Source organism: Candidatus Thiothrix phosphatis, assembly GCF_035668035.1.
GTDB classification, from domain to species: Bacteria; Pseudomonadota; Gammaproteobacteria; order Thiotrichales; family Thiotrichaceae; genus Thiothrix; species Thiothrix phosphatis.
On sequence record NZ_JAYMYJ010000086.1, the window covers coordinates 1 to 56,670 of the forward strand.

Annotated in this window: 58 protein-coding genes (1 of these 58 only partly in view); 32 read left to right on the forward strand and 26 right to left on the reverse strand. The window is 53.7% G+C overall.

Annotation, left to right across the window (positions count from 1 at the left end; all coding sequences use genetic code 11):
* The first annotated feature begins 261 nt into the window (after positions 1–261).
* Positions 262–2,268, forward strand: coding sequence for an acyltransferase family protein (locus tag VSS37_RS08630; RefSeq protein WP_324694433.1), 2,007 nt, complete (start codon positions 262–264; stop codon positions 2,266–2,268).
* 103 nt (positions 2,269–2,371) lie between these two features.
* On the opposite strand, the gene yrfG is transcribed toward VSS37_RS08630, so the two are convergent.
* Entirely contained in the window at positions 2,372–3,034 is a 663-nt protein-coding gene (gene yrfG / locus VSS37_RS08635) for a GMP/IMP nucleotidase (protein ID WP_324694434.1), read from the reverse strand.
* 97 nt (positions 3,035–3,131) lie between these two features.
* On the opposite strand from yrfG, the gene VSS37_RS08640 reads away from it, so the two are divergent.
* Genes VSS37_RS08640 through cysQ form a run of 3 tightly spaced genes read left to right on the forward strand, consistent with a single transcriptional unit; the run spans position 3,132 to position 6,571 of the window.
* Positions 3,132–5,198 (forward strand): beta-propeller domain-containing protein, encoded by a 2,067-nt coding sequence (locus VSS37_RS08640; RefSeq protein WP_324694435.1) that lies wholly within the window; start codon positions 3,132–3,134, stop codon positions 5,196–5,198.
* 15 nt (positions 5,199–5,213) lie between these two features.
* Complete coding sequence (gene nudE, locus VSS37_RS08645; RefSeq protein ID WP_324694436.1) at positions 5,214–5,762, forward strand: ADP compounds hydrolase NudE; 549 nt, start codon at positions 5,214–5,216, stop codon at positions 5,760–5,762.
* Positions 5,763–5,776: 14 nt separating this feature from the next.
* A complete protein-coding gene (gene cysQ, locus VSS37_RS08650) occupies positions 5,777–6,571 on the forward strand; it encodes a 3'(2'),5'-bisphosphate nucleotidase CysQ (RefSeq protein ID WP_324694437.1) in 795 nt (264 codons plus the stop codon).
* A gap of 1 nt (position 6,572) precedes the next feature.
* Here cysQ and VSS37_RS08655 read toward each other — a convergent pair whose 3' ends face one another.
* Positions 6,573–6,971: an SseB family protein gene (locus VSS37_RS08655; protein WP_324694438.1), complete on the reverse strand. Its 399-nt coding sequence runs from the start codon at positions 6,969–6,971 to the stop codon at positions 6,573–6,575.
* A gap of 205 nt (positions 6,972–7,176) precedes the next feature.
* Here VSS37_RS08655 and VSS37_RS08660 point away from each other — a divergent pair, with 205 nt between their 5' ends.
* Positions 7,177–8,643 (forward strand): S1C family serine protease, encoded by a 1,467-nt coding sequence (locus tag VSS37_RS08660; RefSeq protein WP_324694439.1) that lies wholly within the window; start codon positions 7,177–7,179, stop codon positions 8,641–8,643.
* A 35-nt stretch (positions 8,644–8,678) separates the two neighbouring features.
* On the opposite strand, the gene VSS37_RS08665 is transcribed toward VSS37_RS08660, so the two are convergent.
* The gene (locus VSS37_RS08665; RefSeq protein ID WP_324694440.1) at positions 8,679–9,941 is read right to left on the reverse strand and encodes a serine hydrolase domain-containing protein; all 1,263 of its coding nucleotides are present in this window, start codon (positions 9,939–9,941) and stop codon (positions 8,679–8,681) included.
* A 215-nt stretch (positions 9,942–10,156) separates the two neighbouring features.
* Between VSS37_RS08665 and VSS37_RS08670 the strand changes: the two genes are divergently transcribed.
* Positions 10,157–10,726, forward strand: coding sequence for an NnrU family protein (locus tag VSS37_RS08670; protein WP_324694441.1), 570 nt, complete (start codon positions 10,157–10,159; stop codon positions 10,724–10,726).
* A 178-nt stretch (positions 10,727–10,904) separates the two neighbouring features.
* Here the strand turns inward: VSS37_RS08670 and gorA are convergent, their stop codons facing one another.
* From gorA to VSS37_RS08725, 11 genes are all read right to left on the reverse strand, one after another.
* Positions 10,905–12,269, reverse strand: a complete 1,365-nt coding sequence (gorA, locus tag VSS37_RS08675) for a glutathione-disulfide reductase (protein WP_324694442.1) — start codon at positions 12,267–12,269, stop codon at positions 10,905–10,907.
* Positions 12,270–12,342: 73 nt separating this feature from the next.
* Positions 12,343–13,077, reverse strand: a complete 735-nt coding sequence (locus VSS37_RS08680) for a glutathione peroxidase (protein WP_324694443.1) — start codon at positions 13,075–13,077, stop codon at positions 12,343–12,345.
* 198 nt (positions 13,078–13,275) lie between these two features.
* The gene (locus VSS37_RS08685; protein WP_324694444.1) at positions 13,276–13,707 is read right to left on the reverse strand and encodes a F0F1 ATP synthase subunit epsilon; all 432 of its coding nucleotides are present in this window, start codon (positions 13,705–13,707) and stop codon (positions 13,276–13,278) included.
* Between the two features lie 15 nt (positions 13,708–13,722).
* Positions 13,723–15,099 carry a F0F1 ATP synthase subunit beta gene (gene atpD / locus VSS37_RS08690; protein ID WP_324694445.1) on the reverse strand — a complete coding sequence of 459 codons (1,377 nt, stop codon included), beginning with the start codon at positions 15,097–15,099 and terminating at the stop codon, positions 13,723–13,725.
* A 41-nt stretch (positions 15,100–15,140) separates the two neighbouring features.
* Positions 15,141–15,998: a F0F1 ATP synthase subunit gamma gene (gene atpG / locus VSS37_RS08695; protein ID WP_324694446.1), complete on the reverse strand. Its 858-nt coding sequence runs from the start codon at positions 15,996–15,998 to the stop codon at positions 15,141–15,143.
* A 15-nt stretch (positions 15,999–16,013) separates the two neighbouring features.
* Entirely contained in the window at positions 16,014–17,555 is a 1,542-nt protein-coding gene (gene atpA / locus VSS37_RS08700) for a F0F1 ATP synthase subunit alpha (protein ID WP_324694447.1), read from the reverse strand.
* A 27-nt stretch (positions 17,556–17,582) separates the two neighbouring features.
* The gene (locus VSS37_RS08705; RefSeq protein WP_324694448.1) at positions 17,583–18,119 is read right to left on the reverse strand and encodes a F0F1 ATP synthase subunit delta; all 537 of its coding nucleotides are present in this window, start codon (positions 18,117–18,119) and stop codon (positions 17,583–17,585) included.
* A gap of 10 nt (positions 18,120–18,129) precedes the next feature.
* Positions 18,130–18,600 (reverse strand): F0F1 ATP synthase subunit B, encoded by a 471-nt coding sequence (locus VSS37_RS08710; protein ID WP_324694449.1) that lies wholly within the window; start codon positions 18,598–18,600, stop codon positions 18,130–18,132.
* Positions 18,601–18,646: 46 nt separating this feature from the next.
* Positions 18,647–18,934: a F0F1 ATP synthase subunit C gene (gene atpE / locus VSS37_RS08715; protein ID WP_324694507.1), complete on the reverse strand. Its 288-nt coding sequence runs from the start codon at positions 18,932–18,934 to the stop codon at positions 18,647–18,649.
* A 104-nt stretch (positions 18,935–19,038) separates the two neighbouring features.
* Positions 19,039–19,893: a F0F1 ATP synthase subunit A gene (gene atpB / locus VSS37_RS08720; RefSeq protein WP_324694450.1), complete on the reverse strand. Its 855-nt coding sequence runs from the start codon at positions 19,891–19,893 to the stop codon at positions 19,039–19,041.
* Between the two features lie 42 nt (positions 19,894–19,935).
* A complete protein-coding gene (locus VSS37_RS08725; protein WP_324694451.1) occupies positions 19,936–20,286 on the reverse strand; it encodes an ATP synthase subunit I in 351 nt (116 codons plus the stop codon).
* A 272-nt stretch (positions 20,287–20,558) separates the two neighbouring features.
* Here VSS37_RS08725 and VSS37_RS08730 point away from each other — a divergent pair, with 272 nt between their 5' ends.
* Positions 20,559–21,005: a thioredoxin family protein gene (locus tag VSS37_RS08730; protein ID WP_324694452.1), complete on the forward strand. Its 447-nt coding sequence runs from the start codon at positions 20,559–20,561 to the stop codon at positions 21,003–21,005.
* Between the two features lie 39 nt (positions 21,006–21,044).
* On the opposite strand, the gene VSS37_RS08735 is transcribed toward VSS37_RS08730, so the two are convergent.
* Together VSS37_RS08735 and VSS37_RS08740 are read right to left on the reverse strand one after the other, a co-directional pair.
* A complete protein-coding gene (locus tag VSS37_RS08735; RefSeq protein WP_324694453.1) occupies positions 21,045–21,791 on the reverse strand; it encodes a LytR/AlgR family response regulator transcription factor in 747 nt (248 codons plus the stop codon).
* Positions 21,792–21,798: 7 nt separating this feature from the next.
* Entirely contained in the window at positions 21,799–22,842 is a 1,044-nt protein-coding gene (locus tag VSS37_RS08740; RefSeq protein ID WP_324694454.1) for a sensor histidine kinase, read from the reverse strand.
* A 236-nt stretch (positions 22,843–23,078) separates the two neighbouring features.
* Here VSS37_RS08740 and argH point away from each other — a divergent pair, with 236 nt between their 5' ends.
* Positions 23,079–24,479, forward strand: coding sequence for an argininosuccinate lyase (gene argH, locus VSS37_RS08745; protein ID WP_324694455.1), 1,401 nt, complete (start codon positions 23,079–23,081; stop codon positions 24,477–24,479).
* A 33-nt stretch (positions 24,480–24,512) separates the two neighbouring features.
* On the opposite strand, the gene lspA is transcribed toward argH, so the two are convergent.
* On the reverse strand, positions 24,513–25,040 hold the full coding sequence (gene lspA / locus VSS37_RS08750; RefSeq protein ID WP_324694456.1) for a signal peptidase II: 528 nt from the start codon (positions 25,038–25,040) through the stop codon (positions 24,513–24,515).
* On the reverse strand, positions 25,033–27,852 hold the full coding sequence (gene ileS, locus VSS37_RS08755) for an isoleucine--tRNA ligase (RefSeq protein ID WP_324694457.1): 2,820 nt from the start codon (positions 27,850–27,852) through the stop codon (positions 25,033–25,035). Before ileS ends, lspA begins: the two co-directional genes overlap by 8 nt.
* Before the next feature lie 199 nt (positions 27,853–28,051).
* Between ileS and VSS37_RS08760 the strand changes: the two genes are divergently transcribed.
* From VSS37_RS08760 to hflX, 5 genes are all read left to right on the forward strand, one after another.
* Positions 28,052–30,001 carry a S1C family serine protease gene (locus tag VSS37_RS08760; RefSeq protein ID WP_324694458.1) on the forward strand — a complete coding sequence of 650 codons (1,950 nt, stop codon included), beginning with the start codon at positions 28,052–28,054 and terminating at the stop codon, positions 29,999–30,001.
* Positions 30,001–31,860: a DNA mismatch repair endonuclease MutL gene (gene mutL / locus VSS37_RS08765; protein ID WP_324694459.1), complete on the forward strand. Its 1,860-nt coding sequence runs from the start codon at positions 30,001–30,003 to the stop codon at positions 31,858–31,860. The genes VSS37_RS08760 and mutL overlap by 1 nt, the downstream gene beginning before the upstream one ends.
* Positions 31,860–32,786, forward strand: coding sequence for a tRNA (adenosine(37)-N6)-dimethylallyltransferase MiaA (gene miaA / locus VSS37_RS08770; RefSeq protein WP_324694460.1), 927 nt, complete (start codon positions 31,860–31,862; stop codon positions 32,784–32,786). The genes mutL and miaA overlap by 1 nt, the downstream gene beginning before the upstream one ends.
* 163 nt (positions 32,787–32,949) lie before the next feature.
* Complete coding sequence (gene hfq / locus VSS37_RS08775; protein ID WP_296679705.1) at positions 32,950–33,177, forward strand: RNA chaperone Hfq; 228 nt, start codon at positions 32,950–32,952, stop codon at positions 33,175–33,177.
* A gap of 35 nt (positions 33,178–33,212) precedes the next feature.
* Positions 33,213–34,493, forward strand: coding sequence for a ribosome rescue GTPase HflX (hflX, locus tag VSS37_RS08780; RefSeq protein ID WP_324694461.1), 1,281 nt, complete (start codon positions 33,213–33,215; stop codon positions 34,491–34,493).
* 45 nt (positions 34,494–34,538) lie between these two features.
* On the opposite strand, the gene rho is transcribed toward hflX, so the two are convergent.
* Both rho and trxA read right to left on the reverse strand, forming a co-directional pair.
* Positions 34,539–35,798 carry a transcription termination factor Rho gene (gene rho / locus VSS37_RS08785; protein WP_324694462.1) on the reverse strand — a complete coding sequence of 420 codons (1,260 nt, stop codon included), beginning with the start codon at positions 35,796–35,798 and terminating at the stop codon, positions 34,539–34,541.
* A 309-nt stretch (positions 35,799–36,107) separates the two neighbouring features.
* Positions 36,108–36,434, reverse strand: coding sequence for a thioredoxin TrxA (gene trxA / locus VSS37_RS08790; protein ID WP_324694463.1), 327 nt, complete (start codon positions 36,432–36,434; stop codon positions 36,108–36,110).
* Between the two features lie 142 nt (positions 36,435–36,576).
* Here trxA and VSS37_RS08795 point away from each other — a divergent pair, with 142 nt between their 5' ends.
* The 9 genes from VSS37_RS08795 (at position 36,577) to VSS37_RS08835 (ending at position 43,290) form a co-directional block, all read left to right on the forward strand.
* Entirely contained in the window at positions 36,577–37,266 is a 690-nt protein-coding gene (locus VSS37_RS08795) for a DUF3108 domain-containing protein (RefSeq protein WP_324694464.1), read from the forward strand.
* Between the two features lie 236 nt (positions 37,267–37,502).
* Positions 37,503–38,198 (forward strand): response regulator transcription factor, encoded by a 696-nt coding sequence (locus VSS37_RS08800; protein WP_324694465.1) that lies wholly within the window; start codon positions 37,503–37,505, stop codon positions 38,196–38,198.
* Complete coding sequence (locus VSS37_RS08805; protein ID WP_324694466.1) at positions 38,195–38,527, forward strand: hypothetical protein; 333 nt, start codon at positions 38,195–38,197, stop codon at positions 38,525–38,527. Before VSS37_RS08800 ends, VSS37_RS08805 begins: the two co-directional genes overlap by 4 nt.
* A 137-nt stretch (positions 38,528–38,664) precedes the next feature.
* Positions 38,665–38,961 carry a hypothetical protein gene (locus VSS37_RS08810; RefSeq protein ID WP_324694467.1) on the forward strand — a complete coding sequence of 99 codons (297 nt, stop codon included), beginning with the start codon at positions 38,665–38,667 and terminating at the stop codon, positions 38,959–38,961.
* Between the two features lie 281 nt (positions 38,962–39,242).
* On the forward strand, positions 39,243–39,959 hold the full coding sequence (gene rph, locus VSS37_RS08815; protein ID WP_324694468.1) for a ribonuclease PH: 717 nt from the start codon (positions 39,243–39,245) through the stop codon (positions 39,957–39,959).
* On the forward strand, positions 39,956–40,558 hold the full coding sequence (gene rdgB / locus VSS37_RS08820) for an RdgB/HAM1 family non-canonical purine NTP pyrophosphatase (protein ID WP_324694469.1): 603 nt from the start codon (positions 39,956–39,958) through the stop codon (positions 40,556–40,558). Before rph ends, rdgB begins: the two co-directional genes overlap by 4 nt.
* Positions 40,555–41,106, forward strand: coding sequence for a D-glycero-beta-D-manno-heptose 1,7-bisphosphate 7-phosphatase (gmhB, locus tag VSS37_RS08825; RefSeq protein WP_324694470.1), 552 nt, complete (start codon positions 40,555–40,557; stop codon positions 41,104–41,106). Before rdgB ends, gmhB begins: the two co-directional genes overlap by 4 nt.
* Entirely contained in the window at positions 41,103–41,840 is a 738-nt protein-coding gene (locus VSS37_RS08830; protein ID WP_324694471.1) for a lysophospholipid acyltransferase family protein, read from the forward strand. The genes gmhB and VSS37_RS08830 overlap by 4 nt, the downstream gene beginning before the upstream one ends.
* Positions 41,841–41,934: 94 nt before the next feature.
* A complete protein-coding gene (locus tag VSS37_RS08835; protein WP_324694472.1) occupies positions 41,935–43,290 on the forward strand; it encodes a hypothetical protein in 1,356 nt (451 codons plus the stop codon).
* Between the two features lie 81 nt (positions 43,291–43,371).
* Here VSS37_RS08835 and VSS37_RS08840 read toward each other — a convergent pair whose 3' ends face one another.
* From VSS37_RS08840 to VSS37_RS08850, 3 genes are all read right to left on the reverse strand, one after another.
* Positions 43,372–43,995 (reverse strand): outer membrane beta-barrel protein, encoded by a 624-nt coding sequence (locus VSS37_RS08840; protein WP_324694473.1) that lies wholly within the window; start codon positions 43,993–43,995, stop codon positions 43,372–43,374.
* 89 nt (positions 43,996–44,084) lie between these two features.
* Positions 44,085–44,477: a group II truncated hemoglobin gene (locus VSS37_RS08845; protein ID WP_324694474.1), complete on the reverse strand. Its 393-nt coding sequence runs from the start codon at positions 44,475–44,477 to the stop codon at positions 44,085–44,087.
* A 236-nt stretch (positions 44,478–44,713) separates the two neighbouring features.
* Positions 44,714–45,193 carry a hypothetical protein gene (locus VSS37_RS08850; RefSeq protein WP_324694475.1) on the reverse strand — a complete coding sequence of 160 codons (480 nt, stop codon included), beginning with the start codon at positions 45,191–45,193 and terminating at the stop codon, positions 44,714–44,716.
* Positions 45,194–45,466: 273 nt separating this feature from the next.
* Here VSS37_RS08850 and VSS37_RS08855 point away from each other — a divergent pair, with 273 nt between their 5' ends.
* The gene (locus VSS37_RS08855; RefSeq protein ID WP_324694476.1) at positions 45,467–46,399 is read left to right on the forward strand and encodes a ribokinase; all 933 of its coding nucleotides are present in this window, start codon (positions 45,467–45,469) and stop codon (positions 46,397–46,399) included.
* Here VSS37_RS08855 and VSS37_RS08860 read toward each other — a convergent pair.
* Entirely contained in the window at positions 46,385–47,230 is an 846-nt protein-coding gene (locus VSS37_RS08860) for a GntR family transcriptional regulator (RefSeq protein WP_324694477.1), read from the reverse strand. The two genes, VSS37_RS08855 and VSS37_RS08860, sit on opposite strands and share 15 nt — an antisense overlap.
* Positions 47,231–47,376: 146 nt before the next feature.
* On the opposite strand from VSS37_RS08860, the gene typA reads away from it, so the two are divergent.
* Both typA and VSS37_RS08870 read left to right on the forward strand, forming a co-directional pair.
* Complete coding sequence (typA, locus tag VSS37_RS08865) at positions 47,377–49,245, forward strand: translational GTPase TypA (protein ID WP_445971476.1); 1,869 nt, start codon at positions 47,377–47,379, stop codon at positions 49,243–49,245.
* A 78-nt stretch (positions 49,246–49,323) separates the two neighbouring features.
* Positions 49,324–49,485 carry a hypothetical protein gene (locus VSS37_RS08870; protein WP_324694478.1) on the forward strand — a complete coding sequence of 54 codons (162 nt, stop codon included), beginning with the start codon at positions 49,324–49,326 and terminating at the stop codon, positions 49,483–49,485.
* A gap of 2 nt (positions 49,486–49,487) precedes the next feature.
* Here VSS37_RS08870 and VSS37_RS08875 read toward each other — a convergent pair whose 3' ends face one another.
* Complete coding sequence (locus VSS37_RS08875; RefSeq protein WP_324694479.1) at positions 49,488–50,096, reverse strand: methyltransferase domain-containing protein; 609 nt, start codon at positions 50,094–50,096, stop codon at positions 49,488–49,490.
* 289 nt (positions 50,097–50,385) lie between these two features.
* On the opposite strand from VSS37_RS08875, the gene VSS37_RS08880 reads away from it, so the two are divergent.
* Positions 50,386–50,871, forward strand: coding sequence for a hypothetical protein (locus VSS37_RS08880; RefSeq protein WP_324694480.1), 486 nt, complete (start codon positions 50,386–50,388; stop codon positions 50,869–50,871).
* Here VSS37_RS08880 and VSS37_RS08885 read toward each other — a convergent pair.
* A complete protein-coding gene (locus VSS37_RS08885) occupies positions 50,868–52,484 on the reverse strand; it encodes a flotillin family protein (protein WP_324694481.1) in 1,617 nt (538 codons plus the stop codon). The two genes, VSS37_RS08880 and VSS37_RS08885, sit on opposite strands and share 4 nt — an antisense overlap.
* 183 nt (positions 52,485–52,667) lie before the next feature.
* Between VSS37_RS08885 and lipA the strand changes: the two genes are divergently transcribed.
* The 6 genes from lipA to VSS37_RS08915 form a co-directional block, all read left to right on the forward strand.
* Entirely contained in the window at positions 52,668–53,618 is a 951-nt protein-coding gene (gene lipA, locus VSS37_RS08890) for a lipoyl synthase (RefSeq protein WP_324694482.1), read from the forward strand.
* Complete coding sequence (locus VSS37_RS08895) at positions 53,615–54,358, forward strand: YdcF family protein (RefSeq protein ID WP_324694483.1); 744 nt, start codon at positions 53,615–53,617, stop codon at positions 54,356–54,358. The genes lipA and VSS37_RS08895 overlap by 4 nt, the downstream gene beginning before the upstream one ends.
* A gap of 168 nt (positions 54,359–54,526) precedes the next feature.
* Positions 54,527–55,309, forward strand: a complete 783-nt coding sequence (locus VSS37_RS08900; protein ID WP_324694484.1) for an ATP-binding protein — start codon at positions 54,527–54,529, stop codon at positions 55,307–55,309.
* A 1-nt stretch (position 55,310) separates the two neighbouring features.
* On the forward strand, positions 55,311–55,922 hold the full coding sequence (locus VSS37_RS08905; protein ID WP_324694485.1) for an ankyrin repeat domain-containing protein: 612 nt from the start codon (positions 55,311–55,313) through the stop codon (positions 55,920–55,922).
* Positions 55,923–55,939: 17 nt separating this feature from the next.
* Entirely contained in the window at positions 55,940–56,281 is a 342-nt protein-coding gene (locus tag VSS37_RS08910; RefSeq protein WP_324694486.1) for a hypothetical protein, read from the forward strand.
* Positions 56,282–56,330: 49 nt separating this feature from the next.
* On the forward strand, positions 56,331–56,670 hold the 5' portion of the coding sequence (locus VSS37_RS08915) for a hypothetical protein (protein ID WP_324694487.1). The gene runs 260 nt beyond the window's last position; 340 of the gene's 600 nt are visible here — the first part of the coding sequence; its start codon is at positions 56,331–56,333; its stop codon lies off the right edge, out of view.

Consider the following 56,670-nt stretch of genomic DNA (forward strand, 5'->3'; position numbering starts at 1 on the left):
CACTGGTCAAGTGAGGATTGCGGGTGTTTGGTCTCAGGTTTTTAGAGGTTCCCTACACTGAAGCGGCAGGTTTGTGTGTATAATAATCATCTCGCGCAGCGTAACCACAACCCTATCCAACAGCAGCCAATGACGCCAAAAGAAAACTAAATTGTTTAAAAATAATCCGATGATCATTTAGCCCTTAACAGGTATTGAATCAACATTCAAGGCTTGAACATACTTTTACAACGATAGAATTTATTTTGCGGCTGTTCATTTATGAAGACCATAACCCCTCACCTGTCACATCCAAAATATAGGCCAGATATTGACGGCTTAAGGGCAATTGCGATTTTATCTGTCCTTACCTATCACGCATTTCCCCTTTGGCTTCCAGGTGGGTTTATTGGCGTTGATATATTTTTTGTTATCTCAGGCTTTCTCATCTCGACAATAATTTTTGAAAACCTGGAGCAGGGACGGTTCAACTTCAAGGAATTTTATTTCCGCCGAATCCGCCGCATCTTCCCTGCATTAATTTTAGTTTTATTCACAACTTACGCGATCGGTTGGTTTGCCCTGTTTGCCGATGAGTACAAACAACTGGGCAATCATATTGCGGCAGGCGCAGGCTTTATTTCTAATTTTATACTTTGGAATGAGGTTGGTTATTTTGACAATTCAGCCGAAACAAAACCATTGCTTCACTTATGGAGCTTAGGCATTGAAGAACAGTTTTACCTAATATGGCCATTATTGGCTTGGATAATCTGGAAAAGCAAGTTCAATCTCCTCCCCATCACCTTATTAATTTTCACAGGCTCACTCCTGCTCAATATCAACCTGACCACACAAGACCCGACCAGCGCCTTTTATCTTCCCCAATCACGTTTCTGGGAGTTATTGGGCGGAAGCTTACTGGCATGGATAACCATCCACAAAAACAGCATTTGTTCAGTTATAGAAATTAAAATAGATAAGCTGTTAGGCCTGGTCATTTATAAACAACCGTCAGCAGCGGATGGCAAGACATTGGCTGACATCCTTTCGTTTACGGGAATAGCCCTGCTTGCCTATGGATTTTATGAAATACATAAAGATCTCAATTTCCCTGGCAAATGGGCCATGATTCCAGTAATCGGCGCTGTTTTATTGATTTCCTCCGGAACGGATGCTTGGGTCAACCGTACACTGTTGTCCAACCGCATCCTGGTTTGGTTTGGCCTGATCAGTTTTCCATTATATTTATGGCATTGGCCGTTGCTTTCATTGGCGCGAATCATCGAAAGTGAAATCCCAAGCATAACAATTAGGTTATCCATTATTGCCATTTCAATAATATTGGCATGGCTCACCTATCAATGGGTGGAAAAGCCAATCCGCTTCGGAAAAAACCATAAATCAACCATAATTGCCCTTATACTTTCCATGACCATAATGGGATATATTGGCTACAACACTTATAGCAGAAATGGGTTAACGTTCAGGATGGCCGAGAAAATCAACCCCCTGAATAATTTCGCCTCATCATACAGAGAAAGCTGTGAACAATTCACCAAAATTCCTTTCGAAGATGATTGGTGCAACAAAGGGACCAGCCTTGAGCACACAATAAACACCGTTATGATTGGTGATTCTTTTGCTAATGCCTATACCCCAATGCTCACTGCTTATTCAAAGAACACTCATTATAAGCTATCATACATTCAATTTGCGAGAGGCCAATGTCCGGCCCTATTGGATTATGGGCCAGAATATTGCAGGGAAATGACAAACAAGGTATTTGAGTATATAAAAAGCTCCCCAAATATAAAAACAGTCATACTTGCCAACGCATGGCCTGACTACTATAACGGAAAAGTTGGGTTCCATTCCTTGGTAACGTATGAGGAGTCAGCCCAATCTTTCAAATCATCTTTTGAAAAAACATTGAATGCCTATAGAAGCATTGGAAAAAAGCTAGTGGTCATGCTGTCCCCTCCTTTAGGCTCAAATCCAAAGTCATGTATTACTCGAGAAATACAAATAAGCGACAAGAAAACTTGCAGCCTATCTACTGAGGCGGCGCGCAGCAATGATGGCAATTACAGGGACTATATGCTTCCTTTACTGAACTCACTCGCCATACAAGCATTTGACCCGTTTAAATATTTCTGCAACGACACTGAATGCAAAATAACTGACCATGAAAAAATATTCAGCATAGATGGGAAACATTTATCTGTGTTTGGCAGTGAATATTTAGAAAGCAAAGGAAAAAATGATCTGGACGCAATTTTTAAATGACCAAAAAATAAAATCATGCCAGATCACGGCAGGCCGCACACATTGTTGGCTGTAGGCTTTCCTGCCGAAAACCCAGCCTACAATATGGGCACAGCCAGATGCCTTATGGCAACAACTGGGTGTAGCACTCCACCGCAGTAAATTCCTGCGTGTCTTTCGGCGGCAGTTTGGAATCCGGTTGGCGGATCGCCAACAAATGCTTCACCCCCGCCGCCTGCGCCGCCCTCAACACATGCAGGTTGTCATCAATAAACAGCGAGTGCTCCGGCGAATAAGCCTCCACTTCACTCAGTTTGCGCCAAAAATCCGCGTGTTCTTTCGGCAGACCCAGCGAATGCGAGGTGATAATACGGTCGAAATAATGCTCCAGCGCCACATAGCCGAATTTCAGGCCGACGCTTTTCTGGTGCGCATTGGTCAACAGCACCACCCGCTTGCCACGTTCATGCAGGGATTCCAGAAAACGCCCCACATGCGCCCGGATCTGGATGCGGTCGGCGATTTCATGCTTTAGCGCCACCAGGTCGGTGCCCAGATGATCCTGCCAGTAATCAAGGCAATACCATTCCAGCGTGCCTTCCATTTCGGTGTAACGCTCGCGCAGGTAGGCACTGATGTCTTCTGGCTTGGCGTTGCGCTGTTTCGCCAACTGCACCGGCAGATGCTCCAGCCAGAAGTGGTTGTCGAAATGCAGATCCAGTAAGGTTCCATCCATGTCGAGAAAGACGGTTTGGATGTTATCCCAGTCGAGATTTATGGGAGACAAAACATTCACCTATTCATTACTTAACAAAACTTTTAGTCTATAATTTGTTGTTATAATTATCCCGATAGAATGCAACACTTATAACCCGGAGGATGCCATGAAAAATCCATTCCAGACAGGGGCCGTCCTGGTCGTCGCCTTGCTGCTCAACGCCTGCGGCGGTGGCGGCTCCACCACCAGCGTCAACAATAATAATGGCGGCAATAATGGCGGTGGTTCTGCGCCTGCCAGCAAGCCGGAACTCAAGCAGGCCAGCGCCAGCGAACTCGAAAGCCTGATCAGGCAACAAATGCTGGCGCTTTACGGAGCCGTCCGCCCGAAAATATACCCGGTCGCTTATGCCGATGGAACCGTGACGATGGTATCCGATGTGGCCGCTTCCAGCGCTGGCACCGCTGCCAGCAGTGTTTCCAGCACCAATGTGCAGGAAACCGGCGTCGACGAAGCCGACCGCATCAAGAGCGATGGCGGCTACCTTTACACCACCTCCATCACCACACCCGACCTGCGCATTTTCAAGGCGGATCAGGCCAGCGCCACATTGGTGAAGGATATGACGCTGGATTCAGCCAACGCCATATCCCTGAACGGCCTCTACCTGAACGGGCAAAAGCTCGCTGTCCTGGGTGAAGAGCAGCAACGCTTCGGCATATGGGACCAATGGTTCGCGCCCAGTTACTGGGTCAACCAGGAAAGCAGCCTTTACATGCTGAATGTCGCCAATCCGGCCAGCCCAACCCAGACCGCCAAACTGACGCTGGACGGGCAACTGATCAGCAGCCGCAAAATCGGCTCCAGCCTGTACCTCGCCACCCGCTACAGCCCGACGCTGCCGGGCTTGATCCAGTTCCCATCGACCGAAGCGGAGGCCACCGCCAACCGCAGCCTGATCAACAAAGCTTCCCTCAGCGATTTCCTGCCCAATTACAAACTGGACAGCGGCGTCAATGGCAAGCTGTTCCAGTCGGATGACTGCTTCCTGACCCAGTATTCCAGCAAGGACAACCAACAAGCCAGCATCATCAGCCTGCTGGTGGTGGATATGAACGCCCCGGCACCAATCCCACGCGGCAAATGTTTCGCGGGCGACACCGAAACCTTGTACGCTTCCCCGGAAGCCATCTATTTGGCCACCACCCAGTACAACTACGCCATTGCTGCCGGCGCCAGCGTTTCCAGCAATGGCTCCAGCAGCAGCATTGCGACGTATGACCCGGCCATCACCACCGACCTGCACAAGTTTTCACTGGCGAATGGCGGCATTGATTATCGCGGTTCCGGGCGCGTCAACGGCCACCTCGGCTGGCAACAGGATCTGAAACCGTTCCGCATGAGCGAATACAATGATGTGCTGCGGATTCTCACCTACACCGGCAGTTGGAGCGACCGTACCGCATCCCCCGCCAGCCTGTACACCTTGCAGGAAAACAGCGCCAACCAGTCGCTGGACATCCTCGCCAAACTGCCCAACAGCACGCATCCCGAACCGCTGGGCAAAGTCGGCGAGCAAATTTACGCGACCCGCTTCCTCGGCGACAAAGGCTATCTGGTGACCTTCCGCACCACTGACCCGCTGTACATCCTCGACCTGTCCAACCCGGCAGACCCATTCGTTGCCAGCGAACTCAAAATCGACGGCTATTCCGACTACCTGCATCCGGTTGGGGAAAACTATTTGCTTGGCATCGGCAAGGACGCCATTACCGACACCTCCAGCAGCACAGGCGATGAAGGCAGGGGAGCTTGGTACCAAGGCGTGAAACTGTCGCTGATCGACATCACCAACCCATCCAGCCCTTATGAAAAGCAGAAAATCACTATCGGCAAACGCGGCACGGAAACCGCCGTTTCCCAGACCCATCACGCACTGACCACCTTGCAGCAAGGCGACAACCTGCAAATGGCGTTGCCGATCAGCCTGCATGAAGGCTCCGCCAGTTACTCCTCCGGCCCCAGCACGTATTACAACTGGACCCAGGACGAATTGTTCCGGCTGAATATCGACACCCGCAACGGCGTCATACAGCCCCTAGCCCCGGTCGTCGCCGCAACCGGCTCCAGTTCGGACGGTTACGATTACCTGTGGCCGTATGACCGTTCGGTGATGATCGGCAATTACATCCACTACCTGCACGGCGACGAGGTGATAAGTCAGGCGTGGTGATGTTAGAATCGGGCGATGCACAAGCCGCCCAAAATACACGCCGTCAATCCCGTCACCAATAGCCGCCTGTTCCATGTGGAGGAAGTCCACCTGGAATTCAGCAACGGTGAACGCCGCATCTACGAGCGCCTTGCCAATCGCGGCAACGGCGCAGTGCTGGTCGCGCCGCTGCTGGAGGACGACACCCTGCTGCTGATCCGTGAGTACTCCGCTGGCACCGGGCGCTACGAGCTCGCCTTTCCCAAAGGCCATATTGAGCGCGGCGAAAGCCCGCTGGAAGCCGCCAACCGCGAAATCATGGAGGAAGTCGGCTATGGTGCCCGCGACCTGCGCCTGTTGCGCAGCATCAGCCTGTCACCCGGCTATATGCAGCACCACACCCACCTAGTATTGGCGCGCGACCTTTACCCCCAGCAAGTTGAAGGTGATGAACCGGAGCCACTGGAAGTCGTACCCTGGAAACTGGGCGATATGGAAGAGTTGCTGTTGCAGGATGACTTCACCGAAGGGCGTAGTCTGCTGGCGTTGTTCCTGGTGCGTGAATGGCTGCAACAACACCAATAAACAAGGAAACCCTGATGGATCTGAACCAACTCATGCCCGCCATTGTCACCATCGCCCACCAAGCTGGTGAGAAAATCATGGAGGTTTACACCTCCGCTGATTTTTCGGTGGAGCACAAAAACGACAATTCCCCGCTGACCGCCGCCGATATGGCCTCACACCACCATATCGTCGATGCGCTGGCCGCCTTGACACCACAATACCCCGTGCTGTCGGAAGAAAACGCCAGCGAACTGGCTTTCGGGGGACGTAGCCAATGGCAAACTTACTGGCTGGTGGATCCGTTGGATGGCACCCGTGAATTCATCAAGCGTAACAATGAGTTCAGCATCCTGATCGCCTTGGTGCATGAACATAAGCCGGTGTTGGGCGTCGTCCATGCCCCCGCGCTGAACCAAACTTGGTTCGCCAGCTTGGGCAACGGCGCTTATAAACAAACCAATGGCGAACCCTTCCCGATCAGCGCCCGCCACACCGCCAACCCATTGCAGGTGGTTGGCAGCAAGTCCCACCGTGACCCGGCTATGCCGCAGTTCCTGAAACAGGTCGGCGCATATGAATATTCGGTCATGGGCAGCATCCTCAAAGCCTGTATGGTGGCGGATGGTTCCGCTGACATCTATCCGCGCCTCGGCCCCACCTCCGAATGGGATACCGCCGCCGCGCAGATCATCGTGGAGGAAGCGGGTGGGCACTTTACCCGCAGCGACATGCAGCCGATGCGTTACAACACCAAGGAATCGCTGCTGAACCCGTATTTCTTCGTATTTGGCAAGGATTACCGCGATTGGTCGCAATATCTGCCATAAATCAGTGCAGGTCACCCATCCCCTGCAACATCCCCACTTCCAGATCAATCCCCAGCTCGTTGTCGGGATTGATCGAAATGCTGTAGCCCGTGCCGACCTTTTCGATGATCCACTTCAGTTCCGCCAGCAAACCGCCGCCATAACCGGGGAAATCCTTGACGAAATTTTTCGCCATTTCTGGGCTGGTGAACAAGATCAGCACCTTGTTGCCGACCTCATCATCCAACGTCAACGGCGTAGCTTTGTCTCCCATGGTCGGCTGCAAACCGCCAATCTGGTGCTTTTCGTAAATTGGCATAAACAATTGCGCCGCCATCAACTGCTGGATGAAGTCTTCACTGTCCAACTCACCCGCCTGCGCCTGCATCAATAACGCTTCCGTTTCATTCATTGCTTGCATCCCGCCCATCCTCATCATGTTTGACGCAGGTAAGGGTAATGAATCCCCATAACAGGCACAATGACCCGCATGCAGTATAGTGGAAAGGGCGGAAGGGGTATGAACATGATGGCCGACACCGCAATCATCCGGGATGAAAAATAACTGCCATCATTTTTTTGAGCTACAATACAGCTCTTTTTTTAGGGCTGATTGATCCATGTTCATGTCCCGCATATTTCGCCACAGCGTACTTGCCCTCCTGACCTGCGTTATGTTCCCGCCTTTGTTTCCCATGGCGATGGCGGAGCCACAGACAGAGGAATCACTGGAAAACTCCATCGTTAAAATCTACGTCACCAGCAAAACCTACGCCACTTTTTCACCCTGGAATTCGGATAGTGTCACGTCCAATGGCTCAGGCTTCATCATCGATGGCCACCGTATCCTCACCAATGCCCATGTGGTCGCCGACCAAGTATTCGTGGAAATCCAGCGTGATGGCAACCCAAAGCGTTATCAGGCGGAAGTGCAAACCGTCTCCCATGAGATGGACATCGCCATCCTGACCGTCAAAGACCCGCACTTTTTCGACAAAGGCCAACCGCTGCAACTGGGCGACCTGCCGGATATCCACCAGGAAATCACCGTCTACGGCTATCCCATTGGCGGTGACACCATCAGCACAACCCGCGGCATTGTTTCACGCATTGAATACCTGCCCTATTTTCATAGTGGCTTGTCCTTCGAAATGATCCAGATTGACGCCGCCGTCAACCCTGGCAATAGCGGCGGGCCTGCCTTGGTGGACAACCGGGTGGCAGGCATCGTGACGCAAAAATCGGAAAGCGATGGGGAAAACATCGGCTACATTATCCCTTCCACCATGGTGCGGCGCTTCCTCAAGGACATGGAGGACAACCGCTATGACGGTTTCCCGGATTTCCCCATTGAAGTGGAATTCCTGCTCAGTCCTGCCTTGAAAAAGAAATACCGCCTAGGCGAAGAACAAACTGGCGTCCTGATCAGCAAAGTGTGTGCCAACACCTCGGCAGAAAAAGTATTGCGGCGCGGCGACGTCATCACCCACATCGACGGCAAAAACATCGATGATGACGGTTCCTCGCCGTTGAATGCGCGTAAAAACATCTACTTCATCCACTACATCGACCTGCATCAGGTTGGCGAGGCTGTATCGCTCGACATTGTGCGCGATGGCAAACCGCTTAAGGTTGACCTTCCCCTCGACAAAGCCGACAAAACGACCTATCTGTTCGACCAAAAGCCGCGCTATTTCATCTATGGCGGTTTTGTGTTTGCCGCCGATGAGACCTACGATTCCTGCATGAGCCGTGAGGACTACGACGACGACAAAAACAAAGACAAGCAGGACAATGTGACGGTCACCCAAGTGCTGGCGGCTTCCAGCAACCTTGGCTTCCACGACCTCCCCACCACCGCGCTCAAGAAAATCAACGGCAAAACCTTCAATACCTTTGAAGCCTTTTACAAACAACTGAAAACCACGACTGAGCCTTTCATCATGCTGGAAGATTACTCCGGCTATGAGATCGCCATTGACCGGGAGCTGGCCGAACACGAACATCAGGAGATACTGGAGCAGTACGGCATCCACCGTGACCATTCGGCAGAAATAGACGCCTGGGATAAGGAACTGGCGCAATCCAAGTAAGGGCGTCGCCAGCAACGCCCTTACCGCCGGAACGTTTACAAGCCTGCGTTTAGCGCGTAGGCAAACGCCCGTTCCGCCTCCGCAAACATGTCGCGGCTGGCCTGGTTGACGGTCATGACCAGATAGGCGTCCTTGTCTGGTGCATACAGCATGATTGCCCCCCAGAACCCTGCGTGCCCCCACACTTCATGGCCATTGAAAACAGCATGTTGCAAACCAAGGCCATAATTGGGGCTAATGGCCGTCAACTGCCGCATTTCCGCCAGGGTCGCGCTGCTATGGAAGAGCTGCCCCTTCATCAATGCCCGCATGAACAGGGAAAGGTCTTCCACCGTTGACACAACCGCCCCGCTTGCCCAGGCCGCTGAAGTGTCCAAAGTGGTGGCGGTAACATCCAGGTTACGGTTGACGCCCTGGGGTATCAGGTTATAGAAATGGTGCGCGATCCGCCCACGCGCCGGTTCGAAACCTTCATGCCAGGTATTGACCATCCCCAGGCGGTTAAAAATCCTGCCCCTGTAATTGCTGGTCAGCGATTGCCCTGTCACCCGCTCAATCACCAACCCCAGCAGCAGGTAATGGGTGTCGCTGTAATCGAAGCGGCTGCCCGGCACGAACAGCGCGTTGCGCGCCAGACCGGATTCCAAGTAATAATCCAACAAGCCCGCGCCATCCCAGTGTTTGGCGGCAAGGCCTCGCCCGGCGTTATTCAGCACATCATTGATCATCTGCGCGAACAAGCCGTTGCTGTCCTGCACCGTTGGCGAATCGGCAATGTAGTCCCGCATCCCGGCTGTATGCTGGAGCAACTGGCGAATGGTCACACTGCCGCCAGTTTTGAAACCAGCCGTTATCTGCAAATCGTCCAGCGCATAACCGGCAGGCAGCCTGACGCCACCCAGCAGGCTGGACAGTGGCGTATCCAACGTGAAATAGCCTTCCTCCGCCAATTGCAGGATCACGGTGGCCGTAAACACCTTGGAAATGCTTGCCACCCTGAAGGGATACGTCGTGGTCATCAATTCGCCTGTTTGCGGATTGGCTTTGCCCGCCGCCCGCAGGTAACGGTAGTTCCTTTCCGGCGACTCAAACAGCAAGGCGGTATTGACAACATCCGGCTGACCCAGGGTATTGCTGACAAACCGATCCAGATTTTCATTTAGCCGGTTAGGCAATAGGGGGTCACCCACACGGCTTGTCACCGATGTCTGCGCCTGCCCACCCCCACATCCCGCCAGCAACAACAGCAAACCCCCAATCCAGACCAGTAAAACCGTGCGCCATGTGCGTGTAGCCATCCCATCCCATCCTGTAACCCGTTGCTAATGGCTGGGATATAGGTCAGCCCCATGCACCGTGCCGTCACGCCTTGCGGCCACGGATAGGAAAAACTGATAGACGGACATAATCCAAATAAAACCTGCACCTGCTTTTAGGCGTAAATATGGAGAAAATGTGAATTCCAACCTACCCTATAGGACGATAAGGATTTATTGGCAAAGGAGATCGCTAAATGTTGTGGTTATTGATTCTTGGAGTCTTGATGTGGAGCTTGGTGCACCTGTTCCCGTCCATCATGCCGGTGAAGCGCACCGAGTTGATCAGCCAGTACGGCAACCTGTATCAGGGAATATTTTCCCTGAAAATCCTCATTTCCCTGGTTCTGATCATCATCGGCTGGCGCAACACCATGCCAGAACCCATCTATGACCCACCCTCATTCGGCAGGCATGTCAATATGTTGCTGATGCTGTTCGCCATCATGCTGTTTGGCGCCTCCCACGCCAAAAGCTGGCTGCAACAAAATATCCGCCACCCTATGCTCAGTGGCGTGATTGTGTGGGGCATCGGGCACCTATTGGCGAATGGCGACACCCGCTCACTGGTGCTGTTTGGCGGCATGACGGTGTGGGCGGCGCTTTCCATCGTCTTCATCAACAAACGGGATGAATCATGGATGAAATCGCAAATGACGGTTACCCGCTTGGATGATTTGAAACTGCTGGCAATTAGCGTCGTGGTGTATTTGGTGCTGGTTTTCCTGCATCCATACTTTGCTGGCGTAGCCCTGATCCCACAGTAGGCAAGGCATGATAAACGACAATACTGCATGAAGTGGGGCGGCAGCGCCTCCATAAGCGATGGCTAAAGCTTGCTGTCCCCAGATCAACAAAGCCCGGAACCAGTGTCCTGGTTCCGGGCTTTCCAAACTGTTTATGGAAGCGTCTTGTCAACAAACGCCCATTGCAAACAAAACCCGCCTATTTCATCGTCACCAACTCTTCTGCACTGACCGGGTGAATGGCGATGGTGTCATCAAAGTCCTGCTTGGTCGCACCCATGCGGATGGCCACGGCGAAACCTTGCATCATTTCATCCACACCTAGGCCAATGGCATGGCAACCGACGATCTTTTCTTCTGGCCCAGTCACAACCAGTTTCATCGCGGTCTTGACCTTGTGTTTGGCGAATGAGTAATACATCGGCGTAAATTCAGTGGTGTACACCTTCACCGCATCGCCGTATTGTTCGCGGGCGGCTTCTTCCGACAAACCAATCGTGCCAATCGGTGGATGGGTGAACATCACGGTCGGAATCAGGCTGTAATCGACTTTACGGTCTTTCATGCCGCCAAACAGACGGTCACCCAAACGACGGCCAGCAGCAATCGCAACCGGGGTCAGTTGCACACCGCGCTTGTTGATGATGTCACCAATCGCGTACACGCCTGGAACACGGGTTTCCTGATAATCAGTCACATCGATGAAACCGCCTGGAGCCAGTTCCAGACCAATGTTTTCCAAGCCGATATTGTCAGTATTCGGCACACGGCCAATCGCCCACAGAACCTGGTCGAGATCCGTCAGGGTGCTGCCATCTGCATACTGGATGGTCAATTTGCCATCCGCCTGCTTTTCGACACTGGCGATCTTGTCGTTGTCATTGAACAGGATGCCATCGGCTTCCATTTGTGTACGCAGGGTTTTCTGCATCAGGCTGTCGAAACCGATCAGAACCGGGAAGCCCTGGTGCAGCATGTGGGTACGTGTTCCCAACGCATTCAGCACACCTGCCAATTCCAAAGCAATGTAACCACCACCGACGACAGCCACTTTCTGAGGCTGTTCTTCCAGCTCAAAAAAACCGTCGGAGGTGATGCCGTATTCCGCGCCCGGAATATTGGTCGGCATAACCGGGCGTCCGCCGGTAGAAATCACAATATGGTCAGCCGTGTATTTGGCGCCATCGACTTCCAGCGTTTTGGCATCCACAAAGCGCGCCGAACCTTCAATCAGGTCAACGCCCAGTTCAGCGAGGAAACTCTCCAGATACCAGTCGTTGATGCCTGCGATCATGTTTTCGCGCTTGGTCACCAGCTTGGCCCAATCCAGCTTGCCGGGAACCGTGGCAAAACCGTAGTCCTGTGCTTCATGCTGCGCATAAGCCAGATTGGCGGCGAACCACATGACTTTCTTCGGTACGCAGCCGCGATTGACACAAGTGCCGCCGAGATCTTCCTGCACTTCTATCACTGCGCATTTCGCGCCATGCTTCGCTGCCTTTTCCACCACCGACAAGCCGCCGCTGCCTGCGCCGATGGCGATTAAATCGTAATGTTGGCTCATGCTGCCCTCCATCTTGCTATTGTGTCCAGACTTGGGTAGGCAACGCACAAAACGTGCGTTGCCCCGACTGGAATCAACGTGCTTTCAGCCACGCTTCCAGTTTGTCTGACCCACCAATCAACTCACCGTTAACGAATACCTGTGGAACCATATCGACGCCAGCAACGGCGCGCAAGGTCTGGTTCTTGTAGTCACGGTTCAACACCAGTTCGTCGAAGTCGATGCCAGCATCATGCAGCATGCCTTTGGCGCGTGCGCAAAATGGGCAACCAGGACGGGTGAAGACGGTGACGTCCAGTGGGGCAGCCGCTTCCGGCGCAATGTAAGCCAGCATGGTGTCCGCATCGGAAACTTCAAACGGGTCGCCCGGCTTGTTTGGTTCGATGAACATTTTGTCGACCACACCATCTTTCACCAGCATGGAATAACGCCAAGAACGCTTGCCGAAACCAAGATCATTTTTGTCAACCAGCAAGCCCATACCGTCGGTAAAATCACCGTTGCCATCCGGGATGAAAGTGATCTTGTCGGCTTCCTGATCCACTTTCCACTCGTTCATGACGAAAGTGTCGTTGACAGACATGCAAATGATTTCATCAACGCCGTACTTTTTGAAAGTGTCCGCCAACTGGTTGTAGCGCGGCACATGGGTGGAAGAACAGGTCGGCGTGAAAGCACCGGGCAGGGAGAACACGATTACGGTTTTGCCTGCAAACAGGTCGTCACTTTTGACATCAACCCACTCATGGTTCTGACGGGTGCGGAAGGTGACACTTGGCACTTTCTGGCCTTCTTTGTTTGGAAACATCTTCAATCTCCTTGAATTGATTTATCTCAAATGATCTGTAAAAGTTATCGTATGTGGCGCAGTATAAGCAGACATCAATAGGATTCAAAGCAGAATGTTTCAAACGTTGCGTTCTATTTAATGGAATAGAAAGGCCAATGCCGCCAAATAAAAAGGCTCCCTGAAGGAGCCTTTTTATTTCGTCAGACTTGCAAAATCTTAATGATGACCGCGAGCCTTGCCGATACGGTGCAACATTTCCAATTGCGCCTTGGCAGCTTCCAGTTCGGCCTGGATGGTCTCGTAATCGAGATCTTCCGGGTCTTTGCCAGCCAGCGCATCCTGCGCCTGCTTCATGGCTTCCTGGGCAGCCTGTTCGTCGAGGTCTTCCGCACGCATACCGGTATCAGCCAATACCGTCACGATATGCGGCTGGACTTCCAGTACACCACCAGAGACAAACAATGAAGCAAAGTTGCCTTCTTCGGTCTTGTACTGAAGCTCACCAGCCCGCAAACGGGAAATCAGCTGGGAGTGACGCGGGAGGATACCCAAATCACCCAGCACACCCGGTGCGATGACTTCTTCAACCGTACCGGAGAACAACTTCTGTTCCGCCGTTACCACGTCCAGATGCATTGTCATAGCCATAGTGAGCCCTCCTGATTAGAGCTTGCCGGCTTTCTCGACAGCTTCTTCAATCGACCCAACCATGTAGAACGCACCTTCCGGCAGGTGATCGTACTCACCATTCAGGATAGCTTTAAAGCCCGCCAGCGTGTCTTTCAAGGTGACGTATTTGCCTGGCGCGCCAGTAAACACTTCCGCCACGAAGAACGGCTGGGACAGGAAACGCTGGATACGGCGGGCGCGGCCAACGACTTTCTTGTCATCTTCGGAAAGTTCATCCATACCGAGGATCGCGATGATGTCTTGCAGCTCCTTGTAGCGCTGCAATACACCCTGCACCGAACGGGCGGTGTCATAGTGATCCTTGCCCACAACCAGCGGGTCAAGCTGGCGGGATGTGGAATCCAGTGGGTCTACCGCAGGGTAGATACCGAGTTCCGCAACGTTACGGGACAGTACCAAGGTCGCATCCAAGTGGGCGAAGGTGGTTGCCGGGGACGGGTCAGTCAGGTCATCCGCAGGTACGTATACGGCCTGGAATGAAGTGATGGAGCCGGTCTTGGTGGAAGTGATACGCTCCTGCAGGGCACCCATCTCTTCCGCCAGTGTTGGCTGATAACCTACCGCAGATGGCATACGACCCAGCAGTGCGGACACTTCTGTACCCGCCAGAGTGTAACGGTAGATGTTGTCAACGAACATCAGTACGTCACGGCCTTCATCACGGAAGTATTCCGCCATGGTCAAGCCGGTCAATGCCACACGCAGACGGTTGCCTGGTGGTTCGTTCATCTGACCGTAAACCAGTGCCACCTTGTCGATAACGCCGCCTTCCGTCATTTCATGGTAGAAGTCGTTACCTTCACGGGTACGCTCACCAACACCTGCGAATACAGACAAACCACTGTGCTGCTTGGCGATGTTGTTGATCAGTTCCATCAGGGTAACGGTCTTACCTACACCCGCACCACCGAACAGACCGATTTTACCACCCTTGGCGATTGGCATGATCAGGTCGATAACCTTGATGCCCGTTTCCAGGATGTCGATGCTGGCTGCCTGCTCTTCATAGCTTGGTGGCGGACGATGGATAGGCATTTTGACTTCGCTCGCCACAGGGCCAGCGTTATCAACCGGGTTGCCCAGCACATCCATGATGCGGCCAAGCGTGCCCTGACCTACCGGCACAGAGATTGGTGCGCCAGTGTTGTCTACTTTCATCCCGCGTTTGAGGCCGTCAGACGTCCCCATCGCGATCGTGCGTACAATGCCATCGCCCAACTGCTGCTGGACTTCCAGGGTCAGGCCCTGGTCGGCTACTGTCAACGCATCGTACACAGCCGGAACGGCATTACGCGGAAACTCCACGTCGACGACCGCGCCGATGATTTCTATGATGTTTCCAGTACTCAATTGATAGTACCTCTTAAAAAATAATAAATCCGTAACAGCCGTTAGACCGCCGCTGCACCGCCGACGATTTCCGAGATTTCCTGCGTGATCGCTGCCTGACGAGCCTTGTTGTATACCAGCTTAAGCTCGTTGATGAGCTTACCTGCGTTGTCGGAAGCGCTTTTCATCGCAACCATACGTGCCGACATTTCGCAGGCGACGTTTTCAACAACACCCTGATACACCAGGGACTCAACATAGCGCTGCATCAAAGCGTCGATAACCTCTTTGGACTCCGGCTCGTAAATGTAGTCCCAATGGTGTTTGATTGAGTTCTCATCAGATGGCACAACCGGAATGAGCTGGCTCACCCGCGGTTTCTGCGTCATGCTGTTGACGAATTCATTTTCCACCAAGAACAAACGGTCAATACGGCCTTCGTCGTAGGCGTCGAGCATTACCTTGATCGTACCGATCATGTCCGCAACGCGTGGCTGGTCACCCATATGGGTCTTCTGGGCCACAATTCCGTAACGCTTGAACGCAGCAGCCGCTTTGTTGCCCAGCACGCAAATGTCGACTTCGACATTCTGTTCGCGCCATTGGGCAATATTTTGCAGCGCCGCTTTGAACAGGTTGACGTTAAGGCCGCCACACAAACCACGGTCTGTGGAAATGATGACATAGCCAACACGTTTGACTGTTTCACGCTCTTGCGTGTAAGGATGCTTGTATTCCAGATGGCCATGCGCCAAATGGCCTACCACTTGACGCATCTTGTCGGCATAGGGGCGGCTTGCATTCATCCGGTCTTGCGCACGGCGCATTTTGGAGGCTGCAACCATCTGCATCGCTTTGGTGATCTTACGAGTATTCTGGATACTCTTGATCTGCGCGCGTATTTCCTTACCACTTGCCATGGGATTTACCTCCCATTACCAGGTGTTGGTGGACTTGAAGGTATCAAGCGCTTTTTTCATAGCCGAGGCGATTTCGTCATTGTAATCACCTTTATCGTTGATCTTGTCCAGCAACTCTTTTTGGGAAGAGCGCAGGTAGCTCAACATGGCTGCCTCAAAATCCACAACCTTCTTCGCATCCACATCATCCAGATAGCCTTCATTGGCTGCGTACAGCGAGAATGCCATTTCAGCGACAGTCATGGGCGCAAACTGAGCCTGTTTCATCAGTTCAGTTACACGTTGGCCACGCGCCAACTGTTTACGGGTGCCTTCGTCGAGGTCGGAAGCAAACTGGGAGAACGCCGCCAACTCACGGTACTGAGCCAGAGCTAGACGAACACCACCACCCAACTTCTTGATGATCTTGGTCTGAGCAGAACCACCTACACGGGATACGGACAAACCAGCGTTGATCGCAGGACGGATACCCGCGTTGAACAGGTCAGTTTCCAGGAAAATCTGACCGTCGGTAATGGAGATTACGTTGGTCGGAACGAACGCGGAAACGTCACCCGCCTGGGTTTCAATGATAGGCAGAGCAGTCAGGGAACCGGTCTTGCCTTTCACTTCACCGTTGGTGAAAGCTTCAACATAGTCAGCGTTGACACGCGCTGCACGTTCCAACAGACGGGAGTGCAGGTAGAAAACGTCACCCGGATAAGCTTCACGGCCTGGTGGGCGGCGCAGCAACAGGGAAACCTGACGGTATGCCCAAGCTTGCTTAGTCAGGTCATCATAAATGATCAGCGCGTCTTCACCACGGTCACGGAAGTATTCACCCATGGTGCAGCCGGTGTACGGAGCCAGATACTGCATGGAAGCAGGATCAGCAGCCGCCGCAGCAACAACAGTGGTAAATTCCATCGCACCGTGCTCTTCCAACTTACGTACAACGTTAGCGATGGAAGAAGATTTCTGGCCTACCGCAACGTAAATACATTTTACGCCGGTGCCTTTCTGGTTGATGATGGTGTCAACGGCAACCGCAGTCTTACCAGTCTGACGGTCACCGATGATCAGTTCGCGCTGACCACGACCGATTGGCACCATGGCGTCCAACGCCTTGATACCGGTTTGCAATGGCTGGTCAACCGATTTACGCTCGATAACGCCTGGAGCGATACGTTCAACAGGAGCGAAGCCGTCATTATCAACCGGGCCTTTGCCATCGATTGGATTGCCCAGGGAATCGACAACGCGACCCAGCAGGCCACGACCGACCGGAACTTCCAGAATACGGCCTGTACATTTTACGGTGTCGCCTTCAGTGATTGACTTATAATCACCGAGAACGACCGCACCGACAGAATCACGCTCAAGGTTCAGAGCCAGCCCGTAAGAGCCGTTGGAGAACTCGATCATCTCACCGGACATGACGTCGCCCAGACCATGCAGGCGAACGATACCATCCGTTACGGAGACAACAGTACCCTCTGTGCGTGCTTCAGCGCCGGCTTCGAAGCTGCTGATGCGCTTCTTGATCAGATCACTGATTTCAGTTGGGTTAAGTTGCATGTGCTATTCCTCAATTATCGGGCTGGCTTAACGAGCCAACGCCGCCTTCATTTCTTTCAGCCTGCTCTGGATGGAACCATCAATCACCAAGTCACCCGCACGTATGATTGCGCCACCCATCAGGGCAGAATCAACACGGGTTGTTAGCTTGACTTCACGTCCCAAGCGTTTTTGGAGCGCCACAGCAAGGGTTTGCTGCTGGTCATCTGTCAGTTCCTGCGCGGAAACGACTTCCGCTTCCACTGCACCTTCTGCCTCCGCCTTCAACTGCTCAAAGATTGCGGACATTTCAGGCAACAGTGCGAAACGGTCATTCTCCGCCAATACCTTGAGCAGATTACGGCCACTATCGTCGATTGCATCACCTGCAATCTCGGCGAGAATGTCAGCTTTCTGTTCTTTGGTCATGCGGGGATGACTCAGCAAAGCAGATGAACCTTCTGCTGTGACGACCGCAGACATGGCCGCCAATTGAGCTGACCACTCGGACAGCTTGCCGACTTCCTGCGCCATCTCAAACACAGCTTTTGCGTAAGGACGAGCGGCGGTTGTCAATTCAGACATGGTTCATCCCTCAGATTTGCGCGGCCAGATCATCCAATGCTTTTGCGTGGGCAGCCGCATCGATTTCCTTGCCAAGAATTTTTTCAGCACCAGAAACAGCCAGTGACGCAACTTGCTTGCGCAAGGTTTCGCGGGCACGGGAGACTTCCTGCTCAATGTCTGCCTGAGCAGCCGCTTTGACACGGTTTTGCTCTTCAACAGCACTATTCTTGGCCTCATCGACAATTTCACCGGCACGCTTTTGAGCCTGCGCGATGATTTCAGCGGCGGCAGCCTTAGCCTTTTTCAGTTCATCCAATGCTTTCTGGCGAGCCAGCTCTTCTTCATGCTTGCCTTTTTCGGCAGCGGCCAGACCATCAGCGATACGCGCCTTGCGGTCTTCCAGCATTTTGAGCATCGGCTCCCACAGCACTCCCTTGACGAACCAGATCAGAACTGTAAAAACAAGCATCTGACCTATCAGGGTTGCAGTTACGTTCATGGGTTTAACCTCCGAATGTTAGTAACAACGTTTAACAATCGTGAGATTAACCAGCACCCATTGCAGATTTAGCAGCACCAATGAATGGGTTGGCGAAAATAAACCACATGGAAATACCCAAAACGATCATTGGGAACGCCTCCATCAGGCCGCCGGTAAACAGCATTTGACCAGTCAGCTGAGCACGCATTTCAGGCTGACGGGCAATGCCCTCGATAAACTTGGAACAGATCATACCCCAACCCAGCGCGGAACCCAGACCCGCAGCCGCCAGGATGATACCAACACCTACAGCAGTGTAGGAATAGATCATTGCAACAGTTTGTGCATCCATCATTAAGTCTCCAAACAAAAGTTAAAATCAAAAAAGCAGAAACAAAAACTCACTCTCTAGCTGTGAAAGCAGCTTAAACGACCGACTACATCACAAACTTAAAATCAGTGGTGCTCGTCGTGCTGGCTGGCCAATCCCAAATATACGATGGTCAATAGCATGAAGATAAACGCTTGCAACGGCACAACCAACATATGGAATACCGCCCACATGGAACCCAATATGACCTGTGCGGGCATTGCCCATACGGAAAACGCCAACAGCGCAATCAACAGGAATAGCAACTCCCCTGCAAACATGTTTCCGAAGAGACGAAGGCCAAGACTGACAGGTTTGGCGATCTCCTCAATGGCGGTCATGACAATATTCACCGGCATGAGGTACGGGCCAAAAGGATGGAACAAAAATTGCTTAATATAACCAACCAAACCTTTATGTTTGATGTTATAGAAAATAATCAATGCAAACACACTCAAAGACAAGCCAAAAGTTGTATCTAAGTTGGTGGTAGGAACCACTTTCAGATAAACATGATGAGGATCAGCCCCAAACAAAGCACCAATACCACCAGCCAATGATGGCAACAAATCAACAGGGAGGAAGTCCATGGCGTTCATCAATAGCACCCATACAAAGATGGTTAACGCCAGAGGGCCAATCAGGCTATCCGCATTAGGGAAAATATCCTTGACCTGCTGATTGACAAACTCAACGATTGTCTCAATGACATTCTGAAAGCCTGTAGGCTTGTCAGCATTCAAACTCTTGCCGACCTTCCAAGCAAAGAACGCTATCAAACCTGCGAGTAGCATACTGAACAAAAGAACATCAACGTGTAACACGCTAAAGTCAATAATCTTGACTTGCTCGCCGTGTTCAACGCCAACACTCCAGTTGGTCAAGTGGTGCTGGATGTACTCGACAGGACTTGAAATTGCTGGCGCATTAGACTCGCTCACAACTCACCCCGTACTACAAAGTTAAAAAATCCTTTGCTGGAATCACCCGACTTGGCGGGTTCCCATCAGCATATAAGCCAGTTGCGCGACCATAAAAGTACCCAGCAGGGGAACTGGAGCCAGTTTCAGATAGCCCAAGCCGAACCCTAACGCAACCAACACAAATACAAATCTTTGTACGACCCCGAAATAAAGAGCATTGACACTCTGCTGCGGACTCGCCTTTGCGATTTCCCCCGCCTGACCCACTCGCCGAGCAAGCAACATAGTATTTGCTAGCGCAACAGCTCCGCCATAAAACGCAGGCAGCAATGCTGAGTCACCCTGATACGACCACGACACTGCAACACCAGCCAATACCAGAATAAATTGAATAATAAGTATGCTTCGCATCCGTTCCTTATGAGGAAGGCCAAACCAAAACCTTCCCCCTCAAAATCCCGGAGGAGTATAAAGACATCCTAATATAGGGTCAACCTTCACAGAATGAGTCCTCTCTCCTGGAAATAGGGTCGCATTATATATCCCTTTTGATATATCCCGCCACAACAAAATGCGGTATGTTGCCTATAAAGGCAAAAATTGGAAGATTCTTTCCAGAGGAGAAGAAAGTGATGCCTGTGGTTCGAATATTCTCAAAGATCGTATTGTACTGGGGGATATGGATGGCAACCATCAGCCCTGCACTTCCAGCAGATACGACACTGAAAGAAGTTTCCGACTTTCAAGCATTGGGAGAGGCAATGCAGGCCAAGAAACTACCACTACTTCTGGCTTTCCGTGCCGACTATTGCGGATTCTGCAAACGGCTCGAGACAGAGTACCTTGAACCCATGGCCAAAAGCGGGGACTATGACTCGCGAATTCTGATCCGTACTTTCAACATGGGCGATAACCGCACTGTCACTGATTTCAACGGTGCCAAGATTGACGCGGAGAAGATGACCCACAGATATAAGGTGTCATTAACACCAACATTAATATTCCTGAATGCGGATGGAAAGGAAATCGCTGAACCACTGCTTGGTTATAATAGCCCAGACTTTTACGGCGCATATTTGGAAAATGCCATTGATACGGCACACAAAGCAATCAACGAGAAGGATAGATAAGGGAGGAAACCTCCCTTATCTTAGCTAAAAATAGACTAATCAGCGATTGCGGACAAACCGCCGAACCTCCGCCAAATGGCGTCGGCTGACCTCCAATTGATCCTTGACATTATCCAGCACAACTTGGGTACGGCCGATGGAAGATTTGGACAGGCCAGAAATGGCAGTCTTGGCCACCAACGCATTGCGATGAATGCGGATAAAACGATCTGCCAAATCGGTCTCTAGCGACTTCAGCGATTCCTCAATAATGACCTCGCCCTTCTTGTGGCGCACGGTCACATATTTCTGATCCGCCTGGAAATACACAACATCTTCAATCGGGATCAACTCAAGGTTACCCCGCATACGTGCACAGATGTGCTTGCGCGCCGCCAAATTACGGCCTTCGCGGTTCTCCAGCGCCTCCATACGTTGGGCGCGGTTCAGTGAGCGGGCTTGTTCCAGACTTTGTAATAATTGTTCTTGTCTTATCGGTTTCATAAGGTACCCTGTTGCTTTTGTTGAAAAGGCTTCTAAGGCATATTCACCATACGCTGTAGTGAATATGACGGCTGGGGGGCTATCCATGCCTGAAATGTGCCGGGCGGCTTCCAACCCGTCCATACCGGGCATTGAAATGTCCATCAGCACAATGTCCGGCTGATAACGCTCTGTCATCAGCACTGCATCCACCCCGTTTTCGGCTTCTGCACAAACTGCGTAGTCGACTTGAGTCGCCAATAACCCTTTGATCCGTGCACGGGCGTATTCTTCGTCGTCTACAACCAAAACTTTTAATGTCATAATTTTTCTACTCCTTGGGTATGGAAAACGAAACCCGGTATTGTTGGATATTTTTTTGGATTCTCAGGTTCGCCCGATCGCCATAGGCAAGCCGCAAGCGGTTCACCATGTTCTCCTGGGCTATATGATTTCCCTTGGTGTGGGTGCTCACACCAGTAGGAGGCAATGGATTTGTAACTGAAACGTCTAACGTCTTGCCTGCATCATAAAGGCTGATTGTCAGCAAACCACCATCCTGGCGAGGCTGAATGCCATGGTAGACCGCGTTTTCAACCAGCGGCTGCAACAAAAATGGCGGCATGTCCATATCCAGCGGCAGACTGTTTTGATCCATGTCCAATTTGATATGCAAGCGTTTTTCACCCAGACGCAAACCTTCCATGCGCAAGTAAGCCAAAGTCAGGTCCAGCTCCTCTTTTAGACTTATTCGCGACCGTTTATCGAGAGTAAGGCGCATGATATCCGCCAAATCCAGTAACGCTGCCTCAGCCTTGTTGGGATCGATATGCACAAGATGTGCAATGGTATTCAGGCTATTGAACAGAAAATGTGGGCGCATGCGCGCCTGCAAAGCATCATACTTAGCTGCCGAATCGGCCTCGACACTTTCCTCCCACTGGTTATGGATATAAAAATACCGCAGCAAAACCAGCACGATAACTAGCGCAATCACCAAGTTCTTAAAAATAAACAGGGCACTGGTCATTATGTTAGCTAGCTTATCGTTACCAAATGACGCCAGCATCCCCAATACAGAAGCAAGCAGAGTGAACCCCGCAACCGTCACCAGCACGATAGCAGACGCCTGAAAAACAGTCGGCCGCACGAAGAAACGCGCAACAAAACACAGGGTGAAGACAGAGGCCAATGCAACCCACTGTACAAACAGTGAATGCATCCCCAAATTGACGAAAAAATCACGTAAATCTGTCGCCACCGCCAACGCCAACACGACTGCCAACAACTCAGCACCCAACACAGCACGCAATAGTGCCTGCGGTACGCAGATATTTGGCAAATAGCTTAGTGTTTTTCCAATAGATGACGACATTATTTGCTCTCAATCAGGCTGCAACCGGGAACCCGCGTTAACACCCGACCCAGTTATCGTTTATATTTTTTATAATTACCGCGCCTGACGTAACAGGCGGAGCATCTGTTTATTGTATACTGCTCGCAATCTGCATTGCGACATTACGATATTGAATCATATTTTTTTATTGTTCCACACTGTGATAATGTCTGGCAACTTTTTTTAACAACTTGATGAAAATTCAACATTAACCCATGAGCGAACACCAACACGACACGGCCAGAGACAAACCCTGGGGCGGACGTTTCAGCGAATCCACTGACGCATTCGTCGAAGAATTCACCGCCTCCATTAACTTCGACAAGCGGCTCTACAGACACGACATCCGAGGATCCCGCGCCCATGCCCGCATGTTGGGGAAGGCAGGGATATTAAACACCAATGAAGTTGAACAAATCCTGAGTGGCTTGGATAAAATTGAACAAGCCATTGACAGCGGGGAGCTGGAATGGAAAGTCGCCCTGGAAGACGTGCATATGAACATAGAAGCGCGCCTGACTGACCACATCGGCATTGCTGGCAAAAAATTGCATACAGGCCGTTCCCGCAATGACCAAGTCGCCACTGATGTGCGCTTGTGGCTACGTGAACAGGTCGACGGCGTCAGCCATGAACTGCGCCGCCTGCAACGGGCGCTGGTGGATTTGGCGGAATGTGAAGCTGACACCATCCTGCCCGGATTCACCCATTTACAAGTTGCCCAGCCAATCACATTCGGCCACCACATGCTGGCATGGTTTGAAATGCTGCAACGCGATCACGAACGCCTGCAAGATTGCCGCAAACGCATCAACATCATGCCATTGGGAGCCGCCGCGCTGGCCGGGACCACCTACCCCATCGACCGGGAGCACACAGCGCAACTGCTGGGTTTTGAACGCCCGGCACGCAACTCGCTGGACGCAGTGAGCGACCGCGACTTCGCCATTGAATTCACATCTGCCGCTTCCCTGATCATGATGCACCTGTCACGCTTCGCGGAAGAACTAGTCCTGTGGACTTCGGCGCAGTTCGACTTCATCCGCCTGCCTGACCGCTTCTGCACCGGCTCATCCATCATGCCACAGAAAAAAAACCCGGATGTGCCGGAACTGGTGCGTGGCAAAAGCGGACGCGTATTCGGGCACCTGCTTGCCCTGCTGACATTGATGAAAGGCCAGCCGCTGGCCTACAACAAGGACAACCAGGAAGACAAGGAGCCACTGTTCGACACTGTCGATACGTTGCTGGGCAGCCTGCGCGCCTTTGCCGACATGATGCCCCACATCCAGCCAAAGGCGGAACGGATGCGGCAAGCCGCCATGCAGGGCTTCGCCACCGCCACCGACCTGGCTGATTACCTGGTGCGCAAAGGGATGCCGTTCCGTGACGCCCACGAAGTCGTAGGCAAGGCGGTGGCGCTTGGGGTAGAAACCGGACGCGACTTGAGCGAAATGCGCCTGGAGGAATTACAGGCATTTGCCGACATCATTCACGCTGACGTATTTGAAGTCTTAACATTGGAAGGGTCGGTGGCCGCCCGCAACCACTTAGGAGGCACGGCACCAGAACAAGTGAGAAAACAGGTGGAAGCTGCACGGAAACTGCTGGCCTGACAAAAAGGGGCGTATCCGCTACGCCCCTCCCTTTCATTCCATTTGTTCCGAGGCGAACAGGCTCAGAAACACCAGCAACACCGCCCCCACCGTAATCGCGATGTCAGCCACATTGAAAATGGCGAAATGCCCGCCATTCAAGATGAAGGGCACGTCAAAATTCACATAAAAATCGATAAAATCTATTACCCGCCCATACAACAGCCGGTCTATCAGATTGCCGATGGCCCCACCCAGCACCAGCGCCAAGCCAACAGCAGCCCATATCCGGTCTTTTTTCAGCCTACGTAGCCAATTGATGATGAACACGCTGACCACAATGGCCAGGATGGCGAAAAACCAACGCTGCCACCCGCCTTGATCTTTCAGAAAACTAAAAGCTGCCCCAGTGTTGTAGGTCAGCGTCATGTTCAAATGCGCCATAATCCCCACCGGCTGACCTGGCTCCAAATTGGCCTCAGCCATCCACTTGGTCAACTGGTCAACCGCAATGACCACAGCAGACAGCCACAGCCAGCCAATCATGCCGGTTTGTTCCGATAGGGAACGGAAACTACGCATACTCGCGCACCTCGCCTGCTCCATCAATGTTATCAATACAGCGCCCGCACAACTCCGGATGTTCAGCATGGCTGCCCACATCCTCGCGGTGGTGCCAACAACGGACACATTTCCCATGTTCTGATCGGGTTACGCGCACGAACACATGCTCCATGACTTCCACAGCATCCGGCGACAAGGCAGCCAGATCATGCAGACGCGCTGCGGAGGTAATCAACACAAAACGCAACTCATCCCCCAGCTTCACCAAAGGATCAAACCCCGGCTCATATGCACCCTGGCGATAATAAATGTCGACTTCAGCATCCAGCCCCGCACCAATCCTGCCTGCAACCCGCGCCTCCTCCAGTTGTTTGCTGACCAGCTCACGCAGGTTGAAAACGGAGTCCCACTCGCCTGCCGACAACTTGTCGGTTTCATCCAGCCGGAACAGGCCGTCATACCACATGGTGAACAGCACGGAATCCACCGCCTTTTCCCCTGGCATATGCCGCCAGATTTCTTCAGCAGTAAAACTCAGCACCGGATACAGCCAACGCACCATCGCCTGCAGAATATGCCACGCCGCCGTTTGGGCCGAGCGCCGCCCAAGACTGTTGGCCTGCATCGTATATTGGCGATCCTTGGTGATGTCGAGGAACAGGCTGCCCATCGCCACTGTACAGAAGTTCAGGACTTCCTGCGCAATCAGATGGAACTGGAAGCGGTCATAAGCCGCCAGCACCCGTGCTTGCGTTTGCGCCGCCTGATCCACTGCCCAACGATCCAACGCCAGCATGTCCGCCGCCGGAACTGCATCCTGCGCCGGATCAAAATCATTCAAATTGGCGAGCAGGAAACGCGCCGTATTGCGGATGCGGCGGTAGGCGTCCGCTGTCCGTTTCAGGATCTCATCGGAAACCGACATTTCACGGCTATAATCCGTCGCCGCCACCCATAGGCGCAGGATGTCCGCCCCCAGCTTGCCAATGACCTCCTGGGGCGCCACATTGTTGCCCTTGGATTTGGACATTTTCTCGCCCTTGGCGTCCACCGTGAAACCGTGGGTCAAGACAGTGCGGTACGGTGCCTCGCCACGCGTGCCGATGGCGGACAGCAATGAAGACTGGAACCAGCCGCGATGCTGGTCGGAGCCTTCCAGATAGACATCCGCCGGAAATTGCAGGCCTTCACGGCGTTCCAGCACCGCAGCGTGCGTCACGCCGGAATCAAACCAAACATCCAGCGTGTCGCCCACCTTATCGTAATTGGGGGCATCCGCGCCCAGCAGTTCCTCTGGCTGCAAACGGAACCAAGCATCAATGCCTTCACGCTCAATGCGTTGCGCCACCGCTTCAACCAAGGCATCGGTTTGCGGATGCAATTCGCCGGTTTCCTTATGCACAAACAGCGCAATCGGCACACCCCAGTTACGCTGACGGGAAATGCACCAATCTGGCCGGTTCTGCACCATACCCTCAATACGGGCCTTGCCCCAGTCAGGCACCCATTTCACCCCCTGGATAGCCTCCAACGCCTTGGTGCGCAAGCCATTCTGGTCGAGGCTGATGAACCATTGCGGCGTGGCGCGGAAAATCAGCGGGGTCTTGTGCCGCCAGCAATGCGGGTAACTGTGGCGCAGCTTGTCCGCCTTCAACAGCTTGCCATGTTCAGTCAGCACTTCCAGCACATGCGGCTTGGCTTTGTGCACGGATTCGCCCGCAAACAACTCCGTATTTGGCAGAAAACGGCCATCGCCGCCGACCGGGTTATCAACCGGCAAACCGTATTTCTGCCCCACCACAAAATCTTCCTGGCCATGGCCCGGTGCGGTATGGACGGCCCCTGTGCCCGCATCAGTGGTGACGTGATCACCCAGAATGACTGGCACTGTGCGGGCGTAAAACGGATGCTGCAACTGCAAGCCTTCCAGCACATCACCCATACAGCGGGCGATGACCTTGTAATCACTGATTTCAGCGCGCTGCATGACAGACCCGTACAAGGCCTCCGCCAGCACAAAGCGCTCGGTTGGCGTTTGCACGACGACATACTCCAGCTCAGGATTCAGCGCGACCGCCTGATTGGCTGGCAGCGTCCATGGCGTGGTCGTCCAGATGACTACGGACAGCTCACCGTTCCCGGCGGCGTCTGGCACCCGCTTGAGGAATTCAGCCTCATCCGCCACAGTAAAGCGCACATCAATGGAAAATGAGGTCTTGTCGGCGTACTCCACTTCCGCCTCCGCCAGCGCCGAACCGCAATCCGTGCACCAATGCACCGGCTTGGCCCCCTTGTGCAGATGCCCGTTGGCGGCGATACGGCCCAATGTGCGCACAATGTCAGCTTCGGTTTGGAAATCCATCGTCAGGTACGGCTTCTCCCAATCGCCCAACACCCCCAGGCGTTTAAAATCTTGACGTTGCAGCGCAATTTGCTCGTTGGCATATTCGCGGCAGGCAGCACGGAAAGCAAATGCATCCACCTTGTCGCCCGCCTTGCCCAACTTTTCCTCCACCTTGAGTTCGATCGGCAAGCCATGGCAATCCCACCCCGGCACATACGGCGCATCAAAACCTCCCAGGGTTTTGCTCTTGACGATAATATCCTTGAGAATTTTGTTGACAGCATGACCGATATGGATGGAACCGTTGGCATAAGGAGGGCCATCATGCAGGACAAATTTGGGACGCCCAGCAGCATATTGCCGCAATTGCTGGTAAAGTTGGCGCTTTTCCCACTCCGCCAGCATTTCTGGTTCACGCTTGGCCAAATCCCCCCGCATGGGGAATAACGTGTTGGGTAAATTGAGGGTGTGCTTGTAATCCGTCATGGTCAATCCTGTTTCTCTGTTGCAACCCGCAGGCCGCGCTTTGGTTGGCGAAGAATAGCAAGTTTTCCCCTAAAAACCGATAGATTACCGTCAGATTAAAGTGTTTTCACTCCACTGGCGGATACGTTATAGTCATCAAGTTATTTTGTTCCCTCATGTTCAAGGGCTGTGATTATTTTATCAATGGGACTCTATTCAAATGCGTAAAACAACCATTATTACCATCGCCGCGCTGTGTTTGGGTTTAGCCAGCGCGCCCACCGTGATGGCGGAAATCGGCATCGATTCACCCGTCACCATCATGCCTCAACCGGCCACGCCTGCTGACAAACCAGCCAGTGGTGAGCAAGCGCACAAACCAATAACCGGCCAACAACCTACAGACGAAGAATTGGAGCAATTGGAGTCGGAAACGCCCGCCAATGCCGTAGCGGACACCGCTGACAGCAATGACCCCCGCGAAAAGATCAAGGATGCCGTCGTCAAGGTTTATGTTGTCCAACACACTTACGAAACCCTTTCCCCATGGAATTCCGATTCCCAAAAAGGTTCCGGCTCTGGCCTGATCATTAATGGCAACCTGATCCTGACCAACGCCCATGTCGCCGCTGATGCCACCTTCCTGGAAGTGCAGCGGCATGGGGAAACCAAGCGCTATGAAGCGGAAGTTGTCTACATTTCCCATGAATCCGACTTGGCGCTATTGCGCACCAAGGATCCCAGCGCTTACAAGGACATCAAGCCACTGGAGCTGGGCGACCTGCCGAAAATGCAACAACAAGTGGAAGTTTACGGGTTTCCAATCGGCGGCAACACGTTAAGCGTCACCCGCGGCGTGGTTTCCCGCATTGAAAAACAGGATTACGTCCATACTGGAGAAAACCTGATCGCCGCGCAAGTTGACGCCGCCATCAACTTCGGCAACAGTGGGGGGCCTGTCATTTCTGATGGCAAAGTTGTCGGCGTCGCCATGCAATCCAGCTTCCTGACCGAAAATATCGGTTACATGATCCCGACCCCAATCATCCACCACTTCCTGGATGACATAAAAGACGGCAAGATTGACGGCTACGGCTTCCACGGCTTCATGACCCAATCCATGGAAAACCCGGCCATGCGCCACAAATACAACTTGCGGGAAGACCAGACCGGCATGCTGGTGCATAAGGTTTACAAACACTCGCCATCCGACGGCAAAATACAGGTTGGCGACATCGTGACCGCAATTGATGACCATAAAATCGAAAATAATGGCACCGTTGAGTTCCGCACGGGCGAATACATCGATTACACCCATTACATCGACATGCACCAAATCGGCGAAAACCTCAAAGTCAAAATCATCCGTGACGGCAAAGAGCAGGAAGTTGTCCTGAACCTGGAAAAACCCGGCAAGGAATACCTGCTGGTCAAGCCCAAGCAATATGACAAACAGCCAACCTACTTCATCTACGGTGGTTTTGTCTTCATGCCGTTGAATCAGGACGTCATCGACGCCATGGACAGCCTGCCTGCCCGTATCGGCTCCCTGACCTACGAATCACCAGATGAGAAACGCAGTGAAGCCGTCATCATGACCAAAGTGCTGCCCGCCGACATCAACAAGGACTATCATCATGACGATGACCTGTTGATCGAAAAAATCAACGGGGAAGGTTTTCATGACTTCAAGGAATTCTTCAATAAGATGATGGCCGCCACCAGCGATTTCATCACGCTGGAAACAGCGGATGACTACCAGATCGTCATCGACCGCAAGGAAGCATTGGCCAGCCAGCCTTCCATTCTGGCGCGCTATGGCATCACCAGCGACCGCTCCAAAGATCTACAGACCGCCCCAGCCAATGTCGCACAGGAAGCCAAACCGGCCATAGCACCAGCTGCGCCCGAAACACCACCTGCCATGACCCAGCAACAACCTGCTGCGCCAGCTGCACCTGAAACGCCTGCCGCAGTCCAGCAGCAACCTGCTGCGCCAGCTGCCCCCGAAACACCTGCCGTGACTCAACAGCAACAACCGGTTGCGCCAACTGCACCTGAAACGCCTGCCGTGACCCAACAACAGCCGGTTGCACCAGAAGCGCCCGCAGCTACCCAACAACTGCCTTCCGCAGAACCCAGCGGTGCAAACGGAGGCGCACATCCCTAATGCCGATCCGCCAGCTTCCTTCCCACCTGATCAACCAAATCGCCGCTGGCGAGGTGGTTGAACGCCCCGCATCGGTGGTCAAGGAACTGCTGGAAAACGCCCTCGATGCCGGGGCCACCCGCATCGAGGTTGACATTGAACAAGGCGGCGGCAAACGCATCCGCCTCCGTGACAATGGCGGCGGCATCCCCCGCGAGGAGCTGGCCTTGGCCCTCAGCCGCCATGCCACCAGCAAAATCGCCAGCCTCGACGATCTGGAGCAAGTGCGCACCTTGGGTTTCCGGGGTGAAGCCCTGCCCAGCATTGCGTCGGTTTCCCGCCTGCTGCTCAGTTCCCGCCACAGCGAAGCGGAGCAAGGCTGGCAACTGTATGGCGACGGGCAGGAAATATTCAACGAACCCGAGCCAGTCGCGCACGCTGTCGGAGCCACAATTGATGTCGCTGACCTGTTTTTCAACACACCGGCGCGGCGCAAATTCCTGAAAACGGAAAAAACCGAATTCGGCCACATCGAAGATGTAGTGCGCAGGATCGCCCTCAGCCGTTTCGACGTTGGCATTGAACTGAACCACAACCAGAAAAACACCCTACGCCTGCGCCCGGCGGATGACCGCAGCGGGGCGGAGCGGCGAATTGCAGAAATCTGCGGCAGCGCCTTTACCGAGCAGAGCCTGTACTTGGATTATGAGGCAGCCGGAATGCGTTTGTGGGGCTGGGTAGGGCTGCCGACATTTTCACGTTCCCAGCCTGATTTGCAGTATTTCTACGTCAATGGACGCAACGTTCGTGACAAACTGATCACACACGCTGTCAAGCAAGCTTATCAGGATGTCATGTATCACGGGCGGCACCCCGCCTTTGTCCTGTTCCTGGAGCTGAATCCGCAGTTGGTGGATGTGAATGCGCATCCGACCAAGCAGGAAGTCCGTTTCCGGGAAGGGCGGATGGCGCATGATTTCTTGTTCCGAACCCTGCACCAAGCCCTGGCGGACATCAGGCCGGGGGATGACAGCAGCGCGCCCACCGCCTTGCCGACCCAAGCCCAGGAAACGGCCACAGATGCCAGGCAGGAAGCAAACTTCCCGCCAGCCCCCGCCATCACCAGGACGCCCGAAGCACACCGCACAACCTACCAGCCACAGCATCAGCCGCGCCTGCCAATGCCGGTGCGTGAACAACTGGGCGTTTACCAACAGCTATACCAACCCGTTGAAATTACTCCGGCCTCACCTATCGAAACAATGGAGGATGCCAATGGGGAGGACTCTTCCGGACTGCCTCCTCTCGGCCACGCCATTGCGCAATTGCATGGCGTCTACATCCTTGCCCAGAATGCAGCCGGGCTGGTGGTGGTGGACATGCACGCCGCCCACGAACGCATAACTTACGAACACCTCAAGCACAGCATGTTGGAAGACGCCATCCGGTCACAGCCGTTGTTGGTGCCGATCGGCTTCAATGTCAGCCGGAAGGAGGCGGATTACGCCGAACAACATGTGGATGCTTTTCGCTCCTTAGGCTTCGACATCGGCCGTATGGGGATGGAAAAACTGGCGATCCGCGCTGTCCCCAGCTTGCTGAAAGATTCCAATACGGAAGCGCTGGTGCGCGATGTGCTGGCCGACCTCATTGCCCACGGCGACAGCCAACGCATCCAAGACGCCATGAACGAAATCCTCGCCACCATGGCCTGCCATGGGTCGGTGCGCGCCAACCGCAAACTTAGCATTCCGGAAATGAATGCACTGCTGCGTGACATGGAGCGCACCGAACGCAGCGGCCAATGCAATCATGGCCGCCCCACGTGGACGCAGATGTCTCTTGACCAGATTGACAAGCTGTTCCTGCGGGGTCGTTGATGGACAAAGCCATTTTCATCATGGGGCCGACAGGAACCGGCAAAACCGATCTTGCTGTTGAATTAAGCAAACGTTTCCCCATCGAAATTATCAGCGTCGACTCCGCCTTGGTTTACAAAGGCATGGACATTGGCAGCGCCAAACCGGATGCCGCCACCCTCGCACAAGCACCACACCGATTGATTGATTTCCTTGACCCCTCGCAGCCTTACTCGGCAGCGGATTTCCGCGAAGATGCCTTGCGTGAAATGGCCGACATCACCGCCCATGGACGCATCCCCCTATTGGTGGGCGGCACCATGCTGTATTTCCGCGCCCTTGAATACGGCCTCTCACAATTGCCGCCAGCAAACCCCGCCATCCGTATGCGCTTGGAAGCGGAAGCCACCGAACAAGGGTGGCAGGCATTGCACGACCGCTTGTCCCAGATTGACCCGGAAGCGGCGCAACGCATTCATCCCAACGACCCACAGCGCCTGCAACGCGCACTGGAAGTATACGAAATCACCGGCTCCACACTGACCAAACTGCAACAAGCTGCACGGCATGACAATTGCCCATATAAATTACTGAAGATTGCATTAATACCTGAAAATCGCGCTTGGTTACACTGTCGTCTCGCGCAACGTTTTGACCAAATGCTGGAGCAGGGAATTGTCGAAGAAGTGCGCAAACTCTTGGCCCGAGGCGATCTCAGCCCCCGCCTGCCCGCCATCCGAGCAGTCGGCTACCGGCAAATATGGGGCTATTTAATTAACGAAATGGACTACAATCAGATGCGCGATCGTGCTATTGTCGCAACACGGCAGCTTGCCAAGCGTCAAATGACGTGGTTACGTTCTGAAAAGGACATTGTCGCTTACGACCCTCAGGAACCTAGCCTTTCATCGGTCATCAACAACGTTTCAACGTTTATTGGCGGATGAGCGGATACGTCCGACAAACTGGCATTCATGCAGAATGATGGAACTGATAAGCTTTTAGACGTCGAAGGATAAAAGCGACTGGCTCACCAACAACCCCTAGTGCTTTAAGACGTGGTGAGACCATAACAATCACAAACCCGAGAATATTTTTTAGGAGAAGCTCATGTCGAAAGGGCACACTTTACAAGAACCCTTCCTTAATGCTCTGAGAAAGGAACGGATTCCTGTCTCTATTTATCTGGTCAACGGCATCAAATTGCAGGGTCACGTTGAATCATTTGATCAGTTTGTAGTCCTCCTGGGGAATACCGTCAGCCAACTGGTATATAAGCACGCCATTTCCACGATTGTGCCAGCCCGTCCGATCAAATTGGCGTTAGCCCCTGAATAACAACTTGAGTTTGCAAACATCAGGAAGGTTGCCGATTGGAACTGTTTGAACGTCCAGGCGGTGGAGAATGCGCCATCCTTGTTCAAATCAGTTTCAATACGGCAAAGTCCACCAAAGATGAAAAGGAGTTTATTGAACTTGTTCATTCGGCAGGTGCCCAGGTTGCCGGATTAGTCACCGGCTCACGGCAAAGCCCCGACTCCCGCTATTTCATTGGCGAAGGCAAAGCAGAAGAAATACGCCTTCTACTCACAGCGCAAGATGCTGATTTGGTTATTTTCGACCACTCCCTTTCACCTGCACAGGAACGCAATCTGGAAAAGCGGCTACAATGCCGCGTCCTGGATCGCACTGGCCTGATCCTGGATATTTTTGCCCAACGCGCCCGCAGCCATGAGGGCAAGCTTCAGGTTGAACTTGCCCAACTGAAACATCTGACAACGCGCTTGGTGCGCGGATGGACTCACCTCGAACGCCAGAAAGGCGGCATTGGTTTGCGAGGCCCAGGAGAAACCCAGCTGGAAACCGACCGCAGGCTGATTGGTGAGCGCATCAAGCAAATTAGCAAACGCCTGGAAAAAGTCCAGAATCAACGCGAACAAGGGCGGCAGGCGCGCAAAAAGGCCGAGATTCCTACGGTGTCCTTGGTTGGCTATACCAACGCAGGCAAATCCACCTTGTTCAACGCCCTGACACAGGCGGAAGTTTATGCTGCCGACCAGTTATTCGCCACGCTTGACCCTACCCTGCGGCGCGTTCAGCTACCAAACCAACAAGAAATTATTCTTGCCGATACAGTTGGCTTCATCCGCCACCTTCCACATGATCTGGTGGCAGCATTCCGCTCCACCCTGCAGGAAACAACCGACGCCGACCTCCTGCTGCATGTGATTGACAGCCATGACGGACAACTTGACTTGTACCGCGAACAAGTCAATCAAGTAATCATTGAAATTGGTGCAGAAAACGTACCGCAAATCGAAGTAATGAACAAAATCGACCTTGGCGGGCATTCCCCACATATTGAGGAAGGCAATGGCGTCAACCCTGCCCGCATTTATGTTTCTGCTCAAGAAAACCTGGGGCTGGAAATGCTACTGGAATATCTCGGCAACTATTTTGCCGGACAAATATTTCAGGGTGAATTAAACATACCGCCGCATCATGCGCGTCTGCGCGCCCGGCTTTACGCTGACAAAGCTGTTCAACAGGAAAAAATTTCAACCGAAGGCGATTTTCACCTAACTGTTGCCATTGACCAGCGACGCCTGGAGCAATATTTACAGGAAGAAGGATTATCACTGGACGACCTGTAAGGGTAATAGGCAAGCACCCTCCCCTTACAAGCTCAAAGAAGCAATTTAACCCCGCCGCATCACATCGAAAAATTCATTATTGGTCTTGGTTTTAGACAGCTTGTCGAACAGCAATTCCATCGCCTCCAAATCATCCATGCCATGCAGGAACTTGCGCAGCACCCACAAAGTTTGCAGCTCGTCCTGCGTAGTCAGCAGCTCTTCACGACGCGTGCCCGAGCGGTTGATATTAATGGCAGGGAACACACGCTTCTCGGAAATACGGCGATCCAGATGCACCTCCATATTGCCAGTTCCCTTGAACTCTTCGTAGATAACCTCATCCATTTTAGAGCCGGTATCAATCAGTGCCGTCGCAATAATAGTTAGGCTACCGCCCTCTTCAATATTACGCGCCGCGCCGAAAAAACGTTTGGGACGATGCAACGCATTGGCGTCCACACCACCCGTCAACACCTTGCCGGATGATGGCACCACGGTATTGTAGGCTCGCGCCAGACGGGTAATGGAATCCAGCAAAATAACCACATCACGTTTGTGTTCGACCAACCGCTTGGCCTTTTCGATCACCATTTCCGCCACCTGCACATGACGGGCGGCAGGTTCGTCAAACGTGGAGGAAACCACTTCGCCTTGCACCATGCGCGACATTTCCGTCACTTCTTCCGGACGCTCATCAATCAGCAAAACGATCAAATAGCATTCAGGATAGTTGGAGGCAATGCTCTGCGCCATGTTCTGCAACATAATGGTTTTACCGGCTTTCGGCGGCGCGATAATCAGGCCACGTTGCCCTTTACCGAATGGCGACACAATATCAATCACTCGGGCGGTAATGTCTTCACGGCTACCGTTGCCACGCTCCATGCGCATACGCTTGTCAGGGTGCAGCGGCGTCAGGTTTTCAAAAGCAATCTTGTTACGGGCGCTTTCCGGTGGTTCATAGTTGATGGTGTCAACTTTCAACAGGGCAAAGTAACGCTCGTTATCCTTGGGTGGGCGAATTTTGCCCGCAATGGTATCACCCGTGCGCAAGCCAAAGCGACGGATCTGGCTGGGCGAAACATAGATGTCATCCGCTCCCGCCAAATAGCTGGAATCCTGGGAACGCAGGAATCCAAACCCATCCTGAAGGATTTCCAATACACCATCACCATAGATGTCCTCGCCGTTTTGGGCGTGCGCTTTCAGGAGAGCAAAAATGATGTCTTGTTTGCGGGTTCGGGAGATGCTTTCAATGCCCAGCGCCTGGGCCATCTCGAAGACCTCAGCGGCAGATTTCTTTTTTAATTCAGACAGATTCATAGATAATGATGAGTTGATGGAGGAAATGTCATATGTAATCGAGGAAGCACCTGTTCACAGAGTATTCCTTAACCAAGGACAAACGACTGGGTACCCTAAAACTGCGGCGGATGCCTGTTAACAGACCGTGACAGCTTTCAGCAGAAATCTATGATCAAAGAAAACGGGACAGGATTTTCAGAAATGAACCTGGATACAGATTCATATGGCGCTAAACTAGCACGCCAGCAGCATTGAGTCCAGCAAAATAATACGACCAATACCCCATGAATACAAAAAATTCTCATGGGGTATTGGTGCCAACAACACTTACAAACTTTGATTCAAAAATGCAGTCAATTGGGATTTGGATAAAGCCCCAACCTTGGTGGCCTCCACTGCTCCATTTTTAAACAGCATCAGAGTCGGAATGCCTCGAATGCCATAACGTGGAGGAACGTCTTTATTATCATCAATATTCAGTTTGGCAATTTTTAGCTTGCCTGCAAATTCCGTAGCGATTTCATCCAGAAGGGGGGCAATCATCTTGCATGGGCCACACCATTCTGCCCAGTAATCAACCAACACAGGGGTGCCGGATTTTAGTACTTCCTGCTCAAAAGTAGCATCGGAAACTTGGATAATATTGTCACTCACAGAAGGGTTCTCCCTGATTATCGATGTTCACAGTGGCTATTCTCTTATATTTCAAGCCATCTTTGTAGTGTAGCCTAGCAGAACCAGTGCAACGTTTTAGAGTCTAACCTTGGCAATGGCGCTAACCAGAAGGAAAACACCCATGAAACACCCAATACCCGCTATTGGCTTGCTGCTGCTTACCTCCATGGCGGAGGCGGCTCCTCAGGCCTTTCAAGCGAATTACACCGTCACCGCCAAAGGCATGGAGGTGGGGGCCATGACCGCCAGCCTAAGCTATGCAAATGACGCCTATACTTACCAGAAACTCACCAAGGCCAATGGTTTGGCCGCCTTCCTGAGCGGCGACACACTCACGGAACGCAGCACAGGCAACAAAACTGGCGACACGCTGATCCCCAAGCATTATCTGAACCACCACCAAAACCGGCGCAAGGATAAAAAAGACGAACTGGATTTCACCTCCCCCACCAGCGTCAGCGGAACCTTTGCTGACAACGCCTATAAACTCAACGTCCCTAAAGGTACGCTAGACCCTGCCGTGATGGAATTGGCACTGATGGATGCACTGGCCGCCAACCAACCGCTGTCCTACAAAGTGGTGAGCCGGGGCAAGTTGCAGGATTACCAATTCCGTAAATTGGGCAAGGAAACCATCCAGACACCAGCCGGTGCCTATGAATGCGAAAAAGTGGAGGTCATCCACCAAGACAACAAGCGCCAGACCACCCTGTGGCTGGCCCCCAAATTAAATTACGCCATTGTTCAGGTAAACCATACCGAAGATGGCGACCTGATTGAAACCCGCCTGAACAGTTACCAACCCCGTTAAACAGGCTGGAACGGAGGTATGCACACGCAAAACACCTTCCGTTCCAGTCACCCAGCATTACACGCCTGTGCGCCATTCGTGCAGCCCATCCCGCGTTGACCAAACCGAACCGGCGAAACCAGGGAAGGCTTTACGCAACGAATAACATCAAATCCTATTGTAACTTTTGAGAACTGGAATATGATAACCGCAAGGCTAAAAACGTAGTGTTAAGAATCAAACCTGGCTGCAAACCGTTGAATGGCAAAACCATAAACCACATTCTGCTCGTTGATGACGATGTTCTTCTGCATAAATTGCTGGAAGAATATTTCAACATACACGGCCATCACCTTTACAGCCTGAAGGAAGGGGAGGGTATCGGCAACTTCCTGCAACAGCGACGGCCCGACATGATCATCTTGGACATCATGATGCCAGGAAAAGATGGGCTGTATTGGTTAGGCTGGCTCAGGACACACTACCCACAGATCCCCGTCCTACTCCTGTCAGCCAAAAGGACAGCGCATGATCGAGTGAAGGGATTTGAACTGGGTGCTGCTGATTACCTCATCAAACCCTTTCACCCTAAAGAGCTCCTGATCCGCGTCAACAATATCCTCCACAACCGCCAAATAGCGGACAACAAGTTGATCAAGCTCGGCAACTACCTGTTTGACCCAACACAGGAAAAGCTGCTCAACAATAATACGCAGATCAAATTATCAACACTAGAAAGCCATTTATTGCTATTCTTTTGTCAGAATGCCGGTCAAACCCTAACACGCGACGACATTTCCTATGCATTGAACGGAAATGAACATCACCCGATGAACCGCAGCATTGATATGGCCGTCACCCGGTTACGTAAAAAACTGGGCGACGACAAAGATGCGCCCCAATACCTGCATACCGTCTGGCGCAAAGGTTACCGCCTGACACTGAATACATGAAAACACACCCCATATTGAACACATTGCTAGGAACCTTGGGCGAAGAAGGGACACAACGCTTTCTCTCCTTTGCCCTTCCGCAAATCCGCCAGTCCCGGCAAGAACTTTTGGCCAGCCTACGCCAACAGGACTGGGAAGCAGCCGCAACCATCGCCCACCGCCTCAAAGCCACAGCCCACCTTTACAGCACCAATGCCTTGCAGGATTCCCTCAAAACCATCCATAACAAAGAACTCACCACCTTGTCGCACCCTCCATTTTTGCCAGCTCTCGAAGCAGAGTTCCAATATATCGAACAAATTATAACCAATTATTTGAATAATAATTAATCACAAATATTGGACTGTTACATTTTTTTACAATTTCTAAGATTACAAATGCAGCAATATCCGCTAAGTTAGTAACCAGCTGATCGAGGGGGGGATTTCTTGGCCAGTAAGGATATGATTTCCAAGGATATGAGAGCATGTTTAATAAGAATTACTTATTGCTTGTTGCCGTTTTGCTGGCAGGATTATTGGCAACGCAGCCAACTCTGGCGATGTCCCAAATGGGCAAGCAGAGACAGATACAACGCGGCAATAGCCCCACAACAGACAATGCTGGTGATTACTTCGTACTTGAGGCATCCACTCTGCGCCGCCTGCTGCCGGAATTGCTTGAAACAACACTTTACACACACTTGCTACAGTCAGACCTGTTCATCACATTAAGCGGCATGACTGAGTATGTGTTAGACAAACACAGCACAAAAGCTCGCTAGATCGACCTTCTCGGCCTGTCTTACTGCGCTAAGTAGCAGGCCGCTTTTTCCGCTTCCTCTGTTAACCAGCCCTGCTCCTCCCTCAATGGGCAGGGCTGGCTTTTTTAGTTTTTAATCAGCCATCAAACAACAATATCCCCACCCATCAAAAAAACAACGCCACCCATCGCTTGACTGGCCGCAGCGAATAGGTCAGGCCCGTTGGCATCCATTGCCCGTGAAACCCTTGCCAAGGATGCGTATAATCAGCCCTCCCCTGAAAACAACAGAAAGGAACCCTGATGAGGCCAAGCGAACGCGCCCCTGAACAGATGCGCACCATCACATTCACCCGCCATTACACCTGCCATGCGGAAGGCTCCGTCCTGGTGGAATTTGGCAACACCAAGGTGCTATGCACCGCCACCGTCGAGGAGCGCCTGCCCGCATGGTTGAAAGGCAAGGGGCAAGGCTGGGTGACCGCCGAATACGGGATGCTGCCGCGCTCCACCGGCTCCCGCACCCCACGCGAAGCCGCCAAGGGCAAACAGGGCGGGCGCACCATGGAAATCCAGCGCCTGATCGGGCGGGCGTTGCGTGCCATCGTCGATCTCGAAGCGCTCGGCGAATACCAGATCACCCTTGACTGCGACGTCATCCAGGCTGACGGAGGCACCCGCACCGCCTCCATCAGCGGCAGCTACATCGCACTGTGCGACGCCATCAGCTGGCTGCAAAAAAACCGCCGCCTGAAGAAAAACCCATTGCACGGCCAGATTGCCTCTGTCTCCGTCGGTATCTACAACGGCGTTCCGGTGCTGGATTTGGACTACGCGGAAGACTCCAACGCCGAAACCGACATGAATGTGGTCATGAATGAAGCCGGTCAATTCATCGAGTTGCAAGGCACCGCTGAAGGCCACGCTTTCCGCCGGGACGAACTCGACGCCATGCTGGCACTGGCGGAAAAGGGCATCCGCGAAATCATGCAGGCGCAACGGGAGGTGCTGGAGGCATGAGCAGAAAAATCGTCCTGGCTTCCGGCAACGCAGGCAAACTGCGTGAATTCAACGCCATGATGGCCGACCTCGGCCTCGAATTCGTGCGCCAGAGTGAACTTGGCGTACAGGATGCGGAAGAAACCGGCCTGACCTTCGTCGAAAACGCTCTGCTCAAGGCGCGTAATGCCGCACAGCATACCGGCATGCCCGCCATGGCGGACGACTCAGGCATCGTGGTGGATGCGCTCGGCGGCGCGCCGGGGTTGTATTCCGCCCGCTACGCCGGGGAGCACGGTGATGACGCCGCCAACAACGCCAAACTGTTGGAAGCGCTGAAAGACACACCGGAAGCACAGCGCAGCGCCCGTTTCTACTGCTGCATCGTCTACCTGCGCCACCCCCACGACCAATTGCCGATCATCGCTGAAGCCAGTTGGGAAGGCCGGGTGCTGTCCGCCCCCAGTGGTGCCAACGGTTTCGGTTACGACCCGCTGTTCTACGTGCCAACGCATGGCTGTTCTTCCGCCGAACTGCCGCCGGAAGAAAAGAACCGCATCAGCCATCGCGCCCAGGCGTTACGCAAGCTGCACACGCTGCTGGAGCAGGCAAAGGCATGAAGCTCATCATCCTCGACCGCGACGGCGTGATCAATGAAGACTCGGATGCCTACGTCAAGTCGCTGGAAGAATGGGTTCCCATCCCCGGCAGCATTGCAGCGATGGCCAAGCTCAACAAAGCCGGGTATACGCTGGCGGTCGCCACCAACCAATCCGGCATCGCCCGTGGTTACTACGACACCGCAACCCTTGAGGCCATGCATGCGCACCTGCGCCGCCTGCTGGCGGAACAAGGAGGCAAGCTCGACCACATCGCCTACTGCCCCCACATCAGCACCGACCAGTGCGATTGCCGCAAGCCCAAACCCGGCTTGCTGCTGGAAATTGCCGCCCGCCTCCACACCGACCTGAAACAAGCTATCGTCGTCGGCGATTCCCTGCGCGACTGGCAGGCCGCCGCCGCTGTCGGTGCCGCATATGTGCAAGTCCGCACCGGCAAAGGCGAGCGCACCCTGGCGGATGGCCGTTTACCCGCCGATATACCTGTGTTTGATAATCTGGCAGACTATGCCGACTCGCTCTCGCTTACCGGAATCCCAACCGCATGAAAACATTGGACACGCTTTGGCTGGGCGCACGCGCCACCCTGTTCTGGATCGGCTTTGCCCTCAGCACCTTGTTGGCAGGCATGCTGGCACCGTTGGCGTGGCTGTTTCCTTTGAAATACCGCTACCCGGCCGTCATCCTGTGGAACTGCTTCAACCTGTGGTGGCTGCAAGCCAGTTGTGGCGTGAAATATCAGGTCTGGGGGCTGGACAATATCCCAACAGACAGCGCCTTCATCCTCATGTCCAACCACCAGTCGACCTGGGAAACGCTTGCCCTGCCCTGCATTTTCCCGCAACAACTGAGCTGGGTGCTGAAACAGGAATTGCTGAAAATCCCCTTCTTCGGTTGGGGCTTGCGCCTGATCCGGCCAATCGCCATTGACCGCGGGGCGGGGCGGGCCGCGGTCAAACAACTGTCCCAGCAAGGCAAGGCGTTGCTGGAGGATGGCCTCAGCGTGGTGATTTTTCCGGAAGGCACCCGAGTCGCGCCCGATACAACCGTCCCCTACAAAATTGGTGGCGCAATCCTTGCTTCCCATTCCGGCTTTCCCGTCGTGCCAGTGGCGCACAACGCCGGACAAAGCTGGCCACGCCATGGCTGGATCAAGTGGCCCGGCACCATTACGGTCAGCATTGGCCCTGCCTTCAGCAGCCAGGGCATGAAGGCCGACGCCATCAACCAACAAATCCAGGCATGGATTGAAGCGGAAAAATTACGCTTACCCCCATTGTAAGCAACCAAAAAAAGTAGCGCCCTTCGCCCGTGATTTTTATACTTGACTGACTTATCAGGTAAATAATAATTTCAGGCACCAGAGGAAGATCGCTATGAGTGTAGATGTTATTACGGTTACAGACCCCGTGTCGGGTGTCTGTGAAATTGACAACCAACCGATGGTGTTCCACTGCAACCATTACAACCGCACCTTGCAGAACACCATTGAAAACTGTCGGCATATCGACAATAAGAAAATTCTTATTCATGCTGCCGCTGAAGTCACCTTTCTCGGCCTACAAGCGCATTTCCAGCAGTACCCGGAGATGAACTTGGAAGACCGCCTGCATTACGCAGAATCACTCTACCGTTTCTGCGGCTTCGGCCTACTGCCCCTGTTGGAAACCGTCAAGACGGCAGTCGGCAAAAACGAATTCGACCTCAGCACCTGCTCCTCCCATTACGGGCGCGCATTGGCGTTGAATTTTGAGAAACGCCGGGGTGCAGGCGAGTATTTTGACCTGGGCTTCGCCATTGGCGCGCTTTCCGCTGCCTTCGGGGAAACATTCAGCGGTGAACTGACCACCGAAGCCATTTCCCTCAAAGGCAAGCAAAGCACTTTCCACATTTATGTCGGCGGTGACGAGTTTGAATACTTGTTCAAGCTTACCAACGGAACACCTGCATTTCAGGAAGCTCCCGGCCTGAACTCCGTCATCCCGGAACGGACCACCGCCAGCAACATCGACGAGGCCACGGTCATCAATGGCGTCAGCCAAGCACCCTTATATGGCAACCAGCAAGGGCTGATACCCGCTTTCGGGGTGGAGCTGACCCGCCACTACGCCGATTACTACAACTTGGTTTCCTACCGGCTTGAGCAACAATTGGCGGATGTCCTGCAAAAGCGCCCTATCCTGGCTGACCTGCTGGTTTACGACTACCCCGCACTGTTCTATTACAAGCAGTACATCAACCTGGAAGGCATGAGCCTGTCACGCACCCTGCTGATTGAAGCCGGTCACATCTGCGGCTTCAACACCATGGGCGGCATCATGAACTCGGAGGCCTGGGAAGGGCTGGTCATGCCCATGATCAAGACCCGAGAGGACTGGCTGCATGGCATCATTGCCGTCATCAATGCACTCGGCTGGGGAGTATGGCGGGTGATGGAGCTAATTCCCGAAGAAAAATTGCTGCTACGGGTATGGCGACCCTACGAATCGCTTGGCTACCTGCGCTGGATTGGCTACGCCGACCACCCGTTGGACTACCTGGTGAACGGGGTGGCCGCTTCCTTGATGAACCTGCTGTATGAAGGCGACATCACCCAACGCCCCAACCTGGATCTGGACTATTACTACCGGATCAACCGTTCACCCAACTCTTTTTGGGCGGAGCAAAGCAAATGCGTGGCGATGGGGGATGAATATTCGGAAGTGGCTGTCACCCGCCGCCAGCGTGGATGAGCATGTTGCCCGCGCACAAAAAGGCCGGATAACAGCCACGCTGTGATCCGGCCAGCAACAGATCAGACTTGCGCAATACGCCTAAAAGTTATAGTGCAAGCCAACCATCGCGGTATCCACATCATCTTTCACCGTATGGGCGGTGCCATTCTCAATCAGCTTCGAACCATCGCCGACACTGAAGAAACGGTCCCAACCCAGATGCGCACCCCAATGTTCACTGAAGTTGTATTCCACGCCAGCGCCCACCACTGGGGACACGCCCGTATCCGACGCATTCCCAACCGTTGTGTTCACCTTGCTCTTCCACACTGCCCCGCCCAGCTTCCCATACAGGTTAACGTTTGAAGTCAATGGCTTGCGCCCGACTGCACTCAAGCTCAAGGCGCGGGATTGCTGGGTGCCTGTTGCTGCCCCGGTGGAATCCGCCAGACGGGCGGTATAATCCATATCCGTGTAACCAGCTTCCACCGCCAAATTGGGGCTTAATGGATAGCCCGCATACACATTGACCGCTTTGTCCGTATCACAGACCTCCCGGCACGCCACACCATTGACACCACAAGCAACATTCAGGGAGTTGTCATCCAATGAAGAATTCCAGCCCAAGCCTGCACCCACATACGGTGCCTTGGCCGATCCCGCCAGGGCGGCACCACTACAAAGCAAAATAGCCAAACTCACCGACGGCAAATATTTATTCATCCTTTTATCCTCAATTATGTCTATGCCTAACTAAATTTAGCAGAAATGTATAAAATTGTTATTCATTATTTCTATTCGAAGGTTTTTTATTATCCAGCCCGGTTACGCATATGATCCGCAACCTTGGCAAAGGCCGATTTCAACTGGCTTTTCAACAACTCATCGGGCAGCTGTTCATCCAGCGCCATGCCCATGCACAGCAACCACTGATCCCGCATTTGCGTATTGACAGGAAATGGCATGTGGCGCAACCGCAGGCGCGGGTGGCCATATTCCGCCTCATAAAGCCCTGACCCGCCTAACCAACCGGATAGGAACTTGAACAATTTGTCTCGCGCCCCCTGCAAATCTTGCGCATGAATTTTGCGCAACTCCCAAGTTTCCGGCAACTCGTCCATCAAATCATAGAAGCGGTTGACCAAACGCCGCACCCCATTTTCGCCGCCCAGCATATCGTAATGGGTTGTAATCGGTAATTCCATCACAGGCTCCAGCAACACATGTGAAAGGCGCAAGTCTACGGCGTTTCCAACATGTTGGGCAGGGGATTTCGCAAATGGCGCAAATCAGTGCTCCTCGGCAATGCGCAGTGACGTTCCGGTTTAGCGCGGGCGAACACGCCAGTGTGCCAGAGAAATCGTGCTGCACCCTGGCATATTGTTGCACGGCATCATTCGCATACTCATCACAGCGGGTGGGCAGGTGTTGCAGCCAACCCTTACAATGTCGGCGCAACCACCCCCTTGTATTGGTAAGTCGCGGTGGTTTTGTCGGATGTGGATTTGTACGGCAGCCCATCATCCTTGCCGATGTAGAGTTTGGTGGCGACAGCAGGCACGCCTGGTATTTCTGTGGTATAGCCCAGCACATTCATTTCCACGCCATCCAGGGTTTCGGAACCTTCATCCTTACAATCCGACACCTTGATTTTGCCGTCTTGCAACATCTTGATGGCGATCTTTTCAGCTTCATCCAGGTTCATGGGGGATTTTTTCCATTTGCCATCATCTGCCATGAAAAATTTCCCATCGACTTTGATGGCCTCCAGTTTGATGCCGCCACTTTCGGTTACTGAATGCCAGGCGGGCTGTCCCAGCTTGGCCTCGCTGGATTTGAGGATGGGTTCACAAGCCGCGTCCAGCGCAAAGGCTGGCGGCAACAGGGCAAGCAAGGCAGTCATAACAAACAGGTGTTTCATAGATCACTCCTTGGGTCAGTCAGGGTTGCCGCATCAGTTCAACCCGGCGGTTGCGGGCGCGGCCTTCGAGGGTGTCAGAGTAAGTTTCCACAGCATATGGGGCACGTTCACACAATCAGCGCATACCAATATAATACCAATAATATCAGGCTGCAATGATCAAATTTTAGAAACTTGCCGCCGCTGCTTGATTCCTCTTCCCTAGCAGTGAAAAACCTGCCCACCGGCCTGCATTCCACCTAAAATCCTGCCAAACAGCAGAGGGAGGAAGGTATGGACGTATTGGTACTGGGCAGTTATATCCACGCCAACAGCCTAGCGGTCAGGCGTTTGCCGCAGGCGGGGGAATCCATCCAAGCAGACCGCCTGTGGGTGGAACACGGCGGCAAGGGCCTGAACCTGGCAGTGGGAATGCACCGGCTGGGCCTACAGGTTGGAACCCTGCTCGCAATCGGTGATGATGCCCCCGGACGGGCGTTGCTCCAGTTCCTGCAAACCGAAGGCATGGATACCAGCCGGATTGTGCTGACAGACGACAACTCCGGTTTCGGTGTTGGCCTAGTATCCCCTGACGGAAGTAACGTGATCGCCATCTACCCCGGTGCGAATGCACGGCTGGATGCCGCCCACGTCCGGGCAGGCCCTGCAAAGCTGGGGCAATGCCGAATGGTTTGCGCCCAGTTCGAGATTCCTGATGCGCCCATCCTGGAAGCCTTCCTGCTTGCCCGGCAATATGGCACCCCCACATTGCTGGCACCCTCACCCTGGCGCACACCCCACCCCGCACTATTACCGCTAACAGATATTCTGGTTTTGAATGAAACCGAGGCCATGGCGATGTTTGGCATTGAACCTAACCAGAAACCAACCATTGCCGACTGGTTGCGATGCCTGCCCACGCTGGATTGGCAAGGCAAGCTGCTGGTGATCACGCTAGCGGAGCAAGGCTGCGTGACCCGGCAAGCTGACGGGGAATGCCACCATGTGCCTGCCTGGGCCATTGAGGCGGCTGACCCTACCGGGGCAGGCGACGCCTTTACCGCCGGGCTGGCCTGCGCCCTGCTGGCTGGCCATGCCCTGACACCCGCACTGCGTTTTGCCAATGCCTGTGGCGCACAAGTCGCTGCCCGCACAGGAGTTGTGGCGGCGTTGCCCAGATTGAAACAAGTGGAAAGCTTTATGCAGGCAAGCCTACCGGCTGCTTGAGGCCACACCACTCCCTGCCGTTGGCCGACCCATGGTCAGGTTAATCCGGTAAGTATAGGCATCCCCCCGGAATGCCCCTTCCACATACTCCACCATTTGTCCCGTGGTGGCATAGGTCTTGCGTTTAAGCAACAGGCAAGGGCCTGGTTCAGCAAAACCGAACGCCTCCATTTCTTCCTGGGTGCTCATGACTGCTTCAATGCTTTGCTCGCCGCTGCTCAAGGTCACGCCGCATTGTTGTTGCAGGAACTGGTAAGCCGAGCCTTCCACATCCCATTCCGCCATTGCCGGGGCGCAGGCAAGGTCATACCAGGCGACTTCCCGCGTCATGGGCTGGCCGTCCCCTAGGCGCAGGCGCACCAGCTTGAGGAAGCGTGCAGTGGATGGCCTGTTGAACACGGAAGCAATGGCACCATCCGTCACGATTTCCCGATACAGCAAACGGGTGGATGGCACCATCCCAATTTCCCGCATTTCCTCGGTAAAACCCTTGAGCCTGCCCAACTCCGGCTTAATGCAGGGAGGCGACTTAACCATAACCCCAGCACGGCCATGGGTGCTGATGTAATCCTGTTCACGCAATTCGTTATAGCAGCGGCGCACCGTTGTCCTGCTCAACTTGAGGGCTTCCGCCAAAGCCCGCTCCGATGGCAGGCTGGTGCCTTCACCCAGCTCCCCGGCCTGAATCATTTGGACTATCTGCCGCTCCAACTGCCGGTAGACCGGCTCCGCCACACCTGCATCCGCCTTCAGGCGGCGGATAAACATGTTGCCGTCGTTGACGGCACGCAGGTCAACAGCGGTCACGGTAGCATTTGCTTGAGAACTCATCGTATGGCCTTCACTTCAACAACCTGATTATTTTTCTAACGATACCATAAAAAAATCGCCGCCCTGCATGGCCTGCCTGATATCGCCCCCCAGGATTCGCAAATTCATTAGAAAATTAACATATTCCAAGTATAATCGCGCCTTTCATGAATTCATTGAGTACCTTAGCTGTGATCCAGAACCTGCGAAACATCGCCATCATCGCCCACGTTGACCACGGGAAAACCACCCTGGTGGACAAACTGTTGCAACAATCCGGCACCCTCGGCGAACGTGCTGAAGTTTCCGAACGCATGATGGACTCCAACGCGCTGGAGAAAGAGCGCGGCATCACCATCCTGGCGAAAAACACCGCCCTGCGCTGGACCAACCCCAGCAATGGCATCGAATACCGCATCAACATCGTCGACACCCCAGGGCATGCGGACTTCGGCGGTGAAGTGGAGCGCGTGCTCTCCATGGTCGATTCCGTGCTGCTGCTGGTGGACGCCGTGGATGGCCCAATGCCGCAAACCCGCTTCGTCACCCAGAAAGCCTTCGCCCACGGCCTGAAGCCGATCCTGGTCGTCAACAAGATCGACCGCCCTGGTGCACGCCCCCACTGGGTGATGGACCAAGTGTTTGAACTGTTCGACAACCTCGGCGCCAGCGACGAGCAACTCGATTTCCCGGTGGTGTACGCTTCCGCCCTCAACGGCTTCGCCGGTCTGGAAGAGACCGTCGACGGCGGCGACATGACCCCACTGTTCGAGACCATCATCAACAGCGTGCCCGCCCCGGATGTGGATGTGGATGCCCCGTTCCAGTTGCAGGTCAGCCAGCTCGACTACAACTCCTACCTCGGCATTATCGGCATCGGGCGCATCAAGCAAGGCAAGGTCAAAACCAATACCCAGGTCAAGGCGATTGACACCGACGGCAATGTGCGCAACGGGCGTATCCTGAAAATCCTCGGCTTCAACGGCCTCGACCGGGTGGAAGTCAATGAAGCGCAGGCTGGCGACATCATTGCGTTCTCCGGTATGGACGAACTGCACATTTCCGACACCTTGTGCGACCCGGACAATGTGGTGGCACTGCCGCCGCTGAGTGTGGACGAACCCACCGTCACCATGACCTTCCAGGTCAACACCTCCCCGTTTGCGGGCAAGGAAGTCAAGACCGGCACCTCTTCCCGCCGCCTCAATGAGCGCCTCAAGCAGGAATTGCTGCATAACGTCGCCTTGCGCGTCGAGGACACCGCTGACCCGGAAAAATTCAAGGTTTCTGGCCGTGGTGAACTGCACCTCGGCATCCTGATCGAAAACATGCGCCGCGAAGGCTACGAACTGGCCGTTTCCCGCCCGGAAGTCATCATCCGTGAAATTGACGGTGTGAAAATGGAGCCGTTTGAAAACGTCACCGTCGACATCGAAGAGCAGAGCCAAGGCAAGGTGATGGAAGCGCTGGGCGAACGCAAAGCCGAACTTAAAGACATGGCCCCAGATGGCAAAGGCCGGGTGCGCCTGGAATACACCATGCCGTCACGCGGCCTGATCGGTTTCCAGACCGACTTCATGACCATGACTTCCGGCACCGGCCTGATTTACCACACCTTTGAAAACTATGCCCCGGTCAAGCCAGGCGCGATCGGCCAACGCCACAACGGCGTGTTGATTTCCAACGCCACCGGCAAGGCGCTGGCTTACGCCATCTTCAACCTACAGGAACGTGGGCGCATGTTCATTGTCCACGCGGAAGAAGTGTACGAAGGCCAGGTCATCGGCATCCACAGCCGTGACAACGATCTGGTGGTCAACCCGCTGAAAGCCAAGCAATTGACCAATATCCGTGCCGCCGGGACTGACGAAAACCTGATCCTGACGCCGCCAATCCGCATGACGCTGGAACAGGCGATGGAATTCATCGACGATGATGAGCTGGTGGAAATCACCCCGAAAAGCATCCGTATCCGCAAAAAGTTCCTGCTGGAGCACGAACGCAAGCGTGCTTCCAAGAAAGAAGAAACGGCATAATACACCTAGCCGCCCCTTCCCTTCACTTGAGGGGGCGGCTCCAAAAATCCACAACAAACAATTTAAAGGGCTATCGTTATGCGAATCACATTCATCATTTGTGTATTGTTCACCCTGCAAGGCTGTGCAGTGCAGGTCGCCAGCAGCGTGGCGGGGGCAACAGTCGGCGCTGCGACCGGCGCAGCAGTGGCTGTCGCCAAAACACCGTTCAAAGTCGTGGGGGCAATCGCTGGCGATTAGCCCTATTCAGCAGGAAAGAAAGGGCCCTGCGGCTGATCAAAAATCATCAGGTTCTGAATGCCGGGAACATGCCAGTAACGTTTGGTCGACGCACCCGTAAAGCCTGGGAATTGTAGCCAGGCTTCATCACTGAAATAGTTCAGTTCATGTGAACACGGCGACTTACTGTGCTGCCCCCGCATTTGCCAAAATACCGACCAAGTGTGCGGCTCTATCCAGGTGCCATTGGACGGCACGATAATGCAAAAACGCTTCGCCACCCGGCGGATTTCGCTGCTTACCGCGCACAAACGATCCATTGGCTGGATGTGCTCCAACACGCCGATTGAAACCACCGCGTCAAAATACTGGTCTGGCCACGGCAATGATTTCGCATCCAACTGCTGAAAATTAAAATCACACACTTTGGGCAAATTGAGGACATCGACGCCTGTAGCGTCATACTCATCCGCAAACTGCATGAAATCCACGCCGCTGGCGCACCCCACTTCAAGAACTTTCTGCCCAGGTTGCAAACCCAGCACCTGGCGGATCATTTCAAACCGACGCCTTCGGAAACGGGTTGACAAATCCGTATTCCTGTACATCGGATACAGTAATTGATATAGCATGAAAATAATCCTTCACCCTCAACGAGAAGTTTTTCAAAAAAGTAAAAATTTATTTATTTCAATAAGATAAAAAACTAGCAAATGCAAACGCCTAGTGAATGCCGCCCTGACCTCTTATGAGTTTGACACTAATTTAAGCGAAACTATATATTCAAACTATTAGATCGTGCAACTTTTTTATCATCTGTCAACCGCTCGTCACAGTTCTATAGCCGCTTATCGAGACGACAATTAATAGGCCAAAATCTTTACTAATTTCAAAACAGTGAGTGGAGATAAGGGCGGCAAGATGACTGGAAACACAATTAGCCCAACCAGCAAGGCGGCGCGTCACAGCAGGCTTGGCAGCCCCGATCCCGCATGCCTGCCCAGTCCCCAACTGACGGCAATTGCCACCCCAAGTATCGGCAGATCAGGGTTTCCCTACCAAAACCCATCCCCCAATGGCAATACGGAAGACAATATCAAATCCCTGATAAACCAGCAGATCAAACAGATACAATCACCCACCGCCATATCCGAAACACCCTCCCCACCGCTTCCACCTGACGCTAGCCAAGCAACCGCAAGCAGCGGCGACAACGGCCACACAAAACCAAAACAATGCACACCGGATGACCGATTCTCTTCACAGGAACAGTTGCAGGAGCTGATCCAATGGCGTTGGCAGTGGAAATGGGAACTGCGCTGGGAATGGGAAAAAGACCAAATGGATTGGAAAAAACGCTGGATATTTGCCGAGTTAAAAGCCATCCGCAAAAAACGTGAACATTAATGGCGGCCTTCGCGGTAATAAGCGTCATCGTCCTCATCCGCCATCACCGGCTCCTCGCGTTCCCGTGCAGGGTTCGGCGCAGCGCCGCTGCCGCTCTCCGGCTTACGCTCCCCTGAGCGGATGTCATCACGCAGTTCCCGGGTCATATCCTGAATGGAGCCGCCTTTTAAACCAACCTCGCCCAACAGGGTTTCAATCAGCGGAACCTGTGCGCGGTAGCGCAAGGCGCTGTCCACAACCTGATCCGCCAAGCTGCCGCCGCCATTGCCGCCGCTCGCCGCGAAACCGCCACTGCCGTTTCCACCCACCCCATTGCTGCGGCTACCGCCCAGCGCATTATTGAGCCCATCGATGTGCATGATCTTGATGCCCTCGATGTTTTCGATCGGGCGCACGCTTTCGCGGATAATGTCCGGCAAGCTCTTGACGATTTCCAGCTTGACCTGCATCGCGATTTGTTCGGTCGAAAGCTGGTTGGCCGCCTCGTTCAAGATGCGCTTGCCTTCAGCCTCAATCCCGTAGCGGATTTGGGCCGCCTGCGCCGCCAGCTTTTCCACCTCAGCATTGGCTTTGGCGATAATTTGCTGGCGTTCCGCCTCGGCTTCCGCACTGATCAAGGCGACTAACCGGGCACGCTCCGCTTCCGCCTGATCACGGGCTGTCCTAACCGCTTCAGAAAACTTTTCGAATTCGGCCTTGACCTTGTTGGTTTCAATCCAGGCTTGCGACACTTCGCGCTCCAACTCCGCCTGACGGATATTGGATTGTTGCTGCGCCTGCTCGATCATCAAATCCTTCTGGATATTGATCTCTTCAATCCGGCGCTGGGTTTCGGCATCGTTTTCCTCTTTCTGGCGCTTGCGTTCGTTTTGGTTCATCTTTTCCTTGAGGTCCATCTCTTCCTTCTTGATGGTGGCTTCAAGGTTTTTCTGCTTGACCGCGACGGCGGTTTCCTGGGCAATGTTGTTGCGGCGCTTTTCATTATCGGAAACAATTTGCTCCAGAATAGTCAGGCCGCGTGAGTCGAACGAGTTATTGGGGTCAAAATAACCCCTGTCAGTCTGGTCGAGACGGGTGAGGGAAACCGAAACAAGCTCCAGCCCGTTTTTGTGGAATTCGGCGTTCACCGCCTCTTCAACGTTGTGTTCGAAATCGGCGCGCTTCTGGTGCAATTCATCCAGCTCCATGCCGGAAGCCACCGAACGCAACGCAGCGACGCAGGGAGCCTCGAACAACTCCTTGATCTGCTCAGGGTTCAGGGTGCGCCGCCCCAGCGCGCGCGCCGCCGTGCTGATGGCACTTTCATCCGGTGCCACCCGCAGGAAAAATTCCGCCGTCACATCCACCCTCAGTGGGTCTTTTGTCACCAGGGCGAGTTCCTGGGCGCGGGCAATTTCAATCTTCATGGTCTGCATATTGATGGGGAGCATTTCATGCAGGACAGGCAGCACAAAAGCGCCCCCGCCCATGATGACCTTTTCCCCGCCAAACCCTGTGCGCACATACGAGGTGTCTTTTTGCGCCCGCTTGTAGAAGGCGGAAAACAACACGCCGCCCAGCACCAGCAGCACCAAAATACCAACTGACAGAGAAATATAAAGGTTCAAAGGCATGCGCTCACCCCATCCAACAACTTGCGTCAGCATGAGTATACGCAGAATTCCGCCATCACGCCTGAAAGCCTCCCATAGCACGTGAAAACAGGACATCCCTACCGAAACAAACAGTTTATACGTGCAAAGAAAATCCGGCATATAATGTGCCGACCATCCACCAAACGAGACCCACAAACCATCATGGAACGCAAAGAACCCGGCCATAAAGAGCGCGGCGCGGATAAGGTTGCCCGCATCCCCATCAAGGTTGAACCCACCACCGAATTCCGCCGCAAACCGGCCTGGATCAAGGCCAAAGCGCCCACCACCCCAGAGGTCAAGCGCCTGAAAGCGGTTTTGCGCGAACAAAAGCTGCATACGGTCTGCGAGGAGGCCGCCTGCCCCAATCTCGGCGAATGCTTCACCCACGGCACCGCCACCTTCATGATCATGGGCGACATCTGCACCCGCCGCTGCCCGTTCTGTGACGTTTCCCATGGCAAGCCGCTGCCGCTGGACGCCAATGAGCCGCTCAATATGGCGGAAACCATCCGGGCAATGGGGCTGCGTTACGTGGTGATCACTTCGGTTGACCGCGACGACCTGCGCGATGGCGGCGCGGAGCATTTTGTCCAATGCATCCAGCAAGCCCGTGCGCTCAACCCCGGCCTCAAGATCGAAATCCTGACCCCCGACTTCCGGGGACGCATGGAAATCGCGCTGCAAATCCTCGAAACCGCCCCGCCGGACGTTTTCAACCACAACCTGGAAACCGTGCCTCGCCTGTACAAACAGTCCCGCCCCGGCGCGGATTACCAGTATTCGCTCAACCTCATCCGGGAGTTCAAGAAATTGTTCCCGCACATCCCCAGCAAATCAGGCCTGATGCTGGGGCTGGGCGAAACCAAGGAGGAAGTGGTCGCCACCCTGCAGGATTTGCGCAACCATGACTGCGACATGCTGACGCTGGGGCAATACCTGCAACCCAGCCGCCACCATTTGCCGGTTGACCGTTTTGTGACCCCAGCGGAATTTGCGGAACTGGCGGAAATTGGTAAAGCGATGGGCTTCACCCAGGTCGCCAGCGGGCCGATGGTGCGTTCCTCCTACCATGCCGACCAGCAGGCGGCAGGCGTATTGCACAGCGAATGAACGCTGCGTTCAGCCGCACGCTTGAATTCCTGCTGCTTCCACCGGGCAACCTGCTGCTGTTCCTGTTATTGGCGCTATTGCTGTACAAATGGCGTAGCGCCGTGCTTGTGGTATTGGTGATTGGGATGCTGCAAGGGGTGGCGTTCAGCCTGCCGGTCGTGGCGGAAGCCCTAATGGGCAAACTGGAGCAACAGTATCCGCCCGTCCCGCAACTCTGGCTCCAACAGCCATTGCCGGAGGCCATAGTCGTCCTGGGTGCCGGGCGCAACCTGGAGGCGGTCGAATACGACGGCAAGATGAGTGCCAGCACCGAACTGGAGCGCCTCAATTACGCCGCCTACCTGCACCGCAAGACCGGCCTGCCGATCCTGGTGTCCGGCACTGACCAAGAAGCCACCTTCATGCAGGAAATCATGGCAAACACTTTCCAGGCCCCCATCCGCTGGCAGGACAGCAGCAGCCACACCACTTGGGAAAATGCCGAGTTTTCCGACCGGATACTGGCGCAAGCAGGCATCCATTCCGCCTGGGTGGTCACCCAAGCCTGGCATATGCCACGCGCCATGCGCGCCTTCAGCAACCGGCAGGTGCAATATTTCCCCGCCTCCACCACCTATGGCAGTTGCAACTTCTGGCGGCATGAATGGATGTGGTGGACACCGCAAGCAACCGCCCTGTCACGCAGCCAGACAGCCCTGCACGAATGGTTGGGTTTGCTGGCGTATGACTGGCGGCATTAGGCCCATGGTGATTGCGGAGAGGGGCAATCACCACGAAAAAATGGCGTATGGCTGCCCTTTCGGGGCTGCCTGAATCACCTGTAGCCATAAAGCAGCGGAAAATTCCTGTGGAAACGGCTAAACTTGGTGGCTACCAAACCGGCGAGCACATTACCCAAGGGAGCAACAATGGCTTTTGGCAAACTGACGATCGACTGGCGCAGCACTATCGCAGCAGTATGGCGTTCCAATCGGCACTTTCTGAAACCCATCCGCAATGTGGATTTGGTCAACCCTGACACACTATTGGGCATTGACGAGCAAAAAGACGCCATATTCCGCAATACTGAACATTTTCTGCGCGGCAAGCCAGCCAGCCATGTCTTGTTGTGGGGTGCACGCGGCGTTGGCAAATCCTCCCTGATCAAGGCTGTCCTCACCCGCTACCATACGTATGGCTTGCGCATGATCCAGATTTCCAAGGACGACTTGGGCGTGTTGGTTGATATTACCGATGAAATCGTTGATTCCCACCACCGTTTCATCATCTACTGCGACGACCTGACCTTTGAGGAAGGCAAAGGCGAATACCGCATGCTGAAAAGCACCATGGAAGGCACGCTGGAAAAGCCGCCGGAAAATGTGCTGATCTACGCCACCTCAAACCGCCGCCACCTGATGCCGGAGCGCATGTCCGACAACCACGCCACCACCTACATAGACGGTGAAATTCACCCCGGTGAAGCGGTTGAAGACAAATTGTCACTGGCAGACCGCTTTGGCCTGTCACTTTCCTTCCGCACCATGCACAAAGACACCTATTTGGACATCGTGGACAAATTATTCAAAGGCCGGGTGCAAGATCAGGAGTTGCTGCATCAGGAGGCATTGGCTTTCGCCATCGGACGCGGCGGCACCAGCGGACGGACAGCAAGACATTTCTTCAACCATTGCCAAACTGACCTGAACTGACATGGCGCACAACAGCAACACTTTCGGCATGACCCTTCCTGGAGCGTTCCCTACGGTTTTCTTGACTGGACTGCTGGCTTTGGGTCTTGGGGGATGCGGCGCAACCACGCCGGAGAAAGAAACCTTGGCGGCACAGCAGCCAACTTCCGGCACAGAAACTGCAACTGACCCTGCCGTTGCAGCGCCGACAGAAACGGCAACCGCCGCACAAGCCGCAGCGCCCCCTTTGTCCCAGGCAGAACTGAACACAAAACTGTGGGACGCCGCTCGGGCTGGCGATGCCAATACAGCCGCCAACCTGTTGCAACAAGGCGCTGATGCCAAGACTGCGACGGCTTCCGGCGAAACCGCGCTGCACGCCGCCGTTGCAGCGGGTTCCCTACCAACCGTCACATTGCTGGTCGCCCATGGTGCCAATGTCAACGCAGCCACCAACAATGGCTGGACACCGCTGCACCATGCCGCCCGTTTCAGCCGCCCGGACATCGCCAACTATCTGCGGCAACAAGGCGCTGACCCCAAAGCGGCCACCAATGGCAATCCACCCAAGACCCCCGTCCAGATGGCGCTAGATCAAGGCGACCTGCGTACCGCACGCATTCTGGGATATTAAGATTACGAGGATCAATCATGAAATGGACTGTATTTTTTCTGACCTTCGCCCTCTTGGCTGGTTTGACCGCCTGCACACAAGAAACCCAAAACAAAATCGGGCGTGAAATCAACAACTGGACTGGGGTCAATGGTGTCCTGGAGGTTTATGCAGGCGACAAGCTGGTCAGGCGATTCCTAAAAGTCGACAAACTAAGCACGGCATCCGGTACCACGGGTAATGCTGAACGCCCCTACCGTTTTGGCTACGGCATTCTTGACGCCAATCTGAATGGCGTTGTGGATCCTGGCGAGAAAAGGGTCTATTTCGAATTCAGCGACTACTCGACATCCTATGTGTTCTTTGAAAATCCTGCCTGAGCACTCAAGCGGGGGACTCCAATATAATAATGGCAAACGGAGCGAATACATGTTGCGGACAAGATTGGGCATTGGCATCGTGGTGTTGCCACTGTTGCTGAGTGGGTGCGGGGAGGACGCCAACAGCAACAAATCCTCCCCCTTGGCAGAACAATCAGCAGCCCCAGCCCTCAATAGCTACACCATTACGGCAGGTTCAGCTGGCCCTGTGCAACTAGGCATGCCTTCATCAGAAATCCTGGCCGCCATGCCCGGCGTCGCCGCTGGTGTGGAGCTGGATGGCGAAGGCATTGAATGGATGACCCTGACGCTGAATGGCGAAACCCTGATGAACGTCATGCTGGACAAAAACACCCATGCCGCCAGCCTGATCCGGGTGCTCAGTCCCC

Bases quoted from the DNA above. Each gene is read 5' to 3' on its own strand.
- VSS37_RS08850 (WP_324694475.1), bottom strand. From the start codon at position 45,193: ATGAAACACCTGTTTGTTATGACTGCCTTGCTTGCCCTGTTGCCGCCA.
- rph (WP_324694468.1), top strand. From the start codon at position 39,243: ATGAGGCCAAGCGAACGCGCCCCTGAACAGATGCGCACCATCACATTC.
- VSS37_RS08860 (WP_324694477.1), bottom strand. From the start codon at position 47,230: ATGAGTTCTCAAGCAAATGCTACCGTGACCGCTGTTGACCTGCGTGCC.
- VSS37_RS08685 (WP_324694444.1), bottom strand. From the start codon at position 13,707: ATGGCTATGACAATGCATCTGGACGTGGTAACGGCGGAACAGAAGTTG.
- VSS37_RS08905 (WP_324694485.1), top strand. From the start codon at position 55,311: ATGGCGCACAACAGCAACACTTTCGGCATGACCCTTCCTGGAGCGTTC.
- VSS37_RS08640 (WP_324694435.1), top strand. From the start codon at position 3,132: ATGAAAAATCCATTCCAGACAGGGGCCGTCCTGGTCGTCGCCTTGCTG.
- lipA (WP_324694482.1), top strand. From the start codon at position 52,668: ATGGAACGCAAAGAACCCGGCCATAAAGAGCGCGGCGCGGATAAGGTT.
- VSS37_RS08910 (WP_324694486.1), top strand. From the start codon at position 55,940: ATGAAATGGACTGTATTTTTTCTGACCTTCGCCCTCTTGGCTGGTTTG.
- atpE (WP_324694507.1), bottom strand. From the start codon at position 18,934: ATGGATGCACAAACTGTTGCAATGATCTATTCCTACACTGCTGTAGGT.
- gmhB (WP_324694470.1), top strand. From the start codon at position 40,555: ATGAAGCTCATCATCCTCGACCGCGACGGCGTGATCAATGAAGACTCG.
- VSS37_RS08795 (WP_324694464.1), top strand. From the start codon at position 36,577: ATGAAACACCCAATACCCGCTATTGGCTTGCTGCTGCTTACCTCCATG.
- VSS37_RS08705 (WP_324694448.1), bottom strand. From the start codon at position 18,119: ATGTCTGAATTGACAACCGCCGCTCGTCCTTACGCAAAAGCTGTGTTT.
- VSS37_RS08840 (WP_324694473.1), bottom strand. From the start codon at position 43,995: ATGAATAAATATTTGCCGTCGGTGAGTTTGGCTATTTTGCTTTGTAGT.
- VSS37_RS08725 (WP_324694451.1), bottom strand. From the start codon at position 20,286: ATGCGAAGCATACTTATTATTCAATTTATTCTGGTATTGGCTGGTGTT.
- ileS (WP_324694457.1), bottom strand. From the start codon at position 27,852: ATGACGGATTACAAGCACACCCTCAATTTACCCAACACGTTATTCCCC.
- VSS37_RS08805 (WP_324694466.1), top strand. From the start codon at position 38,195: ATGAAAACACACCCCATATTGAACACATTGCTAGGAACCTTGGGCGAA.
- VSS37_RS08660 (WP_324694439.1), top strand. From the start codon at position 7,177: ATGTCCCGCATATTTCGCCACAGCGTACTTGCCCTCCTGACCTGCGTT.
- VSS37_RS08835 (WP_324694472.1), top strand. From the start codon at position 41,935: ATGAGTGTAGATGTTATTACGGTTACAGACCCCGTGTCGGGTGTCTGT.
- VSS37_RS08730 (WP_324694452.1), top strand. From the start codon at position 20,559: ATGGCAACCATCAGCCCTGCACTTCCAGCAGATACGACACTGAAAGAA.
- typA (WP_445971476.1), top strand. From the start codon at position 47,377: ATGAATTCATTGAGTACCTTAGCTGTGATCCAGAACCTGCGAAACATC.
- VSS37_RS08875 (WP_324694479.1), bottom strand. From the start codon at position 50,096: ATGCTATATCAATTACTGTATCCGATGTACAGGAATACGGATTTGTCA.
- VSS37_RS08830 (WP_324694471.1), top strand. From the start codon at position 41,103: ATGAAAACATTGGACACGCTTTGGCTGGGCGCACGCGCCACCCTGTTC.
- argH (WP_324694455.1), top strand. From the start codon at position 23,079: ATGAGCGAACACCAACACGACACGGCCAGAGACAAACCCTGGGGCGGA.
- miaA (WP_324694460.1), top strand. From the start codon at position 31,860: ATGGACAAAGCCATTTTCATCATGGGGCCGACAGGAACCGGCAAAACC.
- VSS37_RS08710 (WP_324694449.1), bottom strand. From the start codon at position 18,600: ATGAACGTAACTGCAACCCTGATAGGTCAGATGCTTGTTTTTACAGTT.
- VSS37_RS08760 (WP_324694458.1), top strand. From the start codon at position 28,052: ATGCGTAAAACAACCATTATTACCATCGCCGCGCTGTGTTTGGGTTTA.
- VSS37_RS08670 (WP_324694441.1), top strand. From the start codon at position 10,157: ATGTTGTGGTTATTGATTCTTGGAGTCTTGATGTGGAGCTTGGTGCAC.
- gorA (WP_324694442.1), bottom strand. From the start codon at position 12,269: ATGAGCCAACATTACGATTTAATCGCCATCGGCGCAGGCAGCGGCGGC.
- VSS37_RS08900 (WP_324694484.1), top strand. From the start codon at position 54,527: ATGGCTTTTGGCAAACTGACGATCGACTGGCGCAGCACTATCGCAGCA.
- VSS37_RS08810 (WP_324694467.1), top strand. From the start codon at position 38,665: ATGTTTAATAAGAATTACTTATTGCTTGTTGCCGTTTTGCTGGCAGGA.
- VSS37_RS08655 (WP_324694438.1), bottom strand. From the start codon at position 6,971: ATGCAAGCAATGAATGAAACGGAAGCGTTATTGATGCAGGCGCAGGCG.
- VSS37_RS08870 (WP_324694478.1), top strand. From the start codon at position 49,324: ATGCGAATCACATTCATCATTTGTGTATTGTTCACCCTGCAAGGCTGT.
- VSS37_RS08680 (WP_324694443.1), bottom strand. From the start codon at position 13,077: ATGTTTCCAAACAAAGAAGGCCAGAAAGTGCCAAGTGTCACCTTCCGC.
- VSS37_RS08735 (WP_324694453.1), bottom strand. From the start codon at position 21,791: ATGACATTAAAAGTTTTGGTTGTAGACGACGAAGAATACGCCCGTGCA.
- VSS37_RS08855 (WP_324694476.1), top strand. From the start codon at position 45,467: ATGGACGTATTGGTACTGGGCAGTTATATCCACGCCAACAGCCTAGCG.
- VSS37_RS08630 (WP_324694433.1), top strand. From the start codon at position 262: ATGAAGACCATAACCCCTCACCTGTCACATCCAAAATATAGGCCAGAT.
- VSS37_RS08895 (WP_324694483.1), top strand. From the start codon at position 53,615: ATGAACGCTGCGTTCAGCCGCACGCTTGAATTCCTGCTGCTTCCACCG.
- atpA (WP_324694447.1), bottom strand. From the start codon at position 17,555: ATGCAACTTAACCCAACTGAAATCAGTGATCTGATCAAGAAGCGCATC.
- rho (WP_324694462.1), bottom strand. From the start codon at position 35,798: ATGAATCTGTCTGAATTAAAAAAGAAATCTGCCGCTGAGGTCTTCGAG.
- rdgB (WP_324694469.1), top strand. From the start codon at position 39,956: ATGAGCAGAAAAATCGTCCTGGCTTCCGGCAACGCAGGCAAACTGCGT.
- nudE (WP_324694436.1), top strand. From the start codon at position 5,214: ATGCACAAGCCGCCCAAAATACACGCCGTCAATCCCGTCACCAATAGC.
- atpG (WP_324694446.1), bottom strand. From the start codon at position 15,998: ATGGCAAGTGGTAAGGAAATACGCGCGCAGATCAAGAGTATCCAGAAT.
- VSS37_RS08845 (WP_324694474.1), bottom strand. From the start codon at position 44,477: ATGGAATTACCGATTACAACCCATTACGATATGCTGGGCGGCGAAAAT.
- mutL (WP_324694459.1), top strand. From the start codon at position 30,001: ATGCCGATCCGCCAGCTTCCTTCCCACCTGATCAACCAAATCGCCGCT.
- VSS37_RS08740 (WP_324694454.1), bottom strand. From the start codon at position 22,842: ATGTCGTCATCTATTGGAAAAACACTAAGCTATTTGCCAAATATCTGC.
- VSS37_RS08665 (WP_324694440.1), bottom strand. From the start codon at position 9,941: ATGGCTACACGCACATGGCGCACGGTTTTACTGGTCTGGATTGGGGGT.
- hfq (WP_296679705.1), top strand. From the start codon at position 32,950: ATGTCGAAAGGGCACACTTTACAAGAACCCTTCCTTAATGCTCTGAGA.
- VSS37_RS08880 (WP_324694480.1), top strand. From the start codon at position 50,386: ATGACTGGAAACACAATTAGCCCAACCAGCAAGGCGGCGCGTCACAGC.
- VSS37_RS08885 (WP_324694481.1), bottom strand. From the start codon at position 52,484: ATGCCTTTGAACCTTTATATTTCTCTGTCAGTTGGTATTTTGGTGCTG.
- lspA (WP_324694456.1), bottom strand. From the start codon at position 25,040: ATGCGTAGTTTCCGTTCCCTATCGGAACAAACCGGCATGATTGGCTGG.
- cysQ (WP_324694437.1), top strand. From the start codon at position 5,777: ATGGATCTGAACCAACTCATGCCCGCCATTGTCACCATCGCCCACCAA.